The organism is Paenibacillus sp. VT-400, from assembly GCF_001029205.1.
Lineage (GTDB): Bacteria > Bacillota > Bacilli > Paenibacillales > Paenibacillaceae > Paenibacillus > Paenibacillus amylolyticus.
In genome coordinates, this window is the sequence record NZ_LELF01000062.1 from 1 (window position 1) to 57671 (window position 57671).

Sequence of the window (57671 nt, forward strand, 5' to 3'; positions counted from 1 at the left end):
ATGTAAGACCCCTTGAAGACGACGAGGTAGATAGGCTGGGGGTGGAAGTGCAGCAATGCATGGAGCTGACCAGTACTAATCGGTCGAGGGCTTATCCAATAGCAAGTTGTAATTCGCGTGTTTCGTTTCGAATCTAGTTTTCAGAGAACGATCTCTGAATGTAAGCTATGCTATGCGTTTGGTGGCGATGGCGGAGGGGTTCCACACGTACCCATCCCGAACACGACCGTTAAGCCCTCTAGCGCCGATGGTACTTGGACCGCAGGGTCCTGGGAGAGTAGGACGCCGCCAAGCAATAGGAAGACACACTTGATGATATCGAGTGTGTCTTTTTGTGTTACTATTTTATACATTGCATATAAAGAATTGAGTGAAAGCCGAGGGGTCTCCCCTGCGCTGTATGACATTCCATAAGTAAACAAATACAGTATGATTCCTACGACTTAGTATATTTTAATAGTGAATTTGGTAATCTCCTCCCCCACCATTAGGTGAGTACCCTACGATTTTATGGTAACCATACAAATTACTTAAAGTGATGTTTTTCGTTCTCAAGTCTGATGCGATTACTCGTCCACTTCCCTTCAAATTTCCACTCATATCAACAACATTAAATACATATTCCCCAGTCGAACGAGGAAGAAAAGAAAACGTGACATTCCCACTCAAATATATATCCGTTGAGTAACCTCCATCGAAATACTCTACTATAAGGTTTTGGGCAAAGATAGTAGCTTCTTGTTCCAGTTTTATCTGAGTATCTTGTGAAGGAATTATAGGCATAGACGTTTCATCAGCAAATACTGCTGGAACAGATGCTAGGAGCAAAGCCATGGAAGAGAGAGCTGAAATTGCAGTTTTTTGATATTTCTTCACAATCGAACATCTCCTTTTCATATATATAAGTCGGGATTGCTCATACTCGCAGTAGCTTTCCTCACAGTCATTTCCTAGGATAAAAGTGAGGGGAGGTCTGGCGCCGTATATAGTTTGACAAGACAACCATACTCCAATTAACAAATATATACAATTATATAAAGATAGTTTTATATCCCACTTTTGTTAAATATACACTTTATTCATACATCATTCACATTTTCTATAGCTATAGTGCTCAAGCAACTGTTAATAGCAATGGACGATACGATATTTGGTTCTGATTATATTTGCTTCAAGCATAACAAAGTCCTGCCCGATCTATGTAGACCGAGCAGGACTATATCTGTTCTCTATACGTTCATTTAATCCATTATGGCTACTCAGGACGCAACGCGTGTATTCGATCCGTTAGGGATCGTTTTCTATAGTACATGGCTATGGTTGCAAGAACCAGCATTTCGGACAGCGGTACGGCAAGCCACACACCCGTGACACCAAAAAATGAAGGCAGGATCGCAATCAACGCAATCATGATGATCATTTCACGCGCAGCTGTGATCCAAATGGCCATTTTGGCATTGCCTACAGATTGGAAATAGGTGCTCATGACAAAGTTAACACCCATAAATACATAGGCAAATGTAAATATACGTAATCCGTAAACGGCATTATCCGTTACGCCACTACTGAAGTTTCCAAAGATTTGCACGAAATAAGGTGCACCGATCTGAACAACAATCAGTAATAGTAGACCGCAAGCCAGAGCCGTTTTGGTAGCTAAACGTATCGTTTGTTGTACCCGTTTAATCTGTTTCGCACCATGATAATAACTGATCAGAGGTTGGGCAGCAGACGCCAGACCCAGGAACGCTAACAGTACCACACCATGAATATAGTTCAACACGGTAAAGGATGCTACACCATCCGTACCCGCAATGCGGTCCATGGAGATATTGTGAGAGACAGAGAAGACCGACATGCCAAGTTCAGCCAGAAAGCTGGGGAAACCAATGAGTAGAAGGGAAGCCAGCAGTTTGTTGTTCCATTTGAACCGGGTGAACGTGAGATTATTTGTTTTTTTGAAAAAATGAGTAAACAGGACAAGTAGCGCAAGAGACGCCGATACAATTGTACCGAGGGCCACACCGCGTACACCCCATTCGAGTACATACAGTGTTATATAATTGATGATGATATTGGCTACAGCAAACGTAATCTGAGCGTACATGGATGTGTTGGGGTTCCCATCGTTTCGTACAAAGATAGAGAGTGCATTCTCGATGGTGAAAACAAACCCGAACAATAACATGATATTCATATAGTCTGAAGCAAACGGGAAGGTCTCGGCGTTTGCACCGAGGGAGTATACCAGTTTGTCTTTGAATGTAAATGCAACATATCCAATGGCTACCGTAACTAACATAATGAGCATAATGGATTTGGTGAAAATTTGTTTGGCTGAAGTGATATCTTTTCTACCCATAGCGTTGGAGTACAACGTTGCCCCGCCCATACCAATCCACAGCGACATGGCAACAAAGAGCGTGTAGACAGGTGAGGCAATGCCGATCCCGGCCATTGCGGTAGAACCCAGTTTGTGTCCAACCATAATGCCGTCGATAATAAAATTAAAAGCAACTACCAGCATCCCTAATACAGAAGGCACGAGGTAACTTATAAAAGCTTTACCTACAGATTGCCCTTCCAATGGATGCGTCCAATTCGTATTCATAATGACCTCCGTTAGTAAACTGAATGTTCATTCTGTATTTAATAATACTGAACGTTCGTTCTGTATGATAACACGCCATGAATTCTCTTGGCAACTTTTGCGATTAAATATCGTTTATGTGATAGAGTAGGTGGATATTTATAAGGCGGGAGGAATCTCTTGATGAAACAAAATAAATACGATGAAGCTGAATTTTTCGACAACTACAGTAAGATGGCTCGTTCCGTTCAAGGGCTGGATGCAGCGGGGGAGTGGCATGAACTACAGACTCTTTTGCCTGAATTGAAGGACAAGCGTGTGCTGGATTTGGGATGTGGTTTTGGGTGGCATTGCCGGTATGCGCGAGAGCAACAAGCGAGTTCAGTGATCGGTGTAGATCTGTCCGAAAATATGCTTCAGCGTGCTCGTGAAATGACGGACGACCCACAGATCCAGTACGAGCAGCTGGCGATTGAAGATATTGAATTTGCACCGGGACAATTCGACGTTGTGATCAGTTCGCTGGCTTTTCATTATATTGAACGGTTAGACACGGTGTATGCTAAGATCAATGATTGTCTCGTAGAAGGGGGCACGTTTGTCCTTTCATCTGAACATCCCATTTTTACCGCTCGTGCTGCGCAGGATTGGCATTATGGACCCGAAGGTGAGATCTTACACTGGCCCGTGGATGATTACCACGATGAAGGGAAGCGTGTGGCGAACTTTCTGAATCAGGATGTGGTTAAATATCATCGCACACTGGCAACACATCTCAATGAACTGATTAGGGCTGGGTTTGCTATTCAAAAGGTGGCTGAATCCAAACCATCACCAGAGATGATCGAACAGGTTCCAGGCATGCGAGACGAAAATCGAAGACCGATGTTTCTGATGATTGCTGCTGTGAAAGTATAACGATGAAAATGATATGATAGACCAGAGGGCAGAAAGAAACTGAGGAAGTGGAGCGTTCGCTTAAAAGCTTTCTGATAGAGATTTCTAACTAAGCAAACTTGAAGGAATCAGCGTGTTCAGCGATGTTGAACATGCTGTTTTTTTATTTTGCTACAATAATAAGAAATAATGTCCAAAACAGGGAACCAAATCACATTAGACTCAGTCATATTAAGTGAGGTGAACAACAGTTGGATGATCAATTACTGGCACAGGCTCAGACCATAGACAATTACACACTCAGCAGCATAATGGATGACTACGGAAATGACGTGTGGAATTACGCTTATTTTCTGACCAAAAGTGCCGAGCAGGCAGATGAATTGTCACAGGAGGTATTTATTCGGGCGTATTCGGGGATTGCTCATTATCGTGGAGATTGCTCACTGAAAACCTGGCTGTTGACGATTACTAGGAACACGACTTTTACATATCGAAAATCCAGATTTTTTCGTAACAGTCTGTGGGGAGAGACGTTACCCATTGAGACAGAGCATGGGGGTTCGAACCAAAGAGTCATGATTGCAGAGCAGTCTGCACATCCTTCGGCCGAGATGGAAGTGATGCGTAAGGAGCATATCCATGAAATCTGGGATATTGTTCTGGCGTTGCCAAAGAAGTTCCGGGAGATTCTTTTGCTGAATCTGAAGTATGAGCTTACGACGAGTGAGATTGCTGAGATGTTGAAAATCAGCTTAGGAACAGTAAAATCCAGACTATCCCGAGGTAAGGATAAGGTACGGAAACAATGGGAGGAGCGAAGCAAATGACACACAAGGATGAGCAATGGGAGAAGGAAATCCGGAAGGGACCGTTTGCTTCGTCTCCTTTTACAGAGGATCACAAGCGAAAGGTGCTTCAACAGGTGGAGTGGATGAAGAAGTCGGAAGAGGGAAGCAAGGGAGATAGGCCAGAGAAGACTTCCAGGTCATCCAGGCCGTTTAGACCGCAAGTAAAAAATGCGTCACACAAGCGTCGCCTTAGAAGAGGGTCTCTTGTTGCCGGCACGGGTGCGTTGGTTATTGCTGCTGGATTGTTCCTATGGATCTGGGATGATGGACAGCTGGTGAAACCCGTGATCGAGCAGGTCTATCCGACAGCAGCGTTACAGTTATCCGATGGTTTGAACACAAATCTGCTAACCGACAAAATGAAAAGAAATGTTGCCACTACGATGCGAGATGATCTGGGTAAACAGCTGAAGATTACGAAAGTGGAAGATTTGCCTGTGTCCGGCAGAATATATGTAGAGGCTGGAAATGAAAGTGAGAAGGAGTATGCACAGATATGGCTCGATGCGACAACAGGAAATCTGCGTGAATTAGGAATGAGACGTGAGATGCAGCCAAGCGAGTTGGAGCACCGTTATCTGCGTCAAGTTCCATCGCTTTTGCAAAGTATAGGCAGCACTCCAACGCTTAAACCTGTATCAGTCCAACGTTTTGTGAGTATGAAGCAAGGGGAATTGGAGCCGATATCACATACAACATTAACGTTAGAGAATGAGACTGGCGATGGTTATGGGGAGATTGTATGGCAGCAGGACAAGGCTGTCTCGATCACAGGCGACCTTAGACCTGATCAAGTATCCCAGGCAGCGCTGACGGATGCGGAGGATGCCGTTAATGCAGTATTCGGTGAAACATCTCTAAAACTTAGGGGTGTAAGTCGTTCCAAAGATGATGAAATTAGGAGAGATATAATTAATCTTAGTTTCAATGATCATTACTTGGTTCAAATGACTGTAGGAGAAGAAACTAAGGTTTACTCTATTATTGGGGAGAATTCTTATCGAGATGATTTTGCCAATTGGGATGAAGTAGAGGCGTACCATCAGAAGATTTATGATGTGAAGGAATCTCTCCTTAGGGACGAAGTAGCGCCGATGATTAAAGAAGTATTCAACGTCAACCTCGATGGATACAGTCTTCATAGGGAAGCTGATAATCCGGGGATTGCCATATTTGAACTAGAGTCGCCGAAAGATGTGATACGGGTTCGCTACAATGAAGATGTAAAAATTACGATGATCACCAGAGGCGAGTTATAGGGCTGATCTTATATGTTACAATTTACTTCATAGATGGAATGTGTATAAGGAGATAACGATGAAATATTTGGTGAGTTCATGTCTGGCAGGGGTAGCTTGCCGTTACAACGGAACAGCGAGTCTGGAAGAGAAGATTCAGGAGCTGGTGGAGCAGGAGCAGGCTAAGATGGTATGTCCGGAGCTGCTTGGCGGATTCTCCACTCCACGGGAACCGGCTGAAATTATCGGTGGCACGGGCAAGGACGTACTGGCAGGCACTGCAAAAGTGATCGAGAAAAGTGGCAAGGACGTCACAGAGTTGTATATTAAGGGAGCCTATCAGACGCTCGAATGGGCGCGAGAATTGAATGTATCGTGTGTGGTACTGAAGGAGTTTAGTCCGTCCTGCGGTACACAGATGATCTATGATGGGAATTTTGCCAATCACAAGGTAACTGGTGAAGGTGTCACATCAGCATTGCTGCGACAAGAAGGATATACCGTCATTTCTGAAAATGAGTGGATGGAGCAACTATAGGTCGCACAGATATCGTTTCATATTCACAGAAAAGCCGCTGGATTATATCCTGGCGGCTTTTCTGTTGTCTCCCATTACTTTTCTCATCAAATGAATAAAGTCGATTTTCCTGAAATGCTAACAAACAATATGGATACATACGATATAGATATAAGATATATAAGGCTATCTACTATTTAAAGTGGGGGAATAATCATGTCAATTCAGTCTAAGCCAAAAAATAAGAAAGGAAATAAACTCAAAAATATGAAATTAACAACAACGATGATCATCATGACTGTGATTAGTCTAATCGGCTTGTTTACTGTTTTTCTGATTGGGATTTTCGGAATGAACGAAGCAAAAACGGGACAAGGCATCCTCTACAATGACCGTTTCCAGCATCAAACCAATGTTCTTGAATTGAAAAGTAATTTCTATAATATGCGCGCCAATTATACAAAGGTTCTTGATAATGCAGAGTATACCGACAAACAGTACGATCAGGTTCAGAAAGGTAAGAAGAGTATCACGGATGGTTTGAATGAATTTTCAGCAAGAACATTGGATACCAAAGAAAAAGAGATATTTGCAGATTTGGCAGCAAAGATGGATACATATTATCAGGATATTGAGCAAATTATGGATACCAAAAAGATGTCGGGCACCTACGATAGTGAAGAGAGAGGAAGAATTAACAAAAGCAGTACAGCGATTGTGGAGACGATCACCCTTTTGAGTGCGCATAACGAAGAAGAGTCAGCCAAGCTCTATGCGGATACACAGGAAGTAATTCAGCAGCGAGCATTGGTGCTCGGTTCGGTTCTTTTGTTTTCACTTGCAGCACTTATTCTTATTTCATTTGTAGTGATTCGCAGTATACGTCAACGAATGAAAGCTATCACCCGTTATTGTGAAGAAATAACGCAAGGCAACTTAACGGCATCCTTAGATCCGCATCTAACACAGGGAAATAATGAGATAAGTGTCATCGCACGAGCTATTCGTACAATGAGCGATTCCACAACAAATGTCATTCGTGGTGTAGTTCAGGAATCTCATCATATCAACCAGGTTAGCGATCTTACCAACCAGAACATGGCTGGTCTGAATGAACGAATTCGTGAAGTATCAGCTACAGTTGAAGAGCTCTCGGCTGCAATGGAAGAGGCTTCAGCCCATACGGAAAATATGAATCATTCGGCTGCGGAGATGCAACAGGGAGCTGAATATATATCGGAACAGACATCTAAACAAGCAGAGTCCGCCTATGTGACCAGCACGAAGGCTGAAAAGTTGAAGCAGGAAGCCCGCGAATCGAGCCGAGCAGCCATAGACATGTATGATCATACGAGTAAGAAGATGTCAGAAGCGCTGGAACGTGCAACAGCTGTAGATCAGATTGGTATATTATCTCAATCCATTTTGGATGTTACGGCGCAGACTAATCTGCTTGCACTCAATGCATCCATTGAAGCTGCAAGGGCTGGAGAAGCAGGTAGAGGTTTTGCGGTTGTTGCAAGCGAGATTAGAAAGTTGGCTGATGATTCCAGACAGGCTGCCGATCAAATTCAGCAGGTCACGGAAGAAGTTATGCAGTCTGTAACCAATCTGTCCTCGAATGCCAAAGAGTTGCTATCCTTTATGTTCAATCAGGTTGGCAAAGATTATAAATTATTGGAGGATACAGCTGAACAGTATTATGTCGATTCCCTTGATCATGCCAATGCCGTTAAAGATCTCAATGCAACCTCACAACAAGTGACTGCGAATATCAAAATACTAGTGGGCTCCATTCACGAGATTGCATCAGCCAGTGAACAATCAGCCGCATCCAGTCAGGAAATCGCAGGACACATGGTCGCTTCTGCTGCGCAATCTGTGGAAGTAGTTAAACAATCTGATCAAGTGAAGGATAGCGCATTAAATCTGAATAAGCTGGTTAAAGATTTCAAGATTTAAAAGGAAAAGAGTCATGGATAATCCACTAGGGCCATGTATGTGCCCAGTGGATTATTGCTGTCTTTCATCCAATACTTACTTTTATAAACCAAGAAACAATAATGTGCGTACTTTTAATTTATACACATAGGTCCTAAACTAATACTTGAGATGAAACCACTTTAACATTATTGTTCAACATAAAAAAAAAATAAATAAAAAGGACGTGGAGCTCCATGGAAGTTACAGCAAAGTCTAAGACAAAGGAAGACATTTTAAAGGCGTATCATTTCCGGCATGCAACAAAGATATTTGATGATACCCGCAAAATCTCGGATGAGGATTTCCAATTTATATTGGAAACAGGCAGATTATCTCCAAGTTCCATTGGTCTTGAACCGTGGAAGTTTCTAATTGTACAAAATCCAAACCTGCGTAAGCGTCTGTCCGAAGTCTCTTCCGGCGCTCAAAAGCAATTGGCTACAGCAAGCCATTTTGTTGTTATTTTGGCCCGATCAGATGCCAGTTATAATTCTCCCTATGCGGAGTACATGTTGAAGGAAACAAAGGGAATGCCAAATAACGTATTTGAGCTAACAAGTGAGGCTTATGGAAAGTTTCAAAATAACCAGAAGATTCTGGATAATCCACGATCATTATTCGACTGGGCATCTAAACAAACTTATATTGCACTTGGCAATATGATGACGGCGGCAGCTCAGATCGAGATTGATTCTTGTCCAATCGAAGGTTTCAGCCGTGAGGGCGTCCACCGTATTATGGAAGAAGAGGGCTTGCTGGAAAATGGCGCATGGGGCGTCTCTATGATGGCAGCCTTCGGTTATCGGGCAGAGGAGCCCCAGCGTGAGAAGTCCCGACAATCCGTTGAGAAAATCACACAATGGATTAACTGAATTCAGCATGAATCCAAAAACGATTAGCTAAGATCTAACATTATAGATCAGGATCAAAGTAGAATCGAAACAGCCCGATATTTTCCACATGTTAGCAGGATGGAAAGGGCTGTTTTTCTTTTGTATAAAAAAGAACTTGAAAATACATAGATGTCTATGTATAATGAGGTCATGCCTAAATACAACGCAATTGCACTGATTGCAAGAATCAGAGACCATGTCAACAAACGGATTGTACACGAATTGGAACAGCATGAGGTAACAGGGATTGTTCCTTCTCATGGAGATGTATTGATGTTCTTGTACCGGGAAGAGACGCTGTCGATCAAGATGTTGGCTGAACGTGTTCAACGCACGCAACCAACGGTAACGGTACTGGTCAACAAGCTGGAGAAGCTTGGCTATGTTGAACGCAACAAGAGTGCGGAAGATAGCCGAGTGACGATGATTCGCCTAACCGAACAGGGGAAGCGACTCGAACCGATCTTCCATCAGGTATCAGAGCAGATTAATGACATCATCTATAGTGGTTTGTCCAATGAACAGTCGGAGCAATTGGAGAGCTTGCTATCCATTATTGTCCGAAAGTTATAATGAATTAACTCTTCTGTCTGCAACCCTTCCAGATTTGACTGGGGTGGAGGCAGAGGAGCCCAAATATTTTTTACCCATATACATAGATATCTATGTATATGGGAGCGTATCAATGTAACCCCATTTTCGCAACCTAACTCAAACCAAACCTGGAGGGATTCACACCATGAAACATCTTATCGTATATGCTCACCCGCACACAGACAGCTTGAATAACGCAATCCTCAATACTGCTGTAGAAGCTCTCAAAGCTCAAGGCCATGAAGTAGTCGTTCGTGACTTGTATAAGCTTGGATTCCAACCCGTACTGACTGAAGCTGACACAGCTTCCATGCGTGCAGGACAGACACCCCAGGATATCGCTACAGAGCAACAGTTTGTTACGGATGCAGAAGTTATCACATTCATCTATCCGATCTGGTGGACAGGTCTTCCTGCCATTATGAAAGGATATGTTGACCGTGTATTCGCCTATGGTTTTGCATATGCAGCAGGTGAAGCGGGAATTGAAAAATTGCTGACAGGCAAAAAAGGACTCATCATCAACACACATGGTACACCAAGTGAAATTTATGATCAGATTGGCATGACTGCTGGACTGAAATTAACTTCAGACGTAGGTATCTTCGATTTTGTAGGTATTGAAGCCGTAGATCATCTGCTCTTCGGTAGTATTGGATACCTGAATGCACCCGCATATCAAGCCATGTTGGATCAGGTTAAACAGACGATTACAACCAATTTCTAATATGGATGTTGAATCCATACGGATTCCATATGATACCAGACCGACTCGATCATGAGTCGGTTTGTTTGTTCATGTGTTTGCAAAATGCATGAAAGGGGGTATAATTTACCCATGGAACCTATACTTATATTTAAAGCATTATCGAACGAGACACGTAGACAAATCTTGTTGTGGCTCAAAAACCCGGAGCAACACTTCCCACCGCTGGAACTATCTCAGCATCCGGATGGTGGCAAGAACGGAATCTGTGTTGGCACGATTCAAGTGAAGGCTGGACTGGCTCAGTCGGTTATATCCAGTTATCTGCTGACTATGCTCAAGGCAGGGTTGCTGCTCTCCGAGCGCAGAGGACAATGGACGTATTATCGGCGCAACGAGGAGACGATACGTCAGTTTGCCGAATACGTACAGAACGAGTTATAAGCCGGATGCCGGAACGGAAGCTAGGATGCATATGCACGCAGGGATTCCGTCCGGATGTAAACGGCTAGTTTATCATCACATCATCATATCCAGTTGCGATTTAATTAATCTATATATCTGGATATACAAAAATATAATCATCGAGGAGATTAAACGATAATGACTACTGAAAATACGGCTTCATCCCATAAAGAACATATTAATGACGTTAAGCTTTCCATCCTGGATCTGGCTCCCGTCGTTGTGGGTGCAACACCTGCTGATGCTTTGCGCAACAGTCTCGATCTGGCACAGCATGCAGAGCGTTGGGGATATCACCGTTACTGGGTAGCTGAACATCACAACATGCCGGGTATTGCTTCTTCCGCAACTTCGGTTGTTATTGGATATCTGGCTGGTGGAACCAAAACGATTCGTCTGGGTTCAGGAGGCATCATGTTGCCTAACCATGCACCGCTTGTCATCGCTGAGCAGTTTGGTACTCTGGAATCCCTTTATCCTGGCAGAATTGACCTGGGACTGGGTCGCGCACCAGGTAGTGACCGCCGTACATCGCTTGCACTACGTAAAGATCTGAACAGTGGGGAAGATTTCCCTGAGCTTTTGGCAGAACTCAGAGCATACTTTGATGCTTCGGCGACATCTTATCATGCGCCTGTTCGCGCAGTTCCTGGAGAAGGATTGAATATTCCAATTTACCTCCTGGGGTCCAGTGATTTCAGTGCACGTCTGGCAGGTCAGCTGGGATTGCCGTTTGCTTTTGCCAGCCACTTCTCGCCCGATTATACCCGGATCGCATTAGAGACGTATCGAAACAACTTCCAACCATCTGAAAGCTTGAAGGAGCCACATGTGATTGTTGGTGTTAACGCTGTTGTTGCAGATACAGACGAGGAAGCAGCATGGCTGGGTACAACGATGCAACAGCAGTTCCTGAACATTATTCGTGGCACAACGGGATTGGTACAGCCTCCGGCAGAGATGGAAGGCAAATGGACGGATCGTGAGAAAGCTGGTGTGGAGCAGACGCTGAAGGCAGCTGTTAATGGTTCACCAGAAACCGTACGTGGACAGTTGGAATCTTTCATTCGGCAGACACAGGCAGATGAGCTGATTATTACGTCGATGATCTATGATCATAAGGCACGTCTGCATTCCTATGAGTTAATCGCACAATTGGCGGGAAAAGCTTAATCTTTATTTTCAGCGTTAAAGCTGGCTTAATGGTAGGGTATAGCTACAAATTTACGGTTCGTCTCCCAGTGAGGCGAGCCGTTTTTGAATAGGGAGAATTTGCAAATGATTCGTGTGGGGCAGAAGACTCATTTTGGGGTAAAATGACTTTACCGGTTTAATTTGAAACGGTTAAACAGCACCATACGTATAAATCCAGAGTGTTATACATATGTTGGCTTGTACAAGGTATTTTTTTCGTGTGTGGGCATTTATTTAGCTTTATAGTTTAGTTTTGATTAAGGGTCATAAGAGAGGACGACACGCCTATGGAGCAACCTGAGCAACCCCGCGTTTGGCCGGAGCGATTCAAGCGATTTTTTCTTAACAACAAATTTGTCCTATTTCTGCTGATTCTGCTGTTGGTGGGACTGAACGTGATGGTTCTGACCAAAGTATCCTTTGTTCTTCATCCGCTCGCAGTACTCATCAAAACCATTGTGCTACCTATTATTCTGTCAGGCATACTCTACTATCTGCTTAATCCGATTGTGGATGTGATGGAGCGGTGGAAAATTAAGCGGGGCTGGTCCATTCTGATCCTGTATCTTGCGATTGGAGGCATTCTGACCGTCGTAGTGCTGGCAGTCATTCCGGTTGTACGGAACCAGATTATGGGGCTGATTGAAAATTTCCCAACCTACAGCGAGACGGTAAAACAGCAGTTTGAGGAACTCACGGGCAGCCAACTGTTCGGTCAATTCCAGGAGACGGTGAATCTGAATTCGCAGGACTGGTGGGGAACAATCTCCCAAAAGGCTACTGAAATTCTGAACTCGACCTGGACCAAATTGGGCGGATTCCTCGGAGCTTTCACTGAGACCGTGCTGTCTATCGTAACGGTTCCATTCATTCTGTTCTATCTGCTGAAAGACGGCAAGAAGCTGCCAGCGAAAATTCTGTCTTTCCTGCCGATCAAGAGCCGTACGGGCGCAATGCATGTGCTGGAAGACATCAATCACCAGATCAGTTCATTCATTCGTGGACAGATTATCGTCAGCTTCTGCATCGGTATTCTGCTCTACATTGGTTATATGGTCATTGGTCTGGATTATGCATTGATTCTTGCCATTATCGCATCGTTTACAAGTGTTGTTCCGTATCTGGGACCTGCAATTGCGATTACACCAGCATTGATCGTGGCACTCGTCACTTCTCCGGTGATGCTGCTGAAAATGGTTGCCGTATGGACGATCGTACAGTTAATTGAAGGTAAATTCATCTCACCACAGATCATGGGTAAAACGCTGAAAATCCATCCTATCACGATTATCTTTGTCATTCTGACTTCGGGTAATCTGTTTGGAGTCGTGGGCATTCTGCTCGCTGTTCCAGGATACGCGGTGCTCAAAGTATGTGTATCACATATCTTCAACTGGTTTAAGGACAGATCGGGCCTGTACGACCCGAACAAGAACAATCTTTTATAACCGAAGTGGCAAGCTCCAAAGAGATAGTTAATCAGAAGATTTAGTCACTTTGTATCCTGTATAAAACGGTACCCTTACCAAGAAGAACCCCCGTCCATCGGCATACAGCCGAGAGGCGGGGGGTCTTCTGCATGAACAAGCTTGGCTGCTGCCTAGCTGTGTTTAATATGTTGGAGCGTTTGCAGGAAAATCTGCTCAATATGAGCATCATCCAGAGAGTAGTACACGGTCTTGCCTTCCTTGCGCCGCTTGACGATCCGCATGTTACGGAGTGAACGCAGCTGGTGTGAAATGGCCGACTGTCCCATGTCGAGCAGAACCGTCAGGTCATGAACACATAATTCCTTCTGTAACAGCGCATCAATAATACGTAGACGTGTGGGGTCGCTGAATGCCTTGAACCAATCTGCCATCTCGGAAGAGGTCTCCCGATCTATGAGTGAAGTGCGAATCGCCTGCACGTCGGCTTCAGTACCTGAGCAGGCTGCATCACATTCGCTTGGTGCTTTAACCGGTTGTTCCATTTCCTATCACCGCCTATGTTAACAACTATAGCTCTATTATATCCAAAACCCGCCTAAAGCGAAATGATTACTATTAGCATAATCTGTATGAAAAATCAACAACGATTGTTGACACTCATGTTTAGGCGTGCATATAATAGGGGTAACCAAACATATGAATGAGTGCTCATATATTGAATACAATTGAAATATAACATCGTTTTTGTACTGCAAAGGGGAGAATTCACATGGGAACCGGACAGGAACAGGTGAAAAGGGAACTGCTGCTTGATGGACTGGATTGTGCGAACTGCGCATTAAAGATCGAGAATGGCGTCAAAAAAATTAAGGGCATTAACGAATGCTCTGTCAATTTTGTTACCAAAACATTATCGTTACACACCACTTCCGATATGGATGAACAGGTAGTGGAAGAAGCAAAGCGCAAAGTGCTTCGGCTGGAGCCGCATATTCGCATTTCGGAAAAAGGAAAACACGTGAACGGACATGTGCACACCCATACAGGTAGTGCAGGTGGTGCGCATAACCACAGTCATGACCATACTGGACATGATCATGGACATTCACATTCACATGGGAAACACTCGCATACTCATGATCAACATCAACATGGTCATACACATGAGCACGGGAGTCATGCTGGGCATGATCACAGCCATACCCATGATGATGCCCATGCAGGCCACTCGCATGAACATGGTGCAGGACAGACAAAAGTGTTGCTTGCTCGTCTTGCTGCAGGTTCTGTGCTGCTCGCAGCCGCAATCTGGTCGCCGCTGGAGGGCTGGGCACAGTTTACTCTATATGCGCTTGCTTATCTGATTGCCGGGGGAGATATCGTACTCCAGGCATCCAAAAACATCATCCGCGGTCAGGTGTTCGATGAATACTTCCTGATGTCCGTCGCTACCTTGGGTGCTTTTGCCATTGGAGAGTATCCGGAAGGGGTAGCGGTTATGCTGTTCTATCAGCTCGGGGAGCTGTTTCAGGGCATGGCGGTTAATCGGTCACGTAAGTCGATTCAGTCACTGATGGACATTCGCCCGGACTATGCGAATATCCTGACGGGTTCGGGTGACGAGACCCGACGGGTTTCTCCAGAAGACGTACGGATTGGTGATCGAATTGTAGTGAAAGCGGGCGAGCGAGTACCGCTGGACGGTATCGTAAGAATTGGGCGTTCCATGGTGGACACTTCTGCTCTGACAGGGGAATCTGTACCTCGTGAGCTGGAGCCCGGAAGTGATGTACTGAGTGGATTTGTGAACAAAAATGGTATGTTGACGATTGAAGTGACCAAAACGTTTGGTGAATCAACGGTATCCAAAATTTTGGACCTAGTGCAGAACGCGAGCAGTCGGAAAGCGAAAACAGAACATTTTATTAGTAAATTTGCTCGTTATTACACACCGGTTGTTGTTATCCTTGCAGCCGTGATTGCATTTGTTCCGCCGTTGATACTTAGTGGTGCAACATTTGCTGACTGGATCTATCGTGCATTGGTCTTCTTGGTTATCTCTTGCCCTTGTGCGTTGGTGGTCTCTATTCCACTTGGATTCTTTGGTGGTATCGGAGCGGCTTCACGTAACGGGATTCTTGTCAAAGGCAGTAACTACCTTGAAGCGTTGAACGATGTGAAGGTTGTTGTTTTTGATAAAACGGGTACACTAACCAAAGGTGTATTCAAAGTAACAGCCATTCGTCCCGAAGGTGGACGTTCGGAAGATGAACTGATGAAGCTGGCAGCCATTGCTGAAGCGAATTCCAATCATCCGATTGCCGAATCCATTCTCGCAGCTTGGGCCAAAGCTATTCCTACGCAAGGTGTGGAAGGTTATGATGAAGTTGCCGGACATGGGATCAAGGTGAGCGTGGATGGTCGGGAAGTGCTGGCAGGCAACGCCAAATTAATGGAGCAGGCGGGTATATCCTTTACCACACCAGAGACGGTCGGAACGATAGTCCACGTGGCTGAAGCTGGCACGTATGTTGGTCATCTAATTATTGCTGATGAAGTGAAGGATGACGCAGCCGCAGCCATTCAGGCGCTGAAGAAACTCGGCATCCGCAAAACGGTCATGCTGACAGGTGATGCCAAAGCCGTAGGTGAAGCGGTAGGACGTGAGCTGGGTGTGGATGAGGTCTACGCTGAATTGTTGCCGCAGGATAAAGTCGAGCGACTGGAACAACTGGAAGCTGCCAAATCTCCGAAGGAGAAAATGGTGTTTGTCGGTGACGGTATCAACGATACACCTGTGCTGGCACGCGCCGATGTGGGTGTGGCCATGGGTGGACTTGGTTCAGATGCCGCGATTGAAGCAGCAGATGTGGTCATCATGACCGATGAACCGTCGAAACTAGCGAGTGCAATCCGCATTGCTAAGCGTACACGAATGATTGTGTGGCAAAATATCGCGTTTGCTCTGGGAGTTAAAGCGATCTTCCTGTTACTCGGTGTGTTTGGCATAGCTACCATGTGGGAAGCGGTATTCTCGGATGTCGGTGTCACGGTGCTAGCTGTCCTGAACGCCATGCGTGTACTTCGTGTGAAGAATATCTAAGTTTACGAAACGATCCAGGCGGCTCTTCGTATATACGTAGAGCCGTTTTTATATTTTTATGTAGATAAGTCTAACTAGACATTTACACGAGAACGGAGAGGACAGAAATAACCTGAAGAAGCGAAGCTACATCGGAAGGTTATTCTGTCATCGGAGTGTCAGTGTGAGCAGGTCTATGGAAGACAACAGTGAAGGGGAGAACGTTTTGGCAGGAGCAGTAGTAGGGATCATCATCGGAGTGTGTTATTTCATTCTGGGGTTCATGGTGTTCAAAAAACCACCGAAAATGATTAACGGAATATATGGTTATCGGACCCCGCGTGCAATGAGTAATCCCGAGTTATGGGACGAAGCGCAAAGTTATAGCGCCAATCTGATGATGCAATTTGGTGTGATTATCACGATATTCGGCATTATCGGTTTCTGGCTTACAGATGTACGAGCTTTGGTGCTGAGTCTGGTGGCTACAGGGTTCTATACGTTCAGACTGTTTACCAGAGTTGAAGGCCGGTTGAAGCAAATGCAACGTGCTCAACAGCAACAGAATGAGCAGAACGTTTAAGGTAATTTGAATGAATAGTGTACAGAGGAAGACCTGCGTGTGAAGCGGGTCTTTTTTTGTTGAAGATAGAGAATGGAAGTCGATGTTCAACTCGGTAAGACTTTATGTGTAAAATCTAACGTTGACGTTAACGTTAATAATATATATAATTATGTACATAACATTATAGACATATGGAAGAGGTGAGTGAAATGAGTTTATATAAAATCGACGACGTAGCCAAGGAATGTGGTTTGACCAAGCGAACCATTCGGTATTATGAAGAGATTGGTGTCATGCCTTCACCTCAGCGGACAGATGGCGGTACGCGGTTGTACACTCGGGAGGATATCGATTATCTGAAAAAGGTGGTTCGCGCCAAAGAGGTACTTGGATTCTCCCTTCAGGAGTTACATACCTATGTGGCAACAGCAGATGCCTTGAACGAACAACGTTTTGACTACCAGCAGACGACCGAAGTAAGAGAACGGATCGAGAAGCTTACCGCGATGGAAACAACGCTGGATGGTCAGCTGCAACTGATTGAGCAGAAACTTCAGAGCATACTTGCCGTACAGACTGAACTGGAAGAGCTGCGTGAACGCGTTCGGAGCGGTATTCAGAAGTTACAGGCACATGATCCGCAGGGTGATGAAGACGGCTAACCGAATTAGTATCTATTTTCAAATAAACAAAACTGTATACACATAATCGCTACATGGAGTGAGCACCATAGTACCTGTGGCGATCCTGTACAAACACCGGATGTTTCGGTGTCATTTGTGCCGTTTTGTTACCTCTATTCATGAAAATGAACGCAATATTTTCATTTTTTTCACGGTTATTTTCAAATGAAAAGTTTCACCACATAAATTATTCACAGGAGGAATTACGTATGAAAAGAGAGCCATCATTACCGGACGAATTGCCGTCATCACGTGGGGGCCTGTTATCCCAGCCGCGAGCGGTATGGGCGGTTGCTTTTGCATGTATCATATCTTTTATGGGTCTGGGTCTGGTTGACCCGATCCTGCCCGCGATTGCAGATCAGCTGCATGCTTCGAAAAGCCAGGTGTCACTACTATTTACCAGTTATAACGCTGTAACCGGGGTAGCGATGCTGATTACAGGTGTCGTATCCAGCCGGATTGGTGTGAAGTGGACGCTGCTCAGCGGTATATTGTTGATTATTATCTTCTCGTTCCTCGGCGGTACCTCAGACACGGTAGGTGCACTGGTTGGTTACCGTGGCGGTTGGGGACTGGGTAATGCCTTGTTCATCGCAACGGCGTTATCTGCCATTGTGGGACTGTCCACGTCGGGGACAGCCAAAGCGATTATTTTGTACGAAGCAGCGCTTGGTCTCGGGATTGCGGTTGGACCGCTGCTTGGTGGTGAGCTGGGTTCCATCTCTTGGCGTGGCCCGTTCTATGGGGTGGCTGTTCTGATGGCGATTGCCTTTATAAGCATTACATTTATGTTGCCCAAGATGGCCAAACCGAAAACACGCAGTTCTTTGTCCGATCCATTCAAAGCATTAAGTTATCCTTCATTGAAAACATTGGCGATTACCGCCTTCCTGTATAACTTTGGTTTCTTTACCTTGATGGCTTATTCACCATATGTCATGAATCTGGATGAGCACGGCCTGGGTTATGTATTCTTTGGCTGGGGACTGATGCTGGCGATTACGTCGGTATTTGTAGCTCCAAGATTACAACGCCGATTCGGATCGGTTCCGTCCATGAGTGTCATGCTTACATTGTTCGCGATTGATCTGGTTGTTATGGCAGTAGGTACGGTGATGGGTTCACCAACTACCGTTATTGTGGCGGTCATTGTAGCGGGGATTTTCCTTGGAATTAACAACACATTGATTACAACGGCTGTTATGGAAGCTGCACCTGTGGAGCGTTCTATTGCTTCTGCTGCATACAGCTTTGTTCGTTTCCTGGGTGGTGCACTTGCTCCATGGCTTGCAGGTAAATTGTCCGAGTGGTTCCTACCGGAAACGCCGTTTTATTTTGGTGCATTAATGGTTCTGGTTGGTGTCGTGGTATTGCTGGTGCGCCGTCATCATCTGCGGGATATCGATTCCGCCATTACATCTCACTAATTTACAGGAGGAATTGCAATGCTGATACGTATATTGGTTGCTGTAGATGGTTCGGATCATGCGCATAAAGCTTTGGAGCAAGCATTGATTCTGGCTGAAGATATGAAACAACCCCCAAGTCTGTTGATCGTGCATGTTAATCCAGCTATCTCTATCAATGAACCTGCATTGGGTGTTGATCTGGAAGCTCGGATTGCCGAAGAAGGGCAACATATTATAGAACCGGTGACTAATCAGTTGTCTGGACGGAACGTTGCGTATGAAACGCTGTTGATTGCAGGTGATCCCGTTAATGAGATCTGCCGTGTGGCGCGTGAACGAGATTGTGGAATGATTGTGATGGGTACCGGCGGGAAAGGCATGCTCGCAGAGATGATCGTGGGCAGTGTCAGTCATGGGGTTTTAAAACATGCAGAATGCCCCGTCCTGACGGTTAAATAGGTTGTGAAATCCTTTATAATGCAATAGCTCAAGATCGCCACAATGGCTCATCAGGTACGTTACAAGCTATGATTGCCGAATACCGTAGTGGGTTGATGGCACGGAAATAGTGTATAAATAGATTATATAAATTGAACTGAACTTTTACATGAGACTATGGTTGTTCTGTCATCGAAGTGGCAGTGTAATATTCTTAAGTTCAATAGGCTCTAAAAGGATGGAGGATGCAGCATATGAAAAAACAACATCTGTTTATCGGTGGCCAACCGACCGAATCTGTAGATTATAAAACACTTCAAGCACCATACTCCGGGGAAACGCTGGCAGAAGTCTCTTCGGCTTCAGCCGAGGAAGCGGAGGCTGCTGTTGCAGCTGCCGTTCAGGCTGGGAAGGCAATGCGCCAGATGCCTGCACATCAGCGTGCAGATATTCTGTACAAGTTGTCCTCCATGCTTGAAGAACGCAAGGAAGAAGCAGCGCGAATCATAGCGCTTGAAGCGGCGAAGCCAATTACGGCAGCACTGGCTGAGGTTGATCGTACGGTGGAAACGTATCGTTTTGCCGCTGAAGAAGCCAAGCGACTGACCGGAGAGACGGTTCCGATGGATGCAGCGAAAGGTGGAGAAGGACGTATCGGTTATACGATGCGGCAGCCTCTAGGCGTCATTGGTGCGATTACGCCGTTTAATTTTCCAATGAATCTGGTAGCCCACAAGGTAGGCCCAGCGCTGGCAGCGGGCAATACGATTGTTCTCAAACCTGCGGAGCAGACGCCTCTGTCTTCCTATTACATTGCTAATCTGCTTCAGGAAGCCGGACTGCCGGATGGTGCACTGAACGTGGTGAGTGGTGATGGCAAAACGATTGGTGATGTGCTTGTGGAGCACCCCCGTGTTGCTCATATTACGTTTACAGGCAGTCCAGCGGTAGGGACGAGCATTCGTAGCAAAGCAGGACTAAAACGCGTGACATTGGAGCTAGGGTCGAATGCAGCGGTGATTGTGGATAAGGACGCAGATCTGGACAAAGTGGTTCCTCGCTGTGTGACGGGAGCTTTCACGTATCAGGGACAGGTATGTATCTCGCTACAGCGGATTTACGTACATCGTGATATTTCGGATGAATTCATTCGGCGTTTCGCTGAAGCGGCTAAACAAGTGGTGGTCGGAGACCCACTGAGCCCGGATACGGTGGTTTCTGCGCTGATTACCTCCAAGGATGTACAGCGTACACTCGACTGGATAGAAGAAGCCAAACAGGCAGGGGCTGAAGTGGCAGCAGGCGGTCAAGCTGAAGGAGGCGTTCTGCGTCCAACGGTACTGATTAACGTTCCGCGTGATGCGAAGGTATCCTGTCAGGAAGTGTTTGCACCCATCGTTGTGATCAATACGGTAGATTCCGTTGAAGAGGGTATTGAACATGTTAACGATTCGATATACGGGCTTCAGGCAGGCGTATTTACAAACGATATCCATACCGCCCTCCATGCTGTCGATCAGATTGAAGCAGGCGGAGTTATGATTAATGATATTCCGACGTTCCGAGTGGATCACATGCCCTATGGTGGGGTGAAACAGAGTGGTATCGGACGTGAAGGTGTAAAATATGCTGTAGAGGAAATGACGGAATTGAAATTTGTTATGTTTAACAAAGGGTGATTATCTTCCATTATTTTACTCAATATACCGTATGCCAATGAAAACATAACCACACACGCCTGTGCCAGAATAATGGCACAGGTTTTTTTATATGAAGATCATGGAAAAAGTTTTCAAAAATACATGCGGATTCTTCGCCGACTGCGGGTTCACATCTGATGAGACGGGTATAACATAGTTAACATACCGCAACATAACTGACCAACCGCCGCTCATATCACTGAAGCATGATGTACCCATCCAGAGCACGAGCGGAATGAAGCGGTACAGCATTGCCGAAAGTCTTATATTCTCTCATTATTCAAATACAATGCAGTATGAATTAAGCCTGAACTCTGGAGTTGCAGGACAGGCAGGAGGTGTATTCAAATGGCATATTCCATGGTTGACGTATCGGGAATGTCAGGCGTAAGTCTGAACGAACTGAGCCAGTATGCGGAGACAGGTCTTCTGAATCCGGCATTTGGGGATGTAGATGAGGACATCTATTATGAAAAGCAGGAATTGTTGAGACTCCAGCAAATCCTTTTCTGTAAGGAAGTAGGTATGAAGGAGAATGAGATTGCCCCGATGCTCCGGGATAATCCTCAGGATGTCATACGCATCATGAAGCAACATCGCATTGATATTCTGGAGAAGGCACTCCGTCTGCATGGATTGATTCAGACACTGGACAAAACGATCTCTCATTTGCAAGGTGAACAGGAAATTGATGAACATGATCTTTATATCGGTTTTGTAAATAAGGGGCGTCACCAGTTGCTGAATGAATCGGGTTCTGACCCTGTAGTCACTAATGATATGAACCATGTGCAGACAGACGGTGCTCAGAGGTCCGACATCCAATCTTCCAATTCATCCACATTACCTGAAAATCAGGAGTTGAAGTCAAAAGAAGATTATCTGGATTCCCAGGCGAAAATTGATCAAGTTCATCTGGACTTGCAACAGGCCATTGAGGACGGATTGGAGCCCGGTAGTGCAAAAGTACAACAGATTATTGGCAGGCATCTTGAATGGATCAAAGGTTATTATACACCCACCGCTGAGATCTATCGGGATTTGGCCAATCTGTATGTAGAGCATAAAAATTTCCGTCAGATGTATGATGGTTACCACCCGAGGCTGGCTGAATTCCTGCGGGATGGGATGATGATTAAAGCGGAACATGATTTATCCTAGATGCATAAAGTAACATGGGCGAGCAAGAACATGGGTGTGAATCATAATGGATAACAAAGAGCGCAGACCTCTGAGAGGACTGCGCTCTTTGTTATTACGGATTCTTCATCATCGTGTGTGATGAGATTCCGATCACCTTATTCATCATTTCCTAAAGGGGTATGGTTGCCTCCAACTGCTCTGTGAGCAGGCTTACGGCTTTCTCCAGGAAGACGCGGTCTTCGTCGTCAAAACGGTTTTTGATCGGGCTGTCGATATCCAGCACCCCGTACAGCTCGCCGTTTTTGATAATCGGTACGACAATCTCACTGTTCGATGCTGCATCGCAGGCAATGTGGCCTGGGAAGGCATGAACATCATCAACGACCAGGGTACGTTTTTCCGCAGCAGATGTGCCGCATACACCACGTCCCAATGGAATTCGGATACAGGCAGGCAGTCCTTGGAATGGCCCGAGGACCAGTTCTTTTCCATCATACAGATAGAAGCCGACCCAATTGGTGTCGGTCATAAATACATTGAGCAGCGCAGCAGCGTTGGCCAGATTGGCAATCGCACTAGGTTCATCGCGGATCAGAGCACTTAACTGTCCCAGGACGGCGGTGTGCTGCTCACTTTGTGTTCCTTCATAAGAAACAGCTTGAAACATGGTAAATCACCCTCCCGAGCAAAATGGTACTTATTTTCAAGATAGTGCAGAGGATGCGGTTAGTCAAGCGGAGGATTTCGGAAAGGGAAGGGAATACCTGAAGAATCCTCCTGTTTCTCAGCTTCTTACGTGGGGTAATTACTTAGCAACCACGGAGGGCTATAACCCGGGAAGGAGCTTGGCTTATGCATGCAGAGGTACAGAATCTTTTTGTACGGATTCATCTACTATATTTCGCGCAAAATCAGGATTTGAACGTTAGCGAGGCACTGCCCCTATTGGAAGAACGGGGATATCGCGTTGGAGAGCGGGAGATCAAGCAGGAGCTTGAACACCTGACACAGGAGAACTTCCTGACCGCCCACGGGGACCAATGGAGCCTGACCGGGACTGGCATCGAAGAATTCAAGGAAATCACGGCTGTGTTTGGCCGGGTTAGCGATGAATTACTGGGGAAGGGCAAGAAAACGTCCAAAGCTTAAAATTCATTTGGACAAGCCATGATTCCATAATTCACTCAAACTTGAATGGATCCATACGTACAACAAGACCGGGAGCGAAATTGGCCCGGTTTTTTGACGTATGTGCATGACTGAACAGTTGCCATTCGGCGCAGGTTATGATTAGATGACTAGTGAATATTATGGTCTGCGGAGATAGATCGGATCGGAGTGTCTTTATATGTATAAATGCAAAGGAAGAATTCCCGAAATGGAGACTGCGCGGCTTCGTCTGCGTAAAATGCGTCGCCGGGATGCGGCCCAGATGTTCGCATGCTGGTCAGATCGCGAGGTGACCCGTTACATGAATCTTGCACCCATGATTGGGACAAGCGAAGCGGCGGACATGATTGGACTGCTCAACCAAATGGCAGGAGAAGAGGATGCGATCCGCTGGGGGATCGAACTCAAAGAAACAGGCAAGCTCATCGGTAGCTGTGGCTTTAACACATGGCAGCTTGAAGGCGCCTTCCGGGGTGAGATCGGTTATGAGCTGGGACGTGATTATTGGCGCCACGGTTATATGACGGAGGCATTCTCTGCATTGCTGCCCTTTGGATATGAGACCATGGGTCTTAATCGAATTGAAGCGCTGGTTGATCCGCGTAATCTGGCGTCCGGCGATTTCCTGACAAACCGCGGTTTCACACGAGAAGGGTTGCTGCGACAGGTGCAACATACGTCCACCGGATACAAGGATATGGTGATGTATTCCATGTTGTATGATGAGTTCCTTCGCAAGCGAGGTAAGTAAAAGAGACAATATATAATTGCTTTTAAATTTACACGTAAACGAAGAAACAGAACAAAGCTGGAGAAGCGAAGCGATCGCCTTTAAAGCTTTCTGAAAGAAAGCTACATCGGAAGCATACGCTATCACCGGATTTCTCCTTTAGAGAGGAGAAGAAAAAATCTGGGGATAACAGCGATTGGAAGCTTGTTCTGGTTCGTAGTAGAGGTGTAAATTAACGTACCAATTATATAGAGAATGAAGAGAGAAGGGTTTGTGTGAATGCAACTGGAGGTTTGAAGCGCAGTTTCATCTTGACGGGGCTGTTGCTCGCGACATTTTTGTCAGCGATTGAAGGCACCGTAATTGGTCCGGCAGGGCCGACCATTGTCAGTGAACTGGGGAGTGTACAGCTGCTGAGCTGGATTTTCACCGCATACCTGTTGACGATGGCTGTGAGTACGCCCATTTTCGGTAAAATCAGTGACTTGTATGGACGAAAGCCTGTATTTCTGATTGGCTGTGCGTTATTTTTACTGGGTTCACTCTTGTGCTGTCTGTCGCAGAACATGGAGCAATTGATTATTTTCCGTGCTATTCAAGGGATTGGTGCGGGTGCGGTAGTTCCTGTTACATTTACGATTATTGGGGACATCTACGCCATTGAAGAACGTGGCAAAATCCAGGGTTGGATTAGCTCCGTGTGGGGTATTTCCTCTCTGGCTGGACCGCTGCTTGGTGGTTATTTTGTAGATAATCTCGGCTGGCAGTGGATCTTTGGTTTTAATGTGCCGTTTGGTCTGCTTGCAATGTGGTTTGTATTTCGTTATCTGAAGGAAGATATCTCTCCGCGTACAGCTAAAATTGATTATGTCGGTGCGCTGACCTTCACGGTGGGCATTACCGCATTGTTATTTGTCCTGTCGGCGGGTGGGCAATATTATGCCTGGAGTTCTCCGTTAATTGTTGTGCTGAGTGTGGTCGCCGCTCTGTTTATCATTTTATTTTTCGTGGTGGAAAAAAGAGCTCAGGCTCCAATGGTTCCACTACATCTGTTCCGAATTCGGGACATCCGTGTGGCGAATATCGCTGGACTGCTGACCAGTACTTTGATGATCGGCCTGACCAGTTATTTGCCGCTCTGGGTGCAGGGGGTTCGGGGAGGTAATGCGACGGAATCCGGGCTGTTGCTCGCACCGATGTCGGTGGGTTGGCTCATTGGTAGTGTGATGGCAGGCCGTCTGTTAATGAAAATTGGATCACGTATGACCGCATTGATTGGGTTAACCGGTATTGCGATTGGATCGGGTGGACTCTTTCTGGTTGGCGGGACATCCCCGCAGGCTGTGCTCTTTATATTGACCTTTATTTATGGTCTTGGTTTCGGTTTTGCTTTTACGATCTTCACCATTATTGCGCAGTCTTCTGTAGGATATAAGGAGCGTGGCTCCTCTACGGCATTGCACACGTTCATGCGTACGTTGGGACAGACGATTGGTGCAGCGGCTTTTGGCACTTGGTTGAACTATCGGATCTCCACGTTATCCAGTGAACAGAATCTGGCGGAGGCGGGAATTTCGGAGAGTGATCTGAACGAACTGCTCGCACCACATACGGATGCTGCCCTATCAGATGACAAATGGGCGCTGCTGCGTAACGTGCTGGAAGGAAGCTTGCATTCCCTGTTTGTGATTATGTTTGTCATTGCACTGGTCTCGTGGGTAACGACGCTTGCTTTACGCAAACGTTTAATTGTACCCGAAGATGCAGATGCTCCACCGCAGCCACAAGGCTCAAAGTAAAAAGAAGATATGTATACGAAAAACCGGATTCGCCGATGTCAGGCAAATCCGGTTATTTTTGTTGGCACATGTGCAGTGGACTAGAGTGTATCTTCAAACTCAGGCAAGTGATACGTTAGTGAGATATCCGGGTCTAAAGCATTTTGAAGTACAGGCTGGCTGATCCTGGTGAATTGTCCAGACGAATTTCTAAGGAACTGAGGACGTCTTATTTGACCTTCTGCTCCTCTTTCTAAATTGTAAGGAACATGAGACACGTTATTTCCCGAAATAACCTGAAAAACACGTTGTAAACGGCTGTTTATTCAAAGATAGCGTGTGTCAGATTCCTTAATATGCTGCGAGCGCTTCAAACCCCTGAATAAGACGTCACAGGTTCGCTAGCGTTAGCGCTCCCGCTCCATATCTGCTCCAGAACATTCAGTTACGCTCCCGCGTTCGACAGGTTTAAAGATACGCTCTAGCTGCTCGCTGATAAACGGTCTGCGGAATGTGCAAGCCTTCCCAAGAGTTCAGACAGCAATTCCTTGTCTTCCTCACTTAGTCCACTTACCGCCCGATCAATCTTCAACGCATAGCCTGGATAGATGTCATCCATGGTGCGCTGTCCTTCTTCGGTCAGTTCCACAAAGATGATACGTCTGTCCTGCGGACAATGTTTGCGGTGTAACAATCCTTTTTGCTCCAGCTTATCGATCACATAGGTCACATTACCACTTTGCAGCAGAAGTTGTGCGCCAACCTGTTGAATCGGCTGAGCTCCTTTCATATATAACACTTCGAGCACCCCGTATGCGGTGGGGTTGAAGCCATGCACTTTGCTTCCGGATACAGCGTGTTCATTCACGCTCTTGAATGTCTGGGCCAAGGTGCGGTACAGATGAAGTGAACGTTCGGTTCCGATTTCTTGTAATTCCAGCATGCTGATCCCGCCTTTTCAGATTAGTTTATAAGTTGAAATGATAAAGTTACAACCTACCACTACGAGGACAGAATAACCTTCCAATCACTGCTATCCCCAGATTTTTTGAAATATTCTTCAAAGGTAAAATCCGGTGATAGCGTATGCTTCCGATGGAGCTTTCTTTCAGAAAGCTTTTAGGTGAACGCTTCGCTTTTTCAGGTTATTTCTGTCCTCTCCGTTATGCTGTTCATGTAAAAGAGTATTTCAACTTATATGAGTTGGTTAGTTATGTTTGACGATTCAGGTTGTCGCCATGGTTCAATTGTAAACTTCTATTTCTACGAAAAACATGCGATATGTCACAAGATTTGCATTTTTAGCATTTAAAATTTGATCATTCATCATGCTGAAAAATCATCCTTCAGATGTCGCTTTTTCTCCGCCTCTGGCAGGAGGTCGAGTCAAGGGCTGCTCTATATAATGAGTTCATACTATGAATTGGAAGATAATGGAGGAGAAGAAGGATGACAAGTGATTTAACGTTTGAAGGACAACGACCGCTGAAGAATAACCGATCTTTTGTAACATTGATGGTGGCACAGGCCATTTCCAATCTGGGTGATTGGCTGCATCTGCTCGCAATTCTGACCCTCGTGGGTATCCGCTGGAATGCAACGCCTTGGGAGATTACATTTGTCACACTTTCCGCAGCACTACCCATTCTGTTGACAGGGCCATTCGCAGGCACGCTTGCAGATCGCCTGAACCGAAAATGGCTGATGATTTTAGCCGATGGTGCACGGATCATCATCGTGGGTGCGTTAATTTTTGCTGACCAGATCTGGCACGTCTACATACTGCTTGTCCTCAAATCCCTGTTTGATGTAATCTTCTCTCCGGCCAAAAACGGAAAGCTGAAGGAAATTGTACCTCGCGAACAGCTTGCCCAAGCTGTATCCATCAGCTCGGTGATCGAACAGATGTCCAAAATTATTGGTCCAGCGCTTGGTGGACTGCTGGTAGCCGCTTTTGGCATTACCTGGTGTTTTGTTCTCGATTCAGCTTCTTTTCTGATCTCCGGCATCATTTTATTGTGGATTCCTGGAACTCGGGTGATCCAAACCGCAATTCATAACGTAACAGAAGTAGAGGAAGAGCCAGCTGGGGATGTTCGCAACCGCTCAAAAGGCTCTTTTTGGAAAGAAACACTGGAGGGTATCCGCATGCTCGCATCTCTCCCTCATGTAGGAACGTCTCTGATCTTGCTTGCTTCAGCCATACTTTTTCTGCAATTTGCCGATTCACAGACTGTGGTGTTATTCAGACAACTTCCCGGAATTTCAACTGATCTGCTGGGATGGTGCGTGGCAGCAAGTGGCGCAGGTACATTAATTGCAGCGATGAGTGTACGGAAGTGGAAGCATGCAGGGCATGTTTTGAAAATGGGTCTGGGTACCACACTCATGGGTCTGGTTATCGGCGGAGCCGGAGTTATTGTTGGGATTTGGCCGCACGCCGGGCTAGGTGCCAATCTGTTGTTAGTATCCCTCTTTGCCCTGGCAGGTGTCGGAATTGGGTTTGCAATTGTCCCCTTTCAGATCCTGTTGCAGGAACAGACACCTGAGGCGATGACAGGCAGGGTGTTTGGAACGGTAGGCAGCGTGATGACAGCCAGTAATATTATGGGCCCGGTGGTAGGCGGATTTATGGTCACCTCATTTGGTGTAGTGCCGGCTTTTGTCTGTTCAGGCATTTTGCTGACCCTGCTTGGTTTGATTTATTTGATGAAACGTAGCGGGGAAAAAGCCGAGCTGAATGGCTCCATTGAAGCCAAGACCATGATTGCAGGCGACTGAAAACAGGCCGGATCTGCTCAGGTTAGAACAGTTAAAATGAAGATTTGAATTTACTTCAACTTTTAAGTTTATGATCGGAAAGCGTTTGAGTAAACGCCTTCACGTTTAATGAGGAACAGGCAGAAATCCCTGTATTCTAATTATTCCTAGGGGAAAACTTATATGACTTGTCCCACCAACGCATTAGCGGAAAGGGGGTGAAGCAACTTGAATGTAAAGTTACCAAAATCGATTGTGCGTCTTGGAAGCATACCACTGGCAATACTTGCCGGGACTTTGATGCTGGGGTTTGGATCGTCACATGTATACGCAGACGAGGCTCAGGTATCTTCTGAAAAACCTTCCAGCGGATTGTCGCTCAGTTTGTTTTCACGTGATTCGGATGGCGGGTTGAACCTGACTCCGTCAGTATCGGTATCCACACCACTGCTGGATGTTGAAGTTCCATCGATCAAAGCGAATGAATCGACAGGTAAGCTGAGTGTATCTGAGCTGAAAGTAGATACACCGCTTGGATCGGCCGGAACATCAGAGATTGGGATTGATGCGAAGAAGGGAACCGTCGAACTGCCGTCTGTACAGGCGGATACACCGGTGATCAAAGCCGATGTATCAAGCAGTCAGGTGAACCTGAACGATGGTACAGCTTCCTTGCCTGGCGTTACCGCAGAGGTACCCGAGGTGATCAAGGCAGAGACGTCTGCTGTGAAAACAGACCTTCGGCAGGGTAAGGTTGAATTACCTTCCGTGAAGGTGGATGTACCTGAAGTTACTTCGGTCAATATCTCTTCATCCCGTGTGGATCTGAGTAAGGGAAATGTCCAGCTGCCTTCTGTGAAAGCAGAAGTTCCAGTTGTAGACGTATCCGCTGAACTCAATCCTGATCAGGAAAAGGTGGAGATTCCAAGTGTGAAGCCGAAACCGCCTGTAGTCACTCCGGAAAAGCCGACGCTCGTCAAAACACCGAATGTTGAAACTTCCAATACGAGTGCGCTCGCAAATCCTGTCTCATCTCAGAACAACGAGGAAGGACAGGACGCAATACAGGTTACGGGTAAAGTGATGGAGGTCACCCCGGAACCAGTAGTACGTCCAGAACAACCTGTTGTCCCGCAGGCATTGCCTATGGAAGGAACCGATCTGACGCAGGATTCCGATGTTAATGCAGGTTTTCCCGATAATGAGTTATTCCTCGTAGATCAGACAGCTGCTAAACCAGCTGTCACTGAACAAGTGCAGAGTAACCAGGAAGCCAATCTGAAACAAGATGATGTCGATGCAACATCTCCATTGCAGCCTCGCACAGAACGACCAACCAGTTGGTCTGTTGCAGCAACTTCTCCCGGAGCAGCTAATGTTTCCGCAGGGACAAGCTCCGGTTCGTCCGGTGTAACTGGAGGTGGAGCAACCGCTCCAGCCGCTGCACTTCCGGGAGCAGCAACGGGTCTGGTTACGCCAGATTACGATTTTGCTTTCCGAATGGAACGGCTCGATGGGTTCAGTCAATGGTCACAGGCACCGCCTGGGCGGCCGCCGCAATATACCTCTTTCTCATAGGCAACAATGGCGTTAATTCAACCAAAATTGAGAAGGAGTGTATATAATCATGAAAAAAGTGAGTCGTTGGGTAAAATTGTCGGTATTGTCGGGTACGTTGGTGGCTGGATTGCTGGGAGCTTCGCAGGCAACTTACGCAGATAGCTATAGCAATAACAGCAGTGGTAATCTGGATCTGAATGCAGGTTTGCGTCTGGAGTTGGGATCTCTTCTGTCAGGACACCGTGACACAGGTCACGGGAACAATGGTAGCTACGGAGGTTCATCCAGTACAACTGGAGCATTGAATCTGGATCTTGGCCTTAACGCCGGCTTATCTTCCGAGAGTATGAACCGATACAATGATCGTTCTTCCAATCACACTGCTGAGCGTAACAGTTCTGGCACGCTGGGCCTTGGCCTGAATGCCAATGTGTCGGGAGAAGGTACAACGATGAGCGACTATTCACGAGGCGGCGATGATCGGAACGTGAACACCAGCTACGCGAGTGAAAGCCGTGGAGCACTGGGTCTTGGTCTGAACGTGAATGCCGAAGGTGAGAGTGCAACGATGACTCAATCCGAACGCAATAACAGCGTGAAAGACGGCGAGCGTAATGTGAACAGCAGCTATGCGAGCGAAAGCCGTGGAGCACTGGATCTAGGTCTGAACGCAAAAGCAGAAGGAGAGAGTGCAACGATGGCTCAATCTGAACGCACTAACAGCGTGAAAGACGGCGAGCGTAACACGAACAGCAGCTATGCGAGCGAAAGCCGTGGCGCACTGGATCTGGGTCTGAACGCAAAAGCAGAAGGAGAGAGTGCAACGACGGCTCAATCTGAACGCACTAACAGCGTGAAAGACGGCGAGCGTAACACGAACAGTAGCTATGCGAGCGAAAGCCGTGGAGCACTGGATCTGGGTCTGAACGCGAAAGCTGAAGGTGAGAGTGCTACAGTAGCTCAAACTGAACGCAACAACAGCGTGAATGACCGTGAGCGTAACACGAACAGTAGCTATGCGAGCGACAGCCGCGGCGCATTGGATCTGGGTCTGAACGCGAAAGCAGAAGGAGAGAGTGCAACGATGGCTCAATCTGAACGCAACAACAGCGTGAAAGACAGCGAGCGTAACGACAACAGTAGCTATGCGAGCGAAAGCCGCGGCGCAGTGGATCTCGGTCTGAACGCGAATGCAGAAGGAGAGGGTGCAACGATGACTCAATCCGAACGCAACAACAGCGTGAAAGACAGCGAGCGTAACGTAAACAGTAGCACTGCGAGCGAAAGCCGTGGAGCGCTGGATCTCGGTCTGGACGTGAATGCCGAAGGAGAGAGTGCAACATGGACTCAATCCGAACGCAGCAACAGCGTGAATGACCGTGAGCGTAATGTGAACAGTAGCTATGCGAGCGAAAAAAGCCGTGGCACACTGGATCTGGGTCTGAACGCGAAAGCGGAGGGAGAGAGTGCAACATGGACTCAATCTGAACGCAACAGCAACGTGAAAGACAGCGAGCGTCACGACAACAGCAGCTATGCGAATGAAAGCCGCGGAGCACTGGATCTGGATCTGAACGTGGATGCGGATGCGGATGCAGAGAGTGAAACTACATCTGTGGTGGAGACAAATCGGTAATATGAGATTTTCACTGTAATATGAAGAAGCAGGGGCTCCGGAACCCCTGCTTCTTTTTATTATAAAAATGGGGAGATTATTATTAAAAAGTCTGCAAAAGTTAATTTGCCTAACGGAATTAGTAGTGATTTTATGGATACATTGGCTGATGTGATGGGTGATTATGATCAACCTTGAAAGGTCTCAAGGATAGGTGAGTATGACCCGGTATTGAGTATTCAAGAGGTTATTGCGATCAACGACGCTATGATTAAGCGTTACAGTCCTGGAGAGCAGATTGGAGTTAAAGATTCTGGTCTGCTTGAATCTGCTGTTGTAAGAGCACAATCATCAGCTTTTGGTAACGAAGCCTACCCATCTATATAGAAATGCTCAAAATGATCAAACACACAGCCCGCAACTCGATTACAATAAAACATAAAGAATGAAATAAACGCCTGATCAGAACAGGGAGTGAATGATATGGGAACGGAATATAACAGTACGGAAGTACAGGAGTCCATATTGGACGTACATATTACAGAGGCAGGATACGAGCCGGGACAATCGATCATACGCAATATTCGGATGAATGTGGCGCGAGGAGAATTGGTAGGTATTATCGGACCCAATGGTGCGGGCAAAAGTACCACAATCAAAACGCTTCTTGGTCTGCTGGAACATGCGAACTATGAAGTGACGATTGGGGGAGATGGTCGTTATGCCTATATCCCGGAGCAACCGGTTTTTTATGAATATATGACCCTATGGGAACATCTTGATCTGGCGGCAGCGGCGTATGAAATGGAGGAAGAAGCTTTTGTTGCCCGAGCGGAGGAACTGTTGGTTCGTTTCGGTATGGACCATGTTCGGAATGATCTTCCAGCCAGTTTCTCAAAGGGCATGCGGCAGAAAATGATGCTGATGATCGGATTTCTGTCTTCACCGGATATCTATATTGTGGACGAGCCGTTCATCGGACTGGACCCTCGTGCAACCAAGGATTTTCTAAAATTACTTGATGATGAACGTCGCCGCGGCGCGGGTGTGCTTATGTCTACGCATGTACTGGATACCGCTGAACGAATCTGCGACCGGTTTATTCTGATTGCTTCGGGCAGATCTGCTGCCGAGGGAACATTGGATGAGATCCGTGAAGCGGCAGAATTGCCGGAAGCCTCTTTGTTTGACTGTTTCGATGTACTGACGTCTTAGATAGAGAGAGGGTGAGAGAGAATGGAAACTTCCCAGCGTTATACCCCACTTCGTTTATACAGACGAAGACGCAAAGAACATTTCAGGGAACAGATGAAAAATCTCAGACTCGTCGTGGATTGGACCGTATGGGTATATTTGCTTGTTCCGGGTCTGTTCTATCTGATTGGATGGTACACGAGTCTGTGGACCAAACCGCTACCTGCATGGGCGACAGGATTACCGCTCCCCGTACTGACTGGGCTGATCGACGTGGTTATGCTTACCGGTGGTGTGTTGATATTTGTGGAGGAAGCGGATGTATTGTTTTTGAAATCAAGACCGTTGTGGATGCGAACGCTAATGAGGCAAGGGCTCTACCGGTCCTGTCTGCAACATCTGGGCAAAATGATCCTGATTACAGCGCTGACCGCACCCCTGTGGTCCCGTGTCTATGAGATGTCGAATCTCCAGATTGCACTTATGGCTGTCTGGCTTGGTGCGGTAACTTCATTCCAAGCCATAACACTACATATGACGAAGGTTCGACATACTGGATGGCGACGCTGGATTCAGATGATCCCTCTCGTTATTGGCATAGGTTATATGACCATTCATGCGACATCATGGATGCATGGACAGACGTGGAAAATCAGTGTTGGAATCGTAATTATCATGCTTCTTCTGATTACAGTCGGGCAGATGAGGCTATTGATGAAGGGAACGTTTGAAGGGGATGTGCGAGAGGATCTGCGGAGCAGGCTGCAGCTTACAGCTCTAATGTTAAGCCGGGCGGTGAGCAAGCCGAAAGCCCCACGAACACGGTCCATCATCTTCCGTAAACCGCGTAAACTGTTACGTAATCGTTCCATCGCGAATCGGACAGCGGAGATTGCATTCAAGGCATTTTTCAGGAACTCGGCCACGATGAAATTGTATCTGCAGCTTGGCGGACTATCCATCGCAGCAGTTGCCTTACCACCTTTTCCGGTCAATATCATTGTGTGTGCGTTATTAATCATCATGTTGACGGTGATGTTTTATCGTTCTTGGGATGTTTTTGCCACGTCCGACTATGTTGAGCTTATAACATATGACTCGGAGGCGCTGCATCTTGCAGGTTCAATGATGGTTCGGATGTTGTTTGTCCCGATTGGTATTCTTATGGGATTCACGCTGGGATTGGCCTGGCTCGGCTGGATCGTCGGTATTCTGACAGCTGCAGGTGCGGTGGCCTTCGGACTCTGCGTCTTATCTATTGCCGGATGGGTCCGGCTGACCCGGGCCTAAAGGAATTCCTTTCTAATTCGGAGCATATCGTGCGCTATATCTGCCCATGCTATAGAAGAAGAATCTCATCTATGGATGATGAGAGATTAGCTGTAGCAAGGAGGAAGAGACGATGATGGATAATAGCGAACTACAGGTGCATTTTTCAGACGATTCAGCGTTGAATGCCGCCAGGGCAACCTTGGAGGAATTGGGATATAAGCCGTATCAGTCCGGTCCGCTGGAATTGTACATCCCTACAGATCGCCAAGATCCTCAGTCTGCCGTAGAGATTGTACAATCTCATGGAGGAAGTGCCGTGTTTGCCTCACAAACGGAAGAGCTGGATCAGTTTCAGAATATATCAATTCCGGCTCATCTCGTGAATGAAGACTGGCATGAGGGTTATGCGAGCCAAAACCAGGGAAGCCAGACGGAGCAAGGCAGACATAACTATAGCGATGACCCGACATACGATGATTCGGCTGATGGATTCTCAGGCAGTGTGAAAGCATAGAGCATCACAAGCTAAGAGCAGTTTGAGCCAATCTTTCTAAAATGGAACAATGCCCAAAAACCCCGATCTTCCACAATAGTGGATATCGGGTTTTTGGGCATCTGAGCTAATTCATTATCGGGTTAAAAGGTGTAATACCTAGTAGTGAGAGTTCAAAAAGTTCGGTTTTCAGTACCGAGAAGATGGAATGAAGCTAGAAATGGAGTAGCGGAGCGTAGGGAAAACTACGTGAGCAACTACAATGTTTCTGAAGGAAACATACTTCGTAAGCATCAACCTATTTCGGCTGAATTTCATATTCGATGCTGATGATGCCATTAGGCATGATTCGTAATCAAAAGCGGACTTTTTGAACAACCTCTATTATGATGTAACGTGTTTATATTCAGCCGCATGCATGCCAGCCGTATATCCTGTGGAGAATGCAGCGGTGATATTATACCCTCCGGTGTAGCCGTGAATATCCAAAACTTCACCGCAAAAGAATAGTCCAGGCAGCAGCTTGGATTCCATTGTTTTTGGGTATATCTCCTTTAAGTGGATTCCCCCCCCAGTAACGAAGGCTTCTTTGAGCGATCTCGTTCCGTCTGCACGGAAGGTAAAAGCTTTCATTAGCCCGCACAAGTTGCTTAACATACCTTTGGGAAAATGGTGGAACGTGAGGTCATCGCTGATCTCTGCCCGTTTCATCATTAAGGGAATCATACGTTCAGGAACCCATGTTTTTAAAATGTTTTTGACAGCCTTGCGGGATTCTTGTTCCAATACTTGTTGCACCTGTGCTTCCAATGCACCTGGGGACAGCTCCGGGAACAGATCAATGCTCATAATGACCTGTGGGTTTCCAGACTTCATCTGAACCTTGCGGATAAATTGGCTGCAGCGCAGTGCGACGGGTCCGGACACTCCAAAATGCGTGAAGATCATATCCCCGCGATGGGAGATGACCGTTTTTCCTTTGGCATCCACTACGGATAGAGCGATATCCCTCAAAGACAAACCTTGCAGTTCTTTGGATTGAATCCAACTCTCCCCAGACACAATGGGCACTTCGGTTGGATATAACTCTGTAATGGTGTGACCCGCAGCCTCAGCCCAGGGATAACCGTCTCCGGTTGATCCGGTTTGGGGTACGGATTTGCCTCCGGTAGCGATGATCACAGAGCGCCCAAGAATGGTTTTACCGGACATCAATTTAACACCCTGTACCTGCTGACCGTTCTGAATAATTTCCTTGACCGGTTCTTTGGTGCGAATCTCAACGCCGAGGGAAACAATCTTTCCTACCAGCGCATCCACGACTGTTTTCGCTTTATCGGTTACAGGGAACATTCTGCCGTTGTCTTCTTCTTTCAGGGCAATTCCGAGATTTTCGAAGAAACGCATGATTCCCTGGTTGTCCAGATTCTGAAACGAACTATATAAAAAGCGTCCATTACCCGGAATATGTCGGATGAGTTCATCCGTTTCCTTGGCGTTGGTTACATTGCATCGACCTCCGCCAGAGATGCCGAGTTTACGACCCAGTTGATCTCCTTTATCCAGCAGAAGCACGGAGGCTCCGTGCTCGGCAGCAGCAACGCAAGCCATCAGGCCCGCAGATCCACCACCAATTACAATGACATCATACATATGTTATTACCCTCTTTTTTCATTGATTTTGTCTGTTTTACGTAAACCGTGTCTACTTCTGGCTTTTTCTGAAATATAATGGAGTTATGAGTAGTTCTATTATGGAGTCTCAAGGGATATATTGTAATATACTGTCGCCTATGTTTTAATCAGAAATACATGAGGGAATGTGCAGGTAGAGGAGGAGATGGCATTGTGGTTGCGTTAAAGGACATTCTTTTACAAGTACTGCTGGCGGGGGCGGCGGTATACCTGATTCCCTTATTCCATCTGGGGCTCTCCAAGCGGGCTGTGGCCAAGCTGGAACAGGCCGGAATGATGCAGACCGTTTTTGCTGTGACGAGTGTCGCGAGCATGCTATTGTGTTTGCTGTTCGCGCTTCACGGGAGTCCAGTGACTGTACCCATATCACTAAGCATCGTACCTGTAATACTTGTTATTTTATATTGTAAGTCCGTTATAGGCTTAACGCTGTCCATACTACATATTCTCTTCTATTTCCTTTTTGCGCATTCCTATGATCTGTACGGATTTCTCCTTCATACGGGCATTCTTCTCTATCCTATTGTATGGTTGTCTGCCAAACGATTCAAGCATAATACACCTTCACGCAAAATGGCGATCCTCATCATCCTGATTACAATGGAACTGGTTGTAACGAGTCTGTTATGGATCGCATCCCTCCAGAATGAATCCACTTACTCTGCGACCTACATAATACTTACAGCACTTGGATATACCGCTGGAGCCATTGTTGCGGGTAGTCTGAGTCTGCTATGGCTGGAACGGATGAAGCACTATCGCGGGCTGGAACAGCATCTCTCGGAAGTCCACCACCGATACATAGCCGAAACGGAGAAACTTCATCAGATTCTGAACGCAGTGCCTCTCTCCATTGCCACCGTAGATAAACAAGGCACAGTGATGTTTGTCAATGAGATGATGGAGCAAACGGCAAGGGAGCAGCTACCTTGTACCTCCACGCCTGATCTCATTGGACAGCCTGCCAGTCAATTTGTTGAACAAGGTCAGGCGGACAAGATGGATAAAAGCATTCGCAGAGCCGTCGTTCATGGTGAGATTAGTGGGTTGACCGTTCGTTACGGTGCATACGTATTTCAATCCCGAACCGTACCGATTTATGCCTTTTCAACAGAGTCTGCGAGAGAAGTTACAGGAGCCATGCTGATTATTCAGGATATCACGGAGCTTGAGATGTTGCGAAGTGAACTGGATAATGTGGATCGTCTCAGTCTGGTGGGGCAGATGGCTGCAAGCATTACGCATGAGGTGCGTAATCCTATGGCGGTTGTACGTGGTTTTCTTCAACTCATGCAGGAGAAGAGTCCGGATTCCCTTGATCATTACTACCGGATCGTCCTGGAAGAATTGGATCGGGCGAATAGTATCATTAATGATTTTCTATCGCTGGCCCAGGATCGGATTGCGGAAAAAGAGGAATCCCAGCTGCATGATATCATTCATGAACTCAGTCCATTGTTGTGGGCCGATGCGAACCTGCGTGGTCAGAGTATTGAACTTATGCTGGACCATAATGTACCGAAGTTGCACCTCAATCCAAAGGAAATCAAACAGGTGGTACTCAATCTGGCCCGTAACGGGATGGAAGCCATGAATGAGAAGGGCGTGCTTACGCTGGAGACGCGGATAGTCGATGACAAAGTGGAACTGTGTGTACGTGACACAGGGCCTGGTCTACCCAGAGTGAAGAAGGAAAAGCTGTTTGAACCTTTCTATACCACAAAAGCCAAGGGAACCGGACTTGGATTGTCCATGTGCCTAAGTATTGTGGAACGACATAATGGAACCATTACTGTGGAATCGGAGGAAGGCCAGGGCACGACCTTCAAAGTGGCATTTGAACGTTAGTCATTCAGCATATTTTGCCAGACATTGAGACATAATATTATGGAAGAAGCCTTTCCGCAGGCGGTTTCTGAATCTTGCTTTCATTGCTTATGGATGTATAATAGGAATAGCACATCATTACATCCATAATGTTCGATATGAATGTAACGTTGTTTTGGAGAGTTTATTGGCCTTTAATTTTATCGAGATCATAGAACAACCATTTATAAGGAGTGAAACCGAATGTCGATGTCATTTGATCAATACATGAAAGATATGGTTCAACCGATGCGGGATGATTTAACTCGTCTAGGAATCCAGGAGTTGCGTACTCCTGAAGAAGTGGAAGCAAGTCTTCCGGATGCAAAAGGAACAGCGCTGGTTGTCATTAACTCTGTATGCGGATGTGCCGCAGGTCAATGTCGCCCAGGTGTGTCCCAAGCACTGCAGCACGATATTACACCGGACCACCTGTACACTGTATTTGCTGGTCAGGACAAAGAAGCAACTGCAAAAGCACGTGAATTCTTTGCACCGTATCCTCCATCTTCACCGTCCATCGCTCTGATGAAAGACGGAGAACTCGTTCACTTTATCGAGCGTCATCAAGTGGAAGACCGTTCTGCAGAGGATATTGCGGCTGATCTCAAAAGTGCATTTGACCGTTACTGCCGTTAATTCGCTCCAATAGAACGCCCCGCCCTTCGGATCACCGATGCCGGGGCGTTTCATTTTGGATAGATAAGGTTATTGAACCATTCGGACCTTTCAAGCTGGACATCAAATTTCATTCATTTAGAAACGGGGTGTGTGAACGATGAGTTTGCAACAACAGATCATCGCTGAATTGAAGGTTAAACCAAGCATTAATGAAGAAGAGGAAGTACGCAAGCGTGTTGATTTTCTGAAGACGTATGTGAAAAATGCGGGTGCCAAGGGTTTGCTGATTGCAATCAGTGGCGGTATTGACAGTGCAGTGGCTACGGCGCTTTGCAAAAAAGCGACGGACGAGCTCACGCAAGAGAACAACCAAGAGTACAAAACGCTTGGTGTGTTCCAACCTTATGGTGAACAATCCGATATCGATCACAGCTACGCGGTAGCCAAAGCATACGATCTGAAGCATGTCGTGGAAACCAATATCGAAGATGCAGTGAACGAGATTGCGCTGGAAGTGGAGCAAGGTTTCAAATCCTTGGGCAGCCCACGCCATATGACTCACCAAGGCAAAGGTAATGTGAAGGCAAGAACTCGTATGGTTATGCAATATGCGCTTTCGTTTGAAGAGAACCTGCTCGTTGTAGGTACGGATCATGCGTCCGAAGCCATCACGGGCTTCTATACCAAATGGGGCGACGGTGCTGTGGATATCACGCCACTGAGCACCCTGAACAAACGTCAGGTACGCCAGCTGGCAGCATATCTGAATGTGCCACAGGCTATTTTGGACAAAGCACCATCGGCAGGGCTATGGGAAGGTCAGACGGACGAAGATGAGCTGGGAATTTCGTATGAAGCGAACAGCGACTATCTCGAAGGCAAACAGATCGATCCGGCTGCACAAGAGCGCCTTGAAGCGTTCTATACGCGCACACATCACAAACGCAATGCCATTCCTGGTATCTAATACGGGTGGATGAGCATGATCGTTATAAGCTTTTAACACCAACATTGAAATAACGTCCCTCTTAGGGAATGCAAAAGAGTCACTGCTCACGCAGTGACTCTTTTGTTATGTGGAACAAGAAACCGCAAAATCCAGGTGACTACTATATTAAAGATGAGTTAGCTATTCCATTCTTTGATCTGTTGCAGGGTTTGGGTGATGGCTTGCTCCAGTTGCGGAGTGGTTTCTTTAAATGGATGTACCGTATTAAAGGTATGGTTCCCATCAGGAATCTGGTGCCATGGGATATCAGAGCGCGCTTGCACAAGTGCGGCAGAACCGTCCCTCAGACGCTGTGGATCTTCTGTTCCCTGAATGAGTGCAACTCGCACATGTGAAGAAGCCAAGCGATCAATGATAGCGTAACGTTCGCTATGCTTGTCCAGGTCTTCCAGAATAGCCACGTCCAGTGGCATCTGCTGGCCTGTTCGTCCGTTAACGACATGGCTGCGACCATGCGTACGCATCTCTTCTTTTTGCTCCGCTGTGAAGAGATCCAGATTGGTTACGCCATTCCAGGAGATGACACCTGCCACCTGCTCGGGATGATCCAGTGCATAGACGAGACTTACACCCGCACCGCGGCTATGACCAACCAGGTATACAGGAAGTCCAGTGAGTTCAGGTTGTGTAGCCACATGTTTCAGTACCAGGGCCAGATCGGCAAGCTCCCGGCTGTAGGTATTCACTGCGAACTTTTCAAGTTCAGAGAATTGCTCCAGATATTCGCCGATACCGTTGTGAGAGAAATTAAAGGTCAGCACATGATGAGTCTGGCTTAGCTGTGAAGCTGTATAGGGGAACATGCCCCAGTCTTTGAAGCCTTTGTATCCGTGAGACAGAACGATGACACCTTGAGCGGGTTGTTGTGCAGGGAAAAAGTCTCCGCGAATGATCGCATCTACGTCAGTGGGCAATTCAAAAGTTATGGGCATTATTCAGACCTCCTAAGAATTTCAGACGATTCCTGATTCATATTTTAGCATATATGGTAATGCGGATAGGTACTCGCTTCTGATCGCCCCTCCTGCTACAATAGAATACGTGTTCGGAGAGTTACGGATCATGTGATTGAATGGAGATCTTTTACAATGAAGGTTCAAAAAGAGCGGTTTTCAGTACCGAGAAGATGGGACTTTTTGAATAACCTCTTACAGTATAAAAGATTAAGCGGGTGAAGCGTTGATGATATATGGCATAGGTAATGATGTGTTGGAGATTGGACGTATGCGGAAGCTGCTGTCCGGTCGCCATGCGGAAGCTTTCATAAAACGAATTTTAACGCCAGCAGAGCGGGAGATCGCAGTTCGTCGAGGGAAGCGGATGACGGAGTTTGTATCCGGTCGATTTGCAGCGAAAGAAGCGGTGTCTAAGGCATTTGGCTGCGGTATTGGTGGTGTCATGGGCTTCACTGACATTGAGGTGCTACCTGATGGGACAGGACGTCCAGTGGCCTCGCTGTCCAGTCAAGCCTGGGAACGTCTGCAGCTGCCATACGATAAGCAATATGACATTCATTTGAGCATTACGCATCAGACGGAATTGGCAGCGGCCTTTGCGATCGTGGAGCAGATGGAAAAGTAGTTAGCTTGGCAATAGGAGAGGACGGAAATATGGGTTTACAAGAACAGAAACAACATTTCAGCGTGAATTTGCTGGACTGGTATATGGTCAACCGACGGGATTTGCCGTGGCGTCGCCACAACAATCCGTATTTCACATGGGTATCGGAGATTATGCTTCAGCAGACTCGGGTCGATACGGTAATTCCGTATTTCAATCGTTTTATCGGGAATTTCCCGACCGTGCAAGCGTTAGCGGAGGCACCCGAAGAGGATGTGTTGAAAAATTGGGAGGGACTCGGTTATTACTCCCGTGCACGTAATCTTCAGGCAGCCGCGAGACAAGTCATGGAGCTGCACGGAGGCGAGATGCCGCAGGACAAGCCGGCTGTCTTTGCATTAAAAGGAGTGGGCCCGTATACTGCCGGGGCCATTCTCAGCATTGCCTTCAATCAGCCGCAACCTGCGGTAGATGGCAATGTCATGCGGGTACTGTCCCGATACTTCCTCATCGATGAGGACATTATGAAGGGCAGCACCCGGGTGTTGATGGAAGAGCTCGCAGGAGAGCTCATTCCGGAAGGGCGGGCGCGTGATTTCAATCAGGCGCTGATGGAGCTTGGCGCGCTGGTGTGTACACCCAAAGCGCCGCACTGCCTGACTTGCCCGGTCATGGAGCAATGTTCCGGCCGTATCGCCGGAAGAGAGCTTACACTGCCGGTCAAGACCAAGGCGAAGCCGCCGCGCCCTGAGCAGCGGCTGGTCGCGATTGTGGAGGGCCGCGGTGCTCATCGCGGCCAAGTGCTTGTGCGCCAGCGCCCAGACACGGGCCTATTGGCCCGCATGTGGGAGCTGCCGCATGTGCTCGCGGCGCCCGCCACAGCGAGCAAGAAGGCGGCGCCGCTGGCGGATGAGCCGGCCATGGCATTGCTGGCCGGCAGTCTGTGGGCGGAAGGCTTTGCTGCCCGCCCGGAAGGGCTGGCTACCCATGCGGAGCATGTGTTCAGCCACATTGTCTGGAGCCTGCAGGTGTACAAGTGTACCGAGCAGGACCAGAGCAGTGAGCTTCCGCTGATCGCAGCGGAAGCCAGAGCCGCCTACGATGCACAGGCGGCAACAAGGGAGGGCACAGCCTCATCGTCAACTGTGTCACCTGAGTCAGACACGACGCATTCATCGGAGCCAGGCACGCCTAATGCGCAGAACATTTCAACATCGCTTAACGATGGAGAGATGTTGATGTCATCATCTGACGGTAGTGACCTAGCGCTGAGCACTCCGACACTGACAGGTAAAGGCGATGGCTTGACCTACCGCTGGATCGGACCGGAAGATATGGACAAGATGGCATTCCCGAATATCTTCCTGAAGCTGATCAGCAGTTATTTTGCCGGGGCGTATGATCAAGTGAATGATTAAATGGGGGAGCTAACGAACTCCAGAGGTCTTATCATGTGGATAAACCACAATTATAAATTCTAACGAACCTGAGTGACGTTATCATAGCCAATCAACCCAAAAGTGCGCATCAAAGCCCGTATTTGGGGAAATAGCTACTCTGAGATTCGTTAGGTTAGCGATACGATGAAATATGGAGCAATAACGTGTCCTAGGTTCGTTAGAAACAAAACACCCATTAACTATAACTATAGTGATAGCAAAAAGAGAGCCTGATCACGGTCATGATGACCGAATCAGGCTCTCTTTTATGTTAACAGTTGCATGCTAACAGTCTTATTTTGCAGAAGCGTAACGTTTGTTCACTTCATCCCAGTTAATTACATTCCAGAAAGCGGCAATGTAGTCAGGACGTTTGTTTTGGTAGTTCAGGTAGTAAGCGTGCTCCCATACATCCAGACCCAGAACCGGAGTCAGACCTTCGAAGAGAGGGCTGTCTTGGTTAGGTGTGCTAGTGATGGACAACTTACCATCTTTACCAACTACGAGCCAAGCCCAGCCGGAACCGAAACGAGTTGTAGCTGCTTTAGCGAAATCTTCTTTGAATTTGTCAAAGCCGCCCAGTTCGCTATCGATAGCTGCTGCGATATCGCCTGTAGGAGCGCCGCCGCCGTTAGGTCCGATGATTTCCCAGAACAAGCTGTGGTTAGCATGTCCACCACCATTGTTGCGAACCGCTGTGCGGATGCCTTCAGGTACGCTGTCAAGGTTAGCAATCAGATCTTCCAAACTTTTTTCTTGCAGTTCAGGAGCGCTTTCCAGAGCTGCGTTCAAGTTAGTTACATAAGTATTGTGATGGCGATCGTGGTGGATTTCCATCGTTTTTGCATCGATATGTGGTTCCAGTGCGTCGTTAGCGTAAGGAAGTGCTGGTAATTGAAAAGTCATAATGAAATACCTCCTGAGATTTTAGGTTTTTTTTGAAAACAGGTACATATGTAATAATACCCTTGCCACTAATATTAAACCGCATTCGAGCTAATTAAGCAACATTTTTGTTTATTAAGTCCCCCGAGGCGTTGATCTAATGATGGGCCAGAGATAACAAACATATTTTACCCTTTATGCAACTATTTATGTGTTTTCAGACGTTTAAATGGATGAAAAGTTTAATATTCGTATGTAAACGGTTACAATTAAGCGCTTTCAAAAGAAAATGCGTGTTTTATGGAGAAAAGTATGGTTTAATTGACGAAGAAGCGGTATTTTCTCGTTTTTTGTCATTATATGAACATTGGGTTTTTGGTAAAAAGGGATTCCCTTTTTGTAAAAAACCTCATCTAAGCTAACGAAAAGGGAGATTTAAGACATGCACGTTCGTTCCTTTCAGTTGAGTGATGCAAGCCAGATGACGGAGCTTCTCCAGGTTGCACTATCGGAAGAGTGTTATGAGAACACGATGGGCCCGTTTGCCCGTCAATTGTCATGGGATTCTGACCTGATCATGGTTGCGGAAGAAGAGGGAGACCTCGTAGGCGCTTTGATCGGTACGATTGATCACAACCAGGGTTGTATCTACCGTATTGCGGTACATCCAGACTATCGTCGCCGTGGAGTCGGCAAAACACTTGTCGAGGCTATGGAACAGCGGTTCCAGCAGCGTAAAGTCAGCCAAGTGTGGGTGGCGGGTGATGAGCACAACAAAGTAGCCATGCCTCTATATGAAGCAATGGGTTACGGTGCCAATCAGATTATGAGCGCTTTCCAGACTCTTAGTATTTTGTCCAAAGCTTAGTTTGCATGTTTAAAAAGAAATAAAAAAAAGATTTTCATTTCATATTAGGCATATCTCTTTAACGTGTAAGAACGTGAGGGATGTGCCTTTCTATTTATATGAGTGTTCTTCACGTCATATTCCTCTGGTTTCCTCATTTTCTGAACATGCTTCGGAGTGCCTGAATTCTATTTAAATCACCCTGACTATCCCGGCTGTATTCACGATAACCAAGGTATTGGTGCTCATAACCAATTGTTTCACTCTCCCAAATGGAGTAGACTGAAAGGGAGTATGGTTACCATGTTACAAGTTTAATTCAACTATTTAATAAATGAGGTGTCCCTTTGAATTCCAATAATCATTCAATGGAACATGTGACTTCCGAGCAACGTAATGAACCGTCAAAGCCTGAACAACCGGGGAAATCCTGGGTTGTCGAGCTGTGGGACTGGGTCAAAACGATTGTTGTTGCTTTTGTAATTATGATGCTGCTGAACCTGTTTGTGTTTAATCTGTCAATGGTCAAGGGACAGTCCATGCAGCCGACACTGGTTGAGCGAGATCGCCTTTTCGTCAACAAAATCGTATACCATCTGGGTAATCCTTCCCGATCAGATGTGATCGTACTTCGTGATCCAAGCGAAGGTGTGGAGAAGAAGGATTTTCTGGTGAAACGGATCGTTGGACTTCCGGGAGATACAATTGAAGTTAGGGATCACCATCTATATGTGAACGGCGAGCAACAAGCTGAAACGTACACCGATATTGAGGTGCAGGACCCAGATTTTGGCCCAATCACCTTGGAGCCGGATCATTTCTTCGTGATGGGGGATAATCGTCATGAAGGCAAAAGTAAGGATAGCCGAGTGTTTGGCAGTATTACATCCAACCAGATTGTAGGCAAGGCTGAATTTATTTTCTGGCCGTTTTCTGAATTGAAGAAATTGTAAAATGCTTACAGGACAACAACTTCAGACTGCATTTTGCGTTAAACCATATAGAGCTCGTTCCGTTTGAATTCAAGTATGCAAGGCATATATAGAAATTAACGCCTGTCCTCTTACCGTGAGGCGGGCGTTCACTATTTACGGAATAAGTGTCGGAAGAAGAGAGGGAAGAGAAATGACGAGCGTACAGACCGGGGCAGCACAGGATGCCTCCGTATGGGAAAAGTTAAAACAGGAGATCAAGGCAGCTGGCCCCGGACTGGGCATTGATGATATCGGTTTTGCTTCGGCTGATCCCTTTGTTTCCCTGAAGTCGCTGCTGGAGCAGTCGCGGGATAAAGGGTATGCTTCAGGTTTTGAAGAGCCGGATATTGAAAAAAGGGTGCACCCCGCCTTAAAAGATGGCGAGCCCGCTTCACTTATTGCGATAGCCGTGGCATACCCATCCAAAATGGTGAATCCGCCGAAATCGGAGCCTGGTGCGTATCGAGGCATTTTTGCCCGTTCGGCTTGGGGTCAGGATTATCATCAGGTCCTGCGTGCAGCGATGGACAAGTTGATCAATTTTATAAAGGAACGCGTACCTGAAGCCATGATCGAAAGCATGGTAGACACCGGAGCATTGGTGGATCGTGCGGTGTCCCAGCGTGCGGGGATTGGTTTTAGTGCCAAAAACTGTGCCATTATATCACCCAAATTCGGTTCATGGATTTTCCTCGGAGAACTGGTAACGAATATTCCTTTTCAACCAGACACACCTGTGACCGAAGACTGCGGTGAATGTACAAAATGTATCGATGCCTGTCCTACAGGAGCATTAGTGGGGCCGGGGCAGTTGAATGCACAGCGCTGTATTTCTTTTGTAACCCAGACGAAAGGGTTCGTGGATGAAGAATTTATGCTGAAAATAGGCAACCGTCTGTACGGTTGTGACACGTGTCAGATTGTCTGTCCGAAGAACCGGGGCAAGAACTGGGATCACCATCCCGAGTTTCACCCCGATCCGGAGATTGTGAAGCCACTCCTGCTGCCGCTGCTGGACATCGGTAACCGGGAATTCAAGGAACGTTTCGGTCAGAGTTCCGCCGCTTGGCGGGGCAAAAAGCCGATTCAACGCAACGCTGTTATTGCCCTGGGCAATTTCAAAGACAAAAGTGCTGTACCCAAACTTACAGAAGTATTAAAACGTGATCCGCGCCCCGAGTTGCGGGGAACCGCAGCCTGGGCGTTAAGCAGAATTGGAGGAGAAGACGCCATGAGAGCAATTGGGGAAGCTGCCGCTAACGAACAAGATGGGAACGTACTAAGCATGCTGCAGAAGGCCGAGGAGCGACTGAGTTCGTCCGAGACCTTACCCAAACAGCCACAGGCTGGACAAGTGAGTGAGAAGCAGCCAGAGGAACAGAACAACGAGAACAATGCCTTACGTGCGTTACAACAGGATTTGAAAATGGAAGCCGGGATTGAACCGGGTAGTGAGCAGTCTGCACAGCCTGACAAACCGGAAGCCGCAGCGTGGAAACCTTCAGCCGTTACGGGTCTTCATGGCAAGCCCGTATACTACGATGAGGTACTGACACCGATTGGTACTCTTACGTTATGCGCGACGGATGAAGGGCTGTGTCACATTGATTTTGGCGCCTTTCACGTACGCGAAGCTCATCTGCAACAATGGGCCCGCATCTGGATTGGCGAGTATCGATATGAGAAGAATGAAGAGAAGCTCAGCGAAGCTGCAAAGCAGTTAAAGGAGTATTTTGCAGGGGAGAGAAAAACGTTCAACTTGCAGCTTGATCGGCTTGGAACACCATTCCAACTACAAGTATGGCAAGTTCTGTCCGATATATCTTATGGAGAGGCCTCATCACACCAACAGGTTGCGGAAATCATCGGCAGACCCAAGGCTGTTCGTGCAGTTCTGGACGCCATTAGCAAGAATCCGATTCCGATTATTATTCCCTGTCACCGTATCAGTGGTAAAGACGGTACCCTGGTGGGTTATGTAGGCGGTCTGCAAACCAAGGAGCAATTGCTCGCATTGGAGCAGCTATCGTAAGAGCGGGGGACGTTCATGAAGTATGTAAACGTGGAGAGCGTGGAAGCGGGGGAGCTTCTGGGCAAGACGGTATATTCCAGTAACGGCACGGTATTGCTGTCTGCCGGAGTCCAGCTCACCGTATACATGGTCAATACGCTGAAGCGTATTGGCGTGACCATGTTATACATCCAGGATGAAGCGTATAAAGATGTGGATGCAGAAGACATTCTGGATGAAACCACGAAACGGGCAATAATTAACGAAATGAGTGTCACACTCGAATCCATTCGATCCGGGAAAGACTGGAGTCCGAAAAAAGTTGCCCTCAGTATAGAGAAGTTGCTGAATGATGTACTGAACGGGCGTGAAATGCTTGTGCAGCTCACCGATATTCGTACCAAAGACAATGCACAGTATGTTCATGCGATGAATGTATGTTTGTTGTCTTCGGTCATCGGACTGAATATGGGACTCAACTATAATCAACTGAAGGACCTTGCTGTGGGGGCATTATTGCATGATATTGGCAAAGTGGGGGAACCTCCTGGCAGTGGCTCTGCTGCAAATTCTTCGCTGCATCATACATGGCGTGGATTCGAAGTGATTAAGAACAAACGGGAGTTCAGTCTGTTGGTCGCCCATACGGCCTTGCAACATCATGAGCATGTAGATGGTACAGGCATGCCGAGAGGGATCAAGGGGAGTGACATTCATCTGTTTGCGAGAATCGTTAGTGTGGCTAATATCTATGATAATCTCATTAATGGTTTATCCAAGGACAGTTTGATGCCACATGAGGCCTGTGAAGAGATGATGGCGTTGTCTGGTACAAAGCTGGATCGGGACATTCTGATTGAGTTCAACAAGAGTGTATCCGTGTATCCCAATGGTACAGCGGTAAGACTGTCTACCAAAGAGACTGGAGTCATTGTGCGTCAACATCGGGGATTGCCCGGCAGACCTGTAATCAGGGTGGCGCGCGGAAGTACGCGTTATTCTCTGGATGTGGTTGAAATCGATCTGGCTCAGCATACAACCGTTTTCATTGAAGCTGTCATGACGTAGCTTGTGTGCGGTTCAACTGGAAAATCCGTTTGCTCAAGGCGTGCGGAAATGCTATGATACTTTCAGGAAATCCGCTCTGTGTCAGGTTTACAACTTATGTGTCGAACATCATGAAGTGACACGGATTATCAGGCTTTTTAGAATGCATACAGAGGTGTCTAAGAGATGGATATTGTTATACCGATTATTACATTGATTGTTGGTCTGGTCGGGGGATTTTTCATCGGGGTGTTCTACTTGCGTAAACAACTTGAGAAAATGCAAAGCAATCCGGACATGCTTCAGAAAATGGCGAAGCAAATGGGCTACAACCTGAATGGCAAGCAAATGCAGCGTGCCCAGCAGATGATGAAGAATCAGCAGCCAGGAGCGAAAATGCCTCAGCCGCAACAGCATCCTGCGCGTAAAAGTTCGGGCCGCCGAAAATAATAGCAGTTAAGTGAATAACTGCTTAAAGTGCGTGTTCAAAAAGTTGGGTCGTACTTTTTGAACAACCTCTTAAAGTATTGTGGTTCGAAAGGAGGCGTTTGGCAGTGGCTGGCGTTAAAGATTATTTGAATTCAAAAGTATCCGACAATCGGGAAAAGATCGAGTATCATGTAGAGCAGATCCTGAAATTGATCGGAGAAGATAGTACACGTGAAGGGCTGCTTGAAACGCCTGCACGTGTGACCCGAATGTATGAAGAAATTTTTGGCGGATATGAAGTAGACCCGCGCGATGTGCTTGGTGTCACGTTTGACGAGAATCATGAAGAACTGGTTATCGTCAAGGATATTGTCTACTACAGTCAGTGTGAGCACCACATGGCGCCGTTCTTCGGCAAGGTGCACATTGGGTATGTACCAAGTGGCAAGATCGTTGGTTTGAGCAAAATGGCTCGTCTGGTCGAAGCAGTAACACGTCGCCTTCAAGTTCAGGAGCGTATTACTTCACAGATCGCTGACATTCTGACAGAGGCCGTTGAACCTCATGGTGTTATGGTCGTTGTGGAAGGCGAGCACTTGTGCATGTGTTCCCGCGGCGTGAAGAAACCGGGAAGCAAGACGGTGACGTCTGCTGTACGTGGTTCTTTCCGTGAGAATCCGGCACAACGTGCGGAGTTCTTGTCTTTGGTAAAAGATTAAGATCGGGTATGTCCACTCGTTGGACAAGCCGGATGTGTAAGTTCCTTTGGTTTTGGAAGCAGCAGTTTCTAAAGCCGTTGGATGTGATATAAATAAGCCGTGTTCCCTGGGAACCGGCTTATTTATATATGCGTTGTCATTCCTATATACTGGATACATATGAATTCGTTAAGCCGGAGGTAATGGAACGATGAGTGTGCCTTCCCATTCAGATCAACCGGTTCAGCCGGAAAAGGGACTACAGGCAGAAAAACAGGCTACATTGCGTCTGCAAATCTGGGAGACACCACTCATGCGACAAGGGAGTAGTGTACTCGAAGCTTTTGCTTGGGAAGAAGTTATGTGCAGGCGGGTTGGGGCAGGGCATCTACCTGTTGCACATATATGGAGACACCCAGATGCCTTTGTAGCGGGTCTGCGTGACCGCAGGTTGCCACAGGCTGTAGAAGCGATGGAACAGATTAGAAGCCAAGGGACAGCGGTCTGTGTTCGGCCTTCCGGTGGAGCGGCAGTACCCTTGAACCCAGGGGTAGTTAATGTGTCGCTGATTCTGCCTAATCCCGCACATGCCATCAATATTCATGATGATTTCCGGGAGATGGCTTCGATTATTGCCGAGTCGTTAACGCCGTGGTCGAATCAGGCGCAAACTGGTGAGGTTCAGGGTGCTTTTTGCCCGGGAGATTATGATGTCAGTGTAGGTGGCCTAAAATTCTGTGGTATTGCCCAGCGCAGGCAGGCAAAGTCGTATATCATTACGGCTTTTATCATCGTGGAAGGTCAGGGAGATCAACTGGCAGCGGACGTGCGACAATTCTATCAGCATGCAGCAGGTGGGGCGAGTGAAGGATATCCTGATGTTCAGCCTGGCACGATGGCAAGTCTGAAAGAATTGGCAGGTGTACCTTCAGCCGCGGCATATACTGCGGCTTTGGTTCGAACACTGCGCGATCGCTATCCGCAGGCGGAGACCAGCAGGGTGCTTAGCGTTGGCTCTGAAGAAGTACGCCTGACAGCTGAGCAGATGAAGCTGCGATACGATTAACACTTTTTACTAGGGCTTGGAATTGGTTAATAGAGATGATATGATGTGATTTCGGAAGGAGAGTGTTAGGATGGACACATTGAGATATACGTATTTATATGAGGTTGTATCAACAGGCGAAAAATCCGAGTTCAGCCAAATGGCAACAAGCAAGGAAGAGGCTGCTGCACTGATCGTTGCACGTATAGCCGATCTGGAGTTTACAGACGAGTCTGATATCAAGCTGGGCGATCTGATCTCCATTAGCAAACAGGTTGGCGACAACTATGTGGCGTGCGAGGGCTGTGCTTCTTAAGTGAACATTTAGAAATAGGAAGTCTCTCAAAATACAAGCAAGTCTCTTTTTACAAGAGGCTTGCTTTTTTGTATACACCATAAGAGATATCTTTCAGTCATTCGGCTGGAGATATCTCTTTTTTCTCTAATTCATCTAACCCCAAGCTTAATAAGGCGGCCACAACAACTTGCGTGCCGTTTCGTAACGCTCGGCAACAGCGGGCCAGTAGACAACGTTCCACCAATCCTCGATATACTTTTTGCGTTCATTCTGATGTTTCAGATAGTAGGCATGTTCCCACACATCCAGTGGCAGGAGCGGTACGATATCGGACTGGGACAGGTTCTGGTGTTTCTCCGCCTGCAAAATCTCCAAACGATGTGCTCTCGGGCTCCAGACAAGCATCGCCCAGCCACTGCCTTCCACCTTGTTCGCGGCTTCTGTGAATTGATTCTTAAACGCTTCATAACTTCCGAAATCCCGCTTGATCTGCTCTGCCAGCATACCGGAAGGTTTGCCGCCACCAGCAGGATTCATAATTGTCCAGAAGATCGTATGCAGGTAGTGGCCTGCCCCGTTGAAGGCAAGTTCACGTTCCCAATGTTTGATGAGTTCAAAGTTATTCTTTTTTCGCGATTCCGCCAGCTTTTTCTCTGCTACATTTAGTCCGTCCACATAAGATTGATGGTGTTTGTCATGATGGATACGCATCGTCAGCTCATCAATATGTGGCTCCAGCGCATTGTACGCATAGGGGAGAGGCGGCAGTATGTGTCCTCCAATGGGAACCGGCTTCTCTTTTACGGGAGGTGCTGTAGAGCTGGGTGTGGCTTGTGTTGTTCCCGTAGAAGGCGGTTGAATGGTTGCGGATTGAATCTGAGCTGAAGCGGCAGGTGCATTTACATTTCCCTCTGGAGAAGTTGGAGCTTCTGAAGCTTGGCGATGGATGCTTCCTGACTCTGACGTATGCAACGCATTTTCCAGAAAAAGTGATGGCTCCGAATCCGTTTCGCGTAAGATGCCAGGTTGGCCAAGCGTATCCAATACGCCCAGAAAATACTCCGACTCGCGGATAAAGTGCAGAATGAGTACTTTGGCAAGCGGAACAGCTTGCACAGCAGCACTTTGCTCCAGAAGAACATACAGCTGTTTGATGAACTCTCTCGATTGCTGCCGAGCTGCCAACACAAGTTGCTCGATACAACGAACCATGTAGGGAGCAGGTGGATGGGTTGCGGGCAATAGTTGTTTTAAAAGCTGATTGGCTACTCGCTCACTGTTTGCAAAGGTAACCTCCCATTCCTCCAGTAGCTTGACGTACGGGGGCTCCAGATCAGGAACCAGGGCACGAATGACGAGTGTATGTTCTTTCTCCTGCTCTTTCCAGAAACGGATTTCCTCCAATGTCCGCAGAGGCAGCAGGTGACCATATCCATACCAGTTCATCTATATTGAACCTCCTTCAGATGAAATTCATTGCATGCAGACCGTCTGTTCATGCGTCCCAAGAGTATATTCCGCGAGCTTGTTGTCCTATGAGTGCAAAAAAAGAGCCCCTAAGGGCTCTGAAAAAAATCGGATGATTGAAATTTGGTTATTCTCCATTATTCGTGTTCTGCACATCGTCACTGCTTGTCTTCGTTACATGACTCAGAAAAGTTGAGACACGGCGCAGATATTCCTTTGGATGCTCCCGGAAGATCAACTCATGATGCGCATCCTGGACAATCCATACATCGGAGTACGGATTGGTCTGGTTGGCGGCGAGTTGCTCCGCAATTGGATAAGGCGCCTTCTCGTCCTCTGTACCATGGATGAAGAAAATCGGGAACGGATAATCTTCCTTTTTCACTTCCTGGTATGGAATCTGTTGTAATCCGGTACCATTCAGAACAGGGAACAACAGTTTCATGATCTCCAGTGTAGGCTGACGTGGCAGATCGATCTGGTTGTGAATGTTGTGGTACAGCGTATCTGGCTCCAGCAGGAACGCACTGTCCAGAATCATTGCATCCACTTCCTTCGTAATAAGTCCGGTTTGTAATGCTGTACCGGCACCCATCGAGAAGCCCCAGACAACCAGTTCCTGTGCACCGCGTTGCTTGGCGAACTGGATGGCACCCAGCAATTGCTGTGACTCAGCTTTGCCACCTGTGGCCACAGCTTTGTTCACCTGGGAGGCGAAGCCATAATCGAACATCACCACGTTGAACCCAAGTTGATGGGCATAGTGTGCCAGGTCATACATGGGTACCCATGTTTCTTCACGATTAGCACCATAGCCGTGACTGAAAATAATCGTTTTGCTTGCAGCATTGTCAGCAGGAATATACCATCCCTGCATCGTGCGGCTGCCATCTGCTGCCGGGAACGTGATGTCTTCATACTTCATGTTCTTGGCTTGCATCGGATTGGAGAAGACAGGCGCTACCGTTGGATTGGATAATACCCATGCGATATAACCATGCAGTGCAATAAAACAAAACAGTAGAAAAAATACAACGGAGAGCAGCAACGCTACGATAATATGTTTGAACCGAATCAGCCTCGGTGATAGGGAAGAGGGCAGATCGGACACTTTTGTTTGCAGCGGGGCTTCGCTCTGGGATGATTGATACATGAATGCCCCTCCTTTGAAGTTCAGTTGAAGATAACAACGACATGAAAAGAGAATTGCGTCGATTTCAGAGCCTGCTTCAGAGCGATATCTTAATGTAATATATCTTTATCGTATGTTCCAATATAGTCAAAGTCAATTGATTGAGGGCATTTGTTACGCAATTGTTATATAGTTCTTAAGATATATGGGTAACATTACCTTAGTGTGTAAATTACAGGGGATTAAGTCTTATAAAAAGGAAAAATTTACACGTTGGCCTATTTTGAATTTGGCTCTTTTTGGTTTACAGATGAGACCGTTTCTCATATAATTTATGTAACCAAGTTTCATGTGATGAAACATGAGGAGGGCATTATGCCATGGAAGATCGCAAGTTAACCGTCCGGGCTGTGGAACGGGCGCTGGATATATTATTATGTTTTACCACACGCAGTGATCTGGGACTCACCGAAATTGCCAGCCAGATTGGCCTGCACAAAAGTACAGTGCACCGCTTGATGGCTACGCTGGAGGATCGAGGGTTCGTGATCCGCGATGCAGCAACAGAGAAGTACCGACTTGGCATCCGAATCTGGGAGCTGTCAGCTCATATGTCCCGCAGTGATGATCCCGCTATTCTGCTGTTGCCTGCGATGGAGCGACTGAGAGATCGATTGGGGGAGACCGTGAGTCTGTACCTGCGTGATGGGAGTGAACGGATTCGTATTCAGGCGGTGCAAAGTGATCAGGCGATCCGCCGAGTTGCTCCCGTTGGTGTTAGACTCCCGCTGTCTGTGGGGGCTTCCAGCAAAGTCCTGATGGCGTTTGCCACGGACGAGGATCGTGAAGAACTGATGAACGGGCCGGAATGGCCGGTGTTTATTGATCCAGCGGTGTATTTAGCGCAGATGGGAGATATCCGGGATAACGGATATGCCACAAGTTACGAGGAACGTGAGCCGGGAGCTGCCGCGGTATCTGTACCGATTATGGATCGCAGAGGCAATATTGCAGCTGCGCTCTCGGTCTCAGGACCTGTCAGTCGACTCTCGCAGGAGACATTGCATGAGTATGCACCGGTGTTGAAGGATGCTGCTACGCAAATGGGGCTCATGTTATCCTGATGTTGAGTTAAGATTTTTCTCCAATTGGGTTGGTGTTCTGGAATATAAAGGTTGTTTTTATGTTCCGGTTGCGCTACTCTGTAATGGACGGCCCAACGGGGCCAGCTTCATTGAATATGAACAGCGGCTTATGTAAGCCGCAACTTGTTAACGTTACTGGGGGAGTCCGAATTGTCCGGACTGAGACGGAATCGCATGAGATTCCGGACCCTTTGCACCTGATCTGGATCATACCAGCGTAGGGAAGTAATCGGCGATATGACCACAACCACCACATGATGTGACCCTTGTAGGGCTCCGTTAAGGAGTTGCATGAAGGTGCATTATTGGTGATGGACATAAAAGTCGGTTCCTTCGGGGACCGGCTTTTTTATATACAGGGAACGGGCGATATAGCGCGGACTCTATGGGCTTCTTTTTCAATAACCTGCAACAGTGGGCTTGGATGAATAGAGAATGCACCATAGATCATCCAAGATCTGTGGCAGCCTCCGTCTGTTGTTAACTGTACATGAAAAGTGTCTTCCCTGGTCTGGTGTAGGATCGCTCTTTCTTCTCTGCATTGCGCATGATTTGGGACAGGTACGTAAGTGAGCTAATGACGAAACCAACCAAACAAGCGACGAACACTGAGGAGGAGACAAGCGAACATGAGTACAGGAAATCAAACGGGACAACAAGCGACGGAACAGGGACATAACGATCAGCAGGTGGAAAAAGAAACAGGAGCGGCCGGACGGGTTCAGCCCTTTCCCGGTAGCCGCAAAGTCTACATTCAGGGCTCACGGCCGGACATTGCTGTACCGGAGCGTGAGATAGCCCTTCATGACACGAATACTCCCCAAGGGGTGGAGCATAACGAACCGCTGCGTGTCTACGATACGAGCGGCCCCATGACCGATCCCGCATTTCATGCGGATATCCGCGCAGGTTTGCCAGCCCTGCGCACCCGCTGGATCACAGAGCGTGGCGATGTTGAAGCTTATCAGGGTCGTACGGTTAAACCGGAGGATAACGGACTGAAGCCCGGAGGGAAGAGAGCTGGCGCTGAAGAGTACCCCGGATTACGAGGCAAACCGCTGCGGGCACAGCCAGGACGCTGTGTGACCCAGATGCACTACGCGAGGCAAGGAGTCATTACGGCAGAGATGGAGTTTGCCGCCATTCGTGAGGGCGTGGAACCGGAATTTGTACGGCAGGAGCTGGCGAGTGGACGGGCCATTCTGCCATCCAACATCAATCACCCGGAGAGTGAGCCGATGTTGATCGGTCGTCATTTTCACGTGAAGATCAATGCCAACATTGGCAACTCTGCTGTATCTTCTTCCATCGAGGAAGAGGTGGAGAAGATGACTTGGGCGGTACGCTGGGGATCGGATACGGTGATGGATCTGTCCACAGGAAAAAACATTCATACCACCCGGGAATGGATCATCCGTAATTCACCTGTGCCGATTGGTACGGTGCCGCTGTATCAGGCGCTGGAGAAGGTGAATGGCGAAGCGGAAGCGCTGACCTGGGAGTTGTACCGTGACACACTCATTGAGCAGGCAGAGCAGGGCGTGGACTACTTTACGATTCATGCAGGTGTACTGCTGCGTTATATCCCCATGACGGCCAAGCGGATGACAGGCATTGTGTCCCGGGGCGGGTCCATTATGGCAGCATGGTGTCTGGCGCATCATCAGGAGAATTTTTTGTACACCCATTTTGAAGAAATCTGTGAGATTATGAAAAGGTATGATGTAGCGTTTTCGCTGGGAGATGGACTCCGTCCAGGTAGTATCTATGATGCCAATGACGAGGCTCAGATGGCGGAACTGGCTACGCTCGGGGAACTGACGCAGATTGCGTGGAAGCACGATGTGCAGGTGATGATCGAAGGTCCTGGGCATGTGCCGATGCATAAGATCAAGGAGAATGTGGACTTGCAGATGGAGATCTGTAAAGAGGCACCGTTCTATACGTTGGGGCCGCTGACGACCGACATTGCCCCGGGTTACGATCACATCACCTCCGCCATTGGTGCGGCCATGATTGGTTGGTTCGGCACGTCCATGCTCTGTTATGTTACGCCAAAAGAACATTTGGGCCTGCCCAACAAGGATGATGTGCGGGAAGGGGTTATCGCCTACAAGATCGCAGCTCATGCCGCCGATCTGGCAAAAGGCCATCCACGTGCCCAGCGCCGCGATGATGCATTGTCCAAAGCGCGCTTCGAATTCCGCTGGCGTGACCAGTTTAACCTGTCACTGGACCCGGAACGTGCGCTGTCCTACCATGATGAGACGCTGCCAGCAGAAGGAGCCAAAGAAGCTCATTTCTGCTCCATGTGTGGACCAAAGTTCTGTAGCATGCGCATCACGCAGGACATTCGTGCCTTTGCCGCTGATAAAGGATTGTCCGAGAATGAGGCTGTAGCTGCCGGGATGCAGGCGAAGGCTGAGGAGTACCGGATGCGGTAGGTGAGTGGAGATTGATAGTGTAGCCAAAAAAAACAGTTCATCACATACAATGAGTGATGAACTGTTTTTTTTGTTTGTATCCTTCAGATTAGCTCTATTGGATTTA

52 protein-coding genes, 2 rRNA genes and 1 riboswitch are annotated in these 57671 nt (G+C 47.2%); of the genes, 44 read left to right on the forward strand and 10 right to left on the reverse strand.

The annotated features are described in order from the left end of the window. A 23S ribosomal RNA gene (locus EL84_RS08470) occupies positions 1–99 on the forward strand; the annotation flags it as partial. 78 nt (positions 100–177) lie between these two features. After that, a 5S ribosomal RNA gene (gene rrf, locus EL84_RS08475) occupies positions 178–294 on the forward strand. Positions 295–453: 159 nt separating this feature from the next. Here the strand turns inward: rrf and EL84_RS08480 are convergent. Then, entirely contained in the window at positions 454–876 is a 423-nt protein-coding gene (locus tag EL84_RS08480; RefSeq protein WP_047841376.1) for a hypothetical protein, read from the reverse strand. Between the two features lie 379 nt (positions 877–1255). Further along, on the reverse strand, positions 1256–2611 hold the full coding sequence (locus tag EL84_RS08485; protein ID WP_047841377.1) for an MATE family efflux transporter: 1356 nt from the start codon (positions 2609–2611) through the stop codon (positions 1256–1258). A 162-nt stretch (positions 2612–2773) separates the two neighbouring features. Between EL84_RS08485 and EL84_RS08490 the strand changes: the two genes are divergently transcribed. From EL84_RS08490 to EL84_RS08540, 11 genes are all read left to right on the forward strand, one after another. Further along, a complete protein-coding gene (locus EL84_RS08490) occupies positions 2774–3508 on the forward strand; it encodes a class I SAM-dependent methyltransferase (protein ID WP_047841378.1) in 735 nt (244 codons plus the stop codon). Between the two features lie 230 nt (positions 3509–3738). Then, complete coding sequence (locus EL84_RS08495; protein WP_047841379.1) at positions 3739–4317, forward strand: RNA polymerase sigma factor; 579 nt, start codon at positions 3739–3741, stop codon at positions 4315–4317. After that, the gene (locus EL84_RS08500; RefSeq protein ID WP_047841380.1) at positions 4314–5597 is read left to right on the forward strand and encodes a hypothetical protein; all 1284 of its coding nucleotides are present in this window, start codon (positions 4314–4316) and stop codon (positions 5595–5597) included. Before EL84_RS08495 ends, EL84_RS08500 begins: the two co-directional genes overlap by 4 nt. A gap of 58 nt (positions 5598–5655) precedes the next feature. Further along, positions 5656–6114 (forward strand): DUF523 domain-containing protein, encoded by a 459-nt coding sequence (locus EL84_RS08505; RefSeq protein ID WP_047841381.1) that lies wholly within the window; start codon positions 5656–5658, stop codon positions 6112–6114. Positions 6115–6309: 195 nt separating this feature from the next. Then, entirely contained in the window at positions 6310–8055 is a 1746-nt protein-coding gene (locus EL84_RS08510; protein WP_047841382.1) for a methyl-accepting chemotaxis protein, read from the forward strand. A 215-nt stretch (positions 8056–8270) separates the two neighbouring features. Beyond that, positions 8271–8948 (forward strand): NAD(P)H-dependent oxidoreductase, encoded by a 678-nt coding sequence (locus EL84_RS08515; protein WP_036614223.1) that lies wholly within the window; start codon positions 8271–8273, stop codon positions 8946–8948. A gap of 171 nt (positions 8949–9119) precedes the next feature. Beyond that, on the forward strand, positions 9120–9542 hold the full coding sequence (locus tag EL84_RS08520; RefSeq protein WP_047841383.1) for a MarR family winged helix-turn-helix transcriptional regulator: 423 nt from the start codon (positions 9120–9122) through the stop codon (positions 9540–9542). A 166-nt stretch (positions 9543–9708) separates the two neighbouring features. Continuing rightward, positions 9709–10290 carry an NAD(P)H-dependent oxidoreductase gene (locus tag EL84_RS08525; RefSeq protein ID WP_047841384.1) on the forward strand — a complete coding sequence of 194 codons (582 nt, stop codon included), beginning with the start codon at positions 9709–9711 and terminating at the stop codon, positions 10288–10290. 111 nt (positions 10291–10401) lie between these two features. Next, positions 10402–10713: an ArsR/SmtB family transcription factor gene (locus EL84_RS08530; protein ID WP_036668255.1), complete on the forward strand. Its 312-nt coding sequence runs from the start codon at positions 10402–10404 to the stop codon at positions 10711–10713. A gap of 159 nt (positions 10714–10872) precedes the next feature. After that, positions 10873–11907 (forward strand): LLM class flavin-dependent oxidoreductase, encoded by a 1035-nt coding sequence (locus tag EL84_RS08535; RefSeq protein WP_017690813.1) that lies wholly within the window; start codon positions 10873–10875, stop codon positions 11905–11907. Positions 11908–12215: 308 nt separating this feature from the next. Further along, a complete protein-coding gene (locus EL84_RS08540) occupies positions 12216–13376 on the forward strand; it encodes an AI-2E family transporter (RefSeq protein ID WP_047841385.1) in 1161 nt (386 codons plus the stop codon). A 152-nt stretch (positions 13377–13528) separates the two neighbouring features. Here EL84_RS08540 and EL84_RS08545 read toward each other — a convergent pair whose 3' ends face one another. Beyond that, complete coding sequence (locus tag EL84_RS08545) at positions 13529–13900, reverse strand: ArsR/SmtB family transcription factor (protein ID WP_047841386.1); 372 nt, start codon at positions 13898–13900, stop codon at positions 13529–13531. A 227-nt stretch (positions 13901–14127) separates the two neighbouring features. On the opposite strand from EL84_RS08545, the gene EL84_RS08550 reads away from it, so the two are divergent. From EL84_RS08550 to EL84_RS08580, 7 genes are all read left to right on the forward strand, one after another. Continuing rightward, a complete protein-coding gene (locus EL84_RS08550; RefSeq protein WP_047841387.1) occupies positions 14128–16461 on the forward strand; it encodes a heavy metal translocating P-type ATPase in 2334 nt (777 codons plus the stop codon). 205 nt (positions 16462–16666) lie between these two features. Next, entirely contained in the window at positions 16667–17023 is a 357-nt protein-coding gene (locus tag EL84_RS30765) for an SdpI family protein (protein WP_161799411.1), read from the forward strand. 191 nt (positions 17024–17214) lie between these two features. Continuing rightward, positions 17215–17667: a MerR family transcriptional regulator gene (locus EL84_RS08560; RefSeq protein WP_047841388.1), complete on the forward strand. Its 453-nt coding sequence runs from the start codon at positions 17215–17217 to the stop codon at positions 17665–17667. 230 nt (positions 17668–17897) lie between these two features. After that, entirely contained in the window at positions 17898–19118 is a 1221-nt protein-coding gene (locus tag EL84_RS08565; RefSeq protein WP_047841389.1) for an MFS transporter, read from the forward strand. Positions 19119–19136: 18 nt separating this feature from the next. Further along, on the forward strand, positions 19137–19559 hold the full coding sequence (locus EL84_RS08570) for a universal stress protein (protein ID WP_047841390.1): 423 nt from the start codon (positions 19137–19139) through the stop codon (positions 19557–19559). Between the two features lie 233 nt (positions 19560–19792). Further along, complete coding sequence (locus EL84_RS08575; protein ID WP_047841391.1) at positions 19793–21217, forward strand: aldehyde dehydrogenase family protein; 1425 nt, start codon at positions 19793–19795, stop codon at positions 21215–21217. A gap of 369 nt (positions 21218–21586) precedes the next feature. Continuing rightward, on the forward strand, positions 21587–22399 hold the full coding sequence (locus EL84_RS08580; protein WP_047841392.1) for a MerR family transcriptional regulator: 813 nt from the start codon (positions 21587–21589) through the stop codon (positions 22397–22399). A gap of 151 nt (positions 22400–22550) precedes the next feature. Here the strand turns inward: EL84_RS08580 and EL84_RS08585 are convergent, their stop codons facing one another. Then, positions 22551–23048, reverse strand: a complete 498-nt coding sequence (locus tag EL84_RS08585) for a GAF domain-containing protein (RefSeq protein WP_047841393.1) — start codon at positions 23046–23048, stop codon at positions 22551–22553. A 185-nt stretch (positions 23049–23233) separates the two neighbouring features. Here EL84_RS08585 and EL84_RS08590 point away from each other — a divergent pair, with 185 nt between their 5' ends. The 3 genes from EL84_RS08590 to EL84_RS08600 all read left to right on the forward strand — a co-directional run bounded on the left by EL84_RS08590 (position 23234) and on the right by EL84_RS08600 (position 26080). Then, positions 23234–23530: a hypothetical protein gene (locus EL84_RS08590; protein ID WP_036614170.1), complete on the forward strand. Its 297-nt coding sequence runs from the start codon at positions 23234–23236 to the stop codon at positions 23528–23530. Positions 23531–23729: 199 nt separating this feature from the next. Further along, a complete protein-coding gene (locus tag EL84_RS08595; protein WP_047841394.1) occupies positions 23730–24302 on the forward strand; it encodes a GNAT family N-acetyltransferase in 573 nt (190 codons plus the stop codon). Between the two features lie 272 nt (positions 24303–24574). Next, on the forward strand, positions 24575–26080 hold the full coding sequence (locus EL84_RS08600) for an MDR family MFS transporter (RefSeq protein WP_026081308.1): 1506 nt from the start codon (positions 24575–24577) through the stop codon (positions 26078–26080). A gap of 460 nt (positions 26081–26540) precedes the next feature. On the opposite strand, the gene EL84_RS08605 is transcribed toward EL84_RS08600, so the two are convergent. Then, the gene (locus tag EL84_RS08605; RefSeq protein WP_017690799.1) at positions 26541–27002 is read right to left on the reverse strand and encodes a MarR family winged helix-turn-helix transcriptional regulator; all 462 of its coding nucleotides are present in this window, start codon (positions 27000–27002) and stop codon (positions 26541–26543) included. Positions 27003–27508: 506 nt separating this feature from the next. Here EL84_RS08605 and EL84_RS08610 point away from each other — a divergent pair. From EL84_RS08610 to EL84_RS08635, 6 genes are all read left to right on the forward strand, one after another. Then, the gene (locus EL84_RS08610; protein ID WP_047841395.1) at positions 27509–28840 is read left to right on the forward strand and encodes an MFS transporter; all 1332 of its coding nucleotides are present in this window, start codon (positions 27509–27511) and stop codon (positions 28838–28840) included. Between the two features lie 207 nt (positions 28841–29047). Further along, positions 29048–30397 (forward strand): hypothetical protein, encoded by a 1350-nt coding sequence (locus EL84_RS08615; protein ID WP_047841396.1) that lies wholly within the window; start codon positions 29048–29050, stop codon positions 30395–30397. A 49-nt stretch (positions 30398–30446) separates the two neighbouring features. Continuing rightward, entirely contained in the window at positions 30447–32015 is a 1569-nt protein-coding gene (locus EL84_RS08620; protein WP_047841397.1) for a hypothetical protein, read from the forward strand. Positions 32016–32477: 462 nt separating this feature from the next. After that, a complete protein-coding gene (locus EL84_RS08625; protein WP_047841398.1) occupies positions 32478–33209 on the forward strand; it encodes an ABC transporter ATP-binding protein in 732 nt (243 codons plus the stop codon). A gap of 21 nt (positions 33210–33230) precedes the next feature. Continuing rightward, entirely contained in the window at positions 33231–34478 is a 1248-nt protein-coding gene (locus EL84_RS08630; protein WP_047841399.1) for an ABC transporter permease, read from the forward strand. Between the two features lie 112 nt (positions 34479–34590). After that, positions 34591–34974 carry a hypothetical protein gene (locus tag EL84_RS08635; protein ID WP_053061432.1) on the forward strand — a complete coding sequence of 128 codons (384 nt, stop codon included), beginning with the start codon at positions 34591–34593 and terminating at the stop codon, positions 34972–34974. A gap of 363 nt (positions 34975–35337) precedes the next feature. On the opposite strand, the gene EL84_RS08640 is transcribed toward EL84_RS08635, so the two are convergent. Next, on the reverse strand, positions 35338–36606 hold the full coding sequence (locus tag EL84_RS08640) for an NAD(P)/FAD-dependent oxidoreductase (protein ID WP_047841400.1): 1269 nt from the start codon (positions 36604–36606) through the stop codon (positions 35338–35340). A gap of 195 nt (positions 36607–36801) precedes the next feature. Here EL84_RS08640 and EL84_RS08645 point away from each other — a divergent pair, with 195 nt between their 5' ends. From EL84_RS08645 to nadE, 3 genes are all read left to right on the forward strand, one after another. Then, positions 36802–38496 (forward strand): two-component system sensor histidine kinase NtrB, encoded by a 1695-nt coding sequence (locus EL84_RS08645; RefSeq protein ID WP_161799412.1) that lies wholly within the window; start codon positions 36802–36804, stop codon positions 38494–38496. Positions 38497–38718: 222 nt separating this feature from the next. After that, positions 38719–39153 (forward strand): BrxA/BrxB family bacilliredoxin, encoded by a 435-nt coding sequence (locus EL84_RS08650; protein WP_017690788.1) that lies wholly within the window; start codon positions 38719–38721, stop codon positions 39151–39153. A gap of 139 nt (positions 39154–39292) precedes the next feature. Further along, positions 39293–40102: an ammonia-dependent NAD(+) synthetase gene (gene nadE, locus EL84_RS08655; RefSeq protein ID WP_047841401.1), complete on the forward strand. Its 810-nt coding sequence runs from the start codon at positions 39293–39295 to the stop codon at positions 40100–40102. A 158-nt stretch (positions 40103–40260) separates the two neighbouring features. Here the strand turns inward: nadE and EL84_RS08660 are convergent, their stop codons facing one another. After that, positions 40261–41076, reverse strand: a complete 816-nt coding sequence (locus EL84_RS08660; RefSeq protein WP_047841402.1) for an alpha/beta hydrolase family protein — start codon at positions 41074–41076, stop codon at positions 40261–40263. Between the two features lie 250 nt (positions 41077–41326). On the opposite strand from EL84_RS08660, the gene acpS reads away from it, so the two are divergent. Then, positions 41327–41725 (forward strand): holo-ACP synthase, encoded by a 399-nt coding sequence (gene acpS, locus EL84_RS08665; protein ID WP_036614140.1) that lies wholly within the window; start codon positions 41327–41329, stop codon positions 41723–41725. A 29-nt stretch (positions 41726–41754) separates the two neighbouring features. Further along, positions 41755–43122: an A/G-specific adenine glycosylase gene (mutY, locus tag EL84_RS08670; RefSeq protein ID WP_047841403.1), complete on the forward strand. Its 1368-nt coding sequence runs from the start codon at positions 41755–41757 to the stop codon at positions 43120–43122. 315 nt (positions 43123–43437) lie between these two features. On the opposite strand, the gene EL84_RS08675 is transcribed toward mutY, so the two are convergent. Then, positions 43438–44049, reverse strand: a complete 612-nt coding sequence (locus tag EL84_RS08675; protein ID WP_036614138.1) for a superoxide dismutase — start codon at positions 44047–44049, stop codon at positions 43438–43440. Positions 44050–44470: 421 nt separating this feature from the next. Between EL84_RS08675 and EL84_RS08680 the strand changes: the two genes are divergently transcribed. The 8 genes from EL84_RS08680 (at position 44471) to EL84_RS08715 (ending at position 51395) form a co-directional block, all read left to right on the forward strand. Beyond that, positions 44471–44896: a GNAT family N-acetyltransferase gene (locus EL84_RS08680; protein ID WP_017690782.1), complete on the forward strand. Its 426-nt coding sequence runs from the start codon at positions 44471–44473 to the stop codon at positions 44894–44896. Between the two features lie 347 nt (positions 44897–45243). After that, the gene (gene lepB / locus EL84_RS08685; RefSeq protein ID WP_047841531.1) at positions 45244–45828 is read left to right on the forward strand and encodes a signal peptidase I; all 585 of its coding nucleotides are present in this window, start codon (positions 45244–45246) and stop codon (positions 45826–45828) included. Between the two features lie 172 nt (positions 45829–46000). Further along, the gene (gene queG / locus EL84_RS08690; protein ID WP_047841404.1) at positions 46001–47881 is read left to right on the forward strand and encodes a tRNA epoxyqueuosine(34) reductase QueG; all 1881 of its coding nucleotides are present in this window, start codon (positions 46001–46003) and stop codon (positions 47879–47881) included. Between the two features lie 15 nt (positions 47882–47896). After that, a complete protein-coding gene (locus EL84_RS08695; RefSeq protein ID WP_047841405.1) occupies positions 47897–48928 on the forward strand; it encodes an HD-GYP domain-containing protein in 1032 nt (343 codons plus the stop codon). Between the two features lie 165 nt (positions 48929–49093). Then, complete coding sequence (locus tag EL84_RS08700) at positions 49094–49357, forward strand: YneF family protein (RefSeq protein ID WP_017690778.1); 264 nt, start codon at positions 49094–49096, stop codon at positions 49355–49357. A 104-nt stretch (positions 49358–49461) separates the two neighbouring features. Then, the gene (folE, locus tag EL84_RS08705) at positions 49462–50055 is read left to right on the forward strand and encodes a GTP cyclohydrolase I FolE (RefSeq protein ID WP_036668229.1); all 594 of its coding nucleotides are present in this window, start codon (positions 49462–49464) and stop codon (positions 50053–50055) included. Between the two features lie 190 nt (positions 50056–50245). Next, positions 50246–51100 (forward strand): biotin/lipoate A/B protein ligase family protein, encoded by an 855-nt coding sequence (locus EL84_RS08710; protein ID WP_082218922.1) that lies wholly within the window; start codon positions 50246–50248, stop codon positions 51098–51100. A gap of 70 nt (positions 51101–51170) precedes the next feature. Continuing rightward, positions 51171–51395 (forward strand): hypothetical protein, encoded by a 225-nt coding sequence (locus tag EL84_RS08715; RefSeq protein WP_036614132.1) that lies wholly within the window; start codon positions 51171–51173, stop codon positions 51393–51395. Positions 51396–51542: 147 nt separating this feature from the next. Here the strand turns inward: EL84_RS08715 and EL84_RS08720 are convergent, their stop codons facing one another. Both EL84_RS08720 and EL84_RS08725 read right to left on the reverse strand, forming a co-directional pair. Further along, positions 51543–52823 carry a Fe-Mn family superoxide dismutase gene (locus EL84_RS08720; RefSeq protein ID WP_047841406.1) on the reverse strand — a complete coding sequence of 427 codons (1281 nt, stop codon included), beginning with the start codon at positions 52821–52823 and terminating at the stop codon, positions 51543–51545. A gap of 148 nt (positions 52824–52971) precedes the next feature. Beyond that, positions 52972–53997, reverse strand: a complete 1026-nt coding sequence (locus EL84_RS08725) for an alpha/beta hydrolase (protein ID WP_036614129.1) — start codon at positions 53995–53997, stop codon at positions 52972–52974. Positions 53998–54356: 359 nt separating this feature from the next. Here EL84_RS08725 and EL84_RS08730 point away from each other — a divergent pair, with 359 nt between their 5' ends. Continuing rightward, on the forward strand, positions 54357–55100 hold the full coding sequence (locus EL84_RS08730) for an IclR family transcriptional regulator (protein WP_017690772.1): 744 nt from the start codon (positions 54357–54359) through the stop codon (positions 55098–55100). Positions 55101–55248: 148 nt separating this feature from the next. Further along, positions 55249–55362, forward strand: a riboswitch (TPP riboswitch). Positions 55363–55750: 388 nt separating this feature from the next. Then, positions 55751–57565 (forward strand): phosphomethylpyrimidine synthase ThiC, encoded by a 1815-nt coding sequence (gene thiC / locus EL84_RS08735; protein ID WP_082218924.1) that lies wholly within the window; start codon positions 55751–55753, stop codon positions 57563–57565. The last annotated feature ends 106 nt before the right edge of the window (positions 57566–57671 follow it).

Excerpts from the sequence above, each read along its gene's own strand:
- EL84_RS08485 (WP_047841377.1), bottom strand. The coding sequence starts at position 2,611 with ATGAATACGAATTGGACGCATCCATTGGAAGGGCAATCTGTAGGTAAA.
- EL84_RS08490 (WP_047841378.1), top strand. The coding sequence starts at position 2,774 with ATGAAACAAAATAAATACGATGAAGCTGAATTTTTCGACAACTACAGT.
- EL84_RS08500 (WP_047841380.1), top strand. The coding sequence starts at position 4,314 with ATGACACACAAGGATGAGCAATGGGAGAAGGAAATCCGGAAGGGACCG.
- EL84_RS08505 (WP_047841381.1), top strand. The coding sequence starts at position 5,656 with ATGAAATATTTGGTGAGTTCATGTCTGGCAGGGGTAGCTTGCCGTTAC.
- EL84_RS08510 (WP_047841382.1), top strand. The coding sequence starts at position 6,310 with ATGTCAATTCAGTCTAAGCCAAAAAATAAGAAAGGAAATAAACTCAAA.
- EL84_RS08515 (WP_036614223.1), top strand. The coding sequence starts at position 8,271 with ATGGAAGTTACAGCAAAGTCTAAGACAAAGGAAGACATTTTAAAGGCG.
- EL84_RS08520 (WP_047841383.1), top strand. The coding sequence starts at position 9,120 with ATGCCTAAATACAACGCAATTGCACTGATTGCAAGAATCAGAGACCAT.
- EL84_RS08525 (WP_047841384.1), top strand. The coding sequence starts at position 9,709 with ATGAAACATCTTATCGTATATGCTCACCCGCACACAGACAGCTTGAAT.
- EL84_RS08530 (WP_036668255.1), top strand. The coding sequence starts at position 10,402 with ATGGAACCTATACTTATATTTAAAGCATTATCGAACGAGACACGTAGA.
- EL84_RS08535 (WP_017690813.1), top strand. The coding sequence starts at position 10,873 with ATGACTACTGAAAATACGGCTTCATCCCATAAAGAACATATTAATGAC.
- EL84_RS08540 (WP_047841385.1), top strand. The coding sequence starts at position 12,216 with ATGGAGCAACCTGAGCAACCCCGCGTTTGGCCGGAGCGATTCAAGCGA.
- EL84_RS08545 (WP_047841386.1), bottom strand. The coding sequence starts at position 13,900 with ATGGAACAACCGGTTAAAGCACCAAGCGAATGTGATGCAGCCTGCTCA.
- EL84_RS08550 (WP_047841387.1), top strand. The coding sequence starts at position 14,128 with ATGGGAACCGGACAGGAACAGGTGAAAAGGGAACTGCTGCTTGATGGA.
- EL84_RS08560 (WP_047841388.1), top strand. The coding sequence starts at position 17,215 with ATGAGTTTATATAAAATCGACGACGTAGCCAAGGAATGTGGTTTGACC.
- EL84_RS08565 (WP_047841389.1), top strand. The coding sequence starts at position 17,898 with ATGAAAAGAGAGCCATCATTACCGGACGAATTGCCGTCATCACGTGGG.
- EL84_RS08570 (WP_047841390.1), top strand. The coding sequence starts at position 19,137 with ATGCTGATACGTATATTGGTTGCTGTAGATGGTTCGGATCATGCGCAT.
- EL84_RS08575 (WP_047841391.1), top strand. The coding sequence starts at position 19,793 with ATGAAAAAACAACATCTGTTTATCGGTGGCCAACCGACCGAATCTGTA.
- EL84_RS08580 (WP_047841392.1), top strand. The coding sequence starts at position 21,587 with ATGGCATATTCCATGGTTGACGTATCGGGAATGTCAGGCGTAAGTCTG.
- EL84_RS08585 (WP_047841393.1), bottom strand. The coding sequence starts at position 23,048 with ATGTTTCAAGCTGTTTCTTATGAAGGAACACAAAGTGAGCAGCACACC.
- EL84_RS08590 (WP_036614170.1), top strand. The coding sequence starts at position 23,234 with ATGCATGCAGAGGTACAGAATCTTTTTGTACGGATTCATCTACTATAT.
- EL84_RS08595 (WP_047841394.1), top strand. The coding sequence starts at position 23,730 with ATGTATAAATGCAAAGGAAGAATTCCCGAAATGGAGACTGCGCGGCTT.
- EL84_RS08605 (WP_017690799.1), bottom strand. The coding sequence starts at position 27,002 with ATGCTGGAATTACAAGAAATCGGAACCGAACGTTCACTTCATCTGTAC.
- EL84_RS08610 (WP_047841395.1), top strand. The coding sequence starts at position 27,509 with ATGACAAGTGATTTAACGTTTGAAGGACAACGACCGCTGAAGAATAAC.
- EL84_RS08620 (WP_047841397.1), top strand. The coding sequence starts at position 30,447 with ATGAAAAAAGTGAGTCGTTGGGTAAAATTGTCGGTATTGTCGGGTACG.
- EL84_RS08625 (WP_047841398.1), top strand. The coding sequence starts at position 32,478 with ATGGGAACGGAATATAACAGTACGGAAGTACAGGAGTCCATATTGGAC.
- EL84_RS08630 (WP_047841399.1), top strand. The coding sequence starts at position 33,231 with ATGGAAACTTCCCAGCGTTATACCCCACTTCGTTTATACAGACGAAGA.
- EL84_RS08635 (WP_053061432.1), top strand. The coding sequence starts at position 34,591 with ATGATGGATAATAGCGAACTACAGGTGCATTTTTCAGACGATTCAGCG.
- EL84_RS08640 (WP_047841400.1), bottom strand. The coding sequence starts at position 36,606 with ATGTATGATGTCATTGTAATTGGTGGTGGATCTGCGGGCCTGATGGCT.
- EL84_RS08650 (WP_017690788.1), top strand. The coding sequence starts at position 38,719 with ATGTCGATGTCATTTGATCAATACATGAAAGATATGGTTCAACCGATG.
- nadE (WP_047841401.1), top strand. The coding sequence starts at position 39,293 with ATGAGTTTGCAACAACAGATCATCGCTGAATTGAAGGTTAAACCAAGC.
- EL84_RS08660 (WP_047841402.1), bottom strand. The coding sequence starts at position 41,076 with ATGCCCATAACTTTTGAATTGCCCACTGACGTAGATGCGATCATTCGC.
- acpS (WP_036614140.1), top strand. The coding sequence starts at position 41,327 with ATGATATATGGCATAGGTAATGATGTGTTGGAGATTGGACGTATGCGG.
- mutY (WP_047841403.1), top strand. The coding sequence starts at position 41,755 with ATGGGTTTACAAGAACAGAAACAACATTTCAGCGTGAATTTGCTGGAC.
- EL84_RS08675 (WP_036614138.1), bottom strand. The coding sequence starts at position 44,049 with ATGACTTTTCAATTACCAGCACTTCCTTACGCTAACGACGCACTGGAA.
- EL84_RS08680 (WP_017690782.1), top strand. The coding sequence starts at position 44,471 with ATGCACGTTCGTTCCTTTCAGTTGAGTGATGCAAGCCAGATGACGGAG.
- lepB (WP_047841531.1), top strand. The coding sequence starts at position 45,244 with ATGGAACATGTGACTTCCGAGCAACGTAATGAACCGTCAAAGCCTGAA.
- queG (WP_047841404.1), top strand. The coding sequence starts at position 46,001 with ATGACGAGCGTACAGACCGGGGCAGCACAGGATGCCTCCGTATGGGAA.
- EL84_RS08695 (WP_047841405.1), top strand. The coding sequence starts at position 47,897 with ATGAAGTATGTAAACGTGGAGAGCGTGGAAGCGGGGGAGCTTCTGGGC.
- EL84_RS08700 (WP_017690778.1), top strand. The coding sequence starts at position 49,094 with ATGGATATTGTTATACCGATTATTACATTGATTGTTGGTCTGGTCGGG.
- EL84_RS08710 (WP_082218922.1), top strand. The coding sequence starts at position 50,246 with ATGAGTGTGCCTTCCCATTCAGATCAACCGGTTCAGCCGGAAAAGGGA.
- EL84_RS08715 (WP_036614132.1), top strand. The coding sequence starts at position 51,171 with ATGGACACATTGAGATATACGTATTTATATGAGGTTGTATCAACAGGC.
- EL84_RS08720 (WP_047841406.1), bottom strand. The coding sequence starts at position 52,823 with ATGAACTGGTATGGATATGGTCACCTGCTGCCTCTGCGGACATTGGAG.
- EL84_RS08725 (WP_036614129.1), bottom strand. The coding sequence starts at position 53,997 with ATGTATCAATCATCCCAGAGCGAAGCCCCGCTGCAAACAAAAGTGTCC.
- EL84_RS08730 (WP_017690772.1), top strand. The coding sequence starts at position 54,357 with ATGGAAGATCGCAAGTTAACCGTCCGGGCTGTGGAACGGGCGCTGGAT.
- thiC (WP_082218924.1), top strand. The coding sequence starts at position 55,751 with ATGAGTACAGGAAATCAAACGGGACAACAAGCGACGGAACAGGGACAT.